The organism is Pseudomonas sp. KB_15, from assembly GCF_052114525.1.
Taxonomy (GTDB): domain Bacteria; phylum Pseudomonadota; class Gammaproteobacteria; order Pseudomonadales; family Pseudomonadaceae; genus Aquipseudomonas.
Map to the genome: position 1 here is coordinate 1 of NZ_JBFREX010000045.1, position 50,941 is coordinate 50,941.

The window sequence follows — 50,941 nt, forward strand, 5'->3', positions numbered from 1 at the left end:
GGCTTGCTCGCGAAAGCGGTGTGTCATTCAACATTCATGTCGACTGACACGCCCCCTTCGCGAGCAAGCCCGCTCCCACATTTGTTTTGTGTTGTGTTTTCATCTTGTGAAAAAGGAGATCCAGTTTGTCCTCTCCAATCCCGGTCACGATCCTCAGCGGCTTCCTCGGCGCTGGCAAGACCACTCTATTGCGTCACCTGCTCAAGGCCGAGCACGGTCTGAAAATTGCCGTGATCGAGAACGAATTCAGCTACGCCGGCATCGACACCCAGTTGTTGGGTGATGAACCGGTCCAAGTGATGACACTCTCTAACGGCTGCGTCTGCTGCACCATCCATACGGACCTGACCAAAGCGCTTTATCTGTTACTCGAGCGTCTGGACCAGGGCGACATCGCCTTCGACCGCCTGGTGATCGAATGCACCGGCCTGGCCGACCCGGCGCCCGTGGCGCAAACCTTTTTCATCGACGAAGAGTTGCGCGAGCGCTATATCCTCGACGGCATCATCACGTTGGTCGACGCGGCACATGCCGACTTGCACCTGACCCAGACCATCGCCCAGGCGCAGATCGGTTTTGCCGACCGCTTGCTGGTGAGCAAGCGCGATCTGGTGGACGAGCCGATCTTTACCGCGTTGAGCGAACGCCTGACCCGCATCAACCGGCGCGCGCCGATCCGCGTGGTTGACCACGGCAAGATCGACCTGGCCGAATTGCTCGACGTGCGTGGTTTCAATCTCAACGCCGACCTCGGTGGCGGTGTGAGTTTGCGACCGGTCAGCCAGGCACCGTCCATCGACCGCATTTCCAGCCTGGTGCTGCGCACTGAAAAACCGCTGGATATCGATAAACTCAGCGAGTTCATGAACGAGCTGCTGGAGGAGCATGGCAAGCAGTTGCTGCGCTATAAGGGCGTGTTGAACATCCTCGGTGAGCCGCGGCGGATGGTGTTTCAGGGTGTCCTGAAGTTGTACGGATTCGATTGGGACACGGAGTGGGGGAACGATGAATCGCGTGAAAGCGTGATCGTGTTTATTGCTGACGATTTGCCGGAAGAGAAGATTCGTGAGGGGTTTGCACGGGTGGCGGCGAATTAAAGTCAGAAATTGCAGCGAGTCTTAAGCCGCGATCGCGAGCAGGCTCGCTCCCACATTTGAAGCGCAGCCCGCCTGTGCGAGCCTGCTCGCGATGGCGGTCTAACCTGCGGCACAATGTTGGCCCGGTGCCGATGCAGGGCTCAGCAACAAATCTTCCAGATAATCCAGATGCCGGTTGAGCACGGCTTGCGCCGTCGCGGCATCTCCTCGCTCCAGCGCATCCAGAATCTCCATGTGCACTTGCCCCACGCAATAATCCTTCTGCTGCAGATCAAACTGCGCAATCGCCAACGAAGTCAGCGGCACCAGATTGCCCAGAAAGTGCGCTAACGGTGCATTCCCCGCCATTTGTGCCAGCTGCAGATGAAACTCTCCCGACAAACGAATCGCCCGGCCACGCTCAGCGCATTGACGCTCGCTATCGACCAGCGCCCGCAGCTGCTTCAAGTCTTGCGCGCAGGGTCGCTGACACGCCAGCCTCACCAGCATGATCTCGGTCAGCCGCCGGGCATGCAGTGTCTGCCGGGTCTGCTCGGCATCAAGCTCGGCGACGCGGGGACGATGGTTGACTCGAAGGATGATGATCTGCTGATGGGACAGTCGCGTCAGCACATCACGCATGTCGCTGCGCCTTGCACCGAACATCTGCGCCAGGCTTTCTTCGGTAAAGCGACTGGCCGAATGGATGCGCTGTTCGAAAATGGCATCGAGGACCCGCGAGTACAAATCATCCACCGAAGGGCGGACGGGCAGGGTAGTGAGCGTTTGTGGCGAGGCGAAGCTGTTCATGGCCAATCTCCAGTTCGAAGAGGTTTCAACTGCCGAGGTTGTCTTCCGGGATGTTCAGTTCGATGCCCATGCGCTGGCCTTCGCGCAAAATGTGCCGACGCATCTCGGCGCTGGCCTGGGCGCTGTTCTTGCTGCGGATCGCACGCACTACGGCTTCGTTTTCTTCAAGGCGTTCGGCCAGGTGCTCCGGGGAGTTGCGCAACACTTCGGCGCTTTGCTTGAGGGCATTGCTGGTTTGCTGGACCACGCTCTGGAAGATCGGGTTCGACGTCAGCGTGAACAGCTCTTCGTGGAACGCGATGTAGGCGTTTACGCCGGCTTCACTATCATTGGCCTCCAGGGCTTCGCGCATGTCCATCAGGGTCAGGCGCAGTTGCCCGACTTCCTTGCTGCTGATGGACTGCGCCACGAGGCCAACGATGAACGGCTCCAGGGTGTAGCGCAGTTGCAGCACGTCTTCCAGGCTCGCTGCGGCCACTGCGCTGTCATGCACCTGGCTGTCGGCGAGATTGGCCTCAAGCACCACCACGCCTTTACCCGGCATCGAGCGCACCAGTCCGAGGGTTTCCAGAACGATGACGGCCTCACGCAGGCTCGGACGGCTGATACCCAGTTGTTCGGCCAGTTCACGTTGTCCCGGCAGCATTTCGCCGGAGCGCCACTGACCTCGGGCCAGCGCGGCCCGAAGTTTTTCTACGACTGAATTTACGACGGTCGACGAGGTAATCACTGTTCGCTCCATGAGCATTAAAAAGTGGTGAAGGTGTGCCGACGAGGCAGCCGGCACACCGTTGATTCAGAATTCCTGCTGATGGGCCGGTGCCACCGGTTTTCGCGGCTGGAAGGTATAACCCACCTGACCGGAAAGTACTTTGTTCGCCCGCTGCACGTCGATGTCCTTCTCCCAGCGGGCGATGGCCACGGTGGCGACGCAATTGCCGATCAGGTTGGTCAGCGCGCGGCCGATGCCCATGAACCAGTCCACCGCGAGCACCAACACCAGGCCGACCACCGGAATCGCCGGGATCGCCGTCAAGGTTGCCGCCAGAATCACCAGGGCCGAGCCGGGAATCCCGTGGGCACCTTTGGAGGTGATCAGCGACACCAGCAAAATGGTCAGCAGGTCAGTCATGGCCAACGGCGTGCCGGTGGCGTTGGCGATGAACACGATGGCCAGGGTCAGGTAGATCGAGAAACCGTCGAGGTTGAACGAGTAGCCGGTGGGAATCACCAGCCCGACGGTCGAACTGCCGATGCCCAGATGCTCGAGTTTGCGCATGATTTGCGGTAGCACAGCGTCGGACGAAGCGGTGCCCATTACGATCAGCAATTCCTCGCGCAGGTACTTGAGCAGCGGCCACATCTTCAAGCCAGAGAGGCGCATCACCAGGCCGAGAATCAGGGCCACGAAGGCCACACAGGTCAGGTAGAACAGGCCGACCAGGCTGCCCAGGTGTTGCAGCGAGTCCAGGCCATATTTGCTGGTGGTGAAGGCGATCGCACCGAATACACCGATCGGCGCCAGGCGCACGATCATGCCCATGATGCGGAAGATCACGTGGCTGAGTTCATTGATCAGCCGCGAAATACCCGATGCCGCCTCGCCCACCAGATTCAGCGCACTGCCGAACAGCACGGAGAACAACAGGACMTGCAGGATGTTGTTATCGGCAAAGGCACCGATCACCGACGTCGGAATCAGGTCCATCAGGAACTGCGTGGTGGTGTGCATGTGCTGGCCGCGTTGGGCAATATCGCCCATGTCTGCCGCGGAAAGCTGCTCCAGGTGAATGTTCGCACCACTGCCGATGCCGGTGCTGAAGGCGAACACCAGACCGATCACCAGGGCGATGGTGGTCAGCACTTCAAAATAGATCACCGATTTGAGGCCGATACGGCCGACCTTCTTCAGGTCGCCGGCACCACTGATGCCGCTGACCACTACGCAAAACACAATCAAGCCAATGAGCATTTTGATCAGCTTGATAAAACCGTCACCGAGCGGTTTGAGCTGAGCGGAGTATTCGGGAAGGGTCAGCCCGCAGATGATGCCGAGCACCAGTCCGAGAACCACTTGGAGGAAGATTGAACGCGAGCACCATCTGAGCATGGGAGGAATCCTGGTCGGTGTCCTGGCTGCCGTACGCTGCGCGTATCAGCTTCAGGACTTAATTATTGTGGTCTTACCGGTATGTCCAGTGCAGGCGCAGTCTAGGCGCTGTTTTTGGGTCTTCGCAAGTAAAAATTAGAAAATTGGCATGACCGGTCTTACCAGCTGATAAGTAAGCCCGGTATAGAGCCTTTCCCCCGGCTGAATAAAAAACGGGCGAAAAAAAACCGGCCATCTCTGGCCGGTTTTTATAGCTACGGTCTGGCGGGCTGATTAAGCGCCGTACACCGGCAGCTTCTTGCAGATGGCCTTGACCTTCTCACGAACGGCATCGATCACCGCTTCGTTGTTCAGGTCAGCCAGGATGTCGCAGATCCAGCCGGCCAGTTCCTTGCACTCTGCTTCCTTGAAGCCACGAGTGGTCACAGCCGGAGTGCCGAAGCGCAGGCCGGAGGTGACGAACGGGGAGCGAGGGTCGTTTGGCACCGAGTTCTTGTTCACGGTGATGAACGCTTTGCCCAGAGCGGCGTCGGCGTCTTTACCGGAGATTTCCTGCTTGATCAGCGACAGCAGGAACAGGTGGTTTTCAGTACCGCCGGAAACCACGTCGAAACCGCGCTCGATGAACACGCTGGCCATGGCCTGGGCGTTTTTCACCACTTGTTGCTGGTAAGCCTTGAACTCAGGCTGCAGCGCTTCCTTGAAGCAGATCGCCTTGGCTGCGATCACGTGCTCCAGCGGGCCACCCTGGGCGCCCGGGAATACCGCGGAGTTCAGCTTTTTCTCGATGTCGGCGTTGGCGCGAGCCAGGATCAGGCCGCCACGCGGACCGCGCAGGGTCTTGTGGGTGGTGGTGGTCACGACGTCAGCGAATGGAACCGGGTTCGGGTAGACGCCAGCGGCAACCAGCCCCGCAACGTGAGCCATATCAACAAAGAGATAGGCGCCGACCTTGTCAGCGATCTCGCGAAAGCGCGGGAAGTCGAGGATCTGCGAGTAGGCAGAGAAACCGGCCACGATCATTTTTGGCTTGTGCTCTACAGCCAGGCGCTCGACTTCGTCGTAGTCGATCAGGCCGTTGGCGTCGATGCCGTACTGGATGGCGTTGTACAGCTTGCCGGACGACGAAACGCTGGCGCCGTGGGTCAGGTGACCACCGTGGGCCAGGCTCATGCCCAGGATGGTGTCGCCAGCAGACAGCAGGGCCAGGTAAACGGCGCTGTTGGCTTGCGAACCGGCGTGCGGCTGAACGTTGGCGTAGTCGGCGCCGAACAGCTCTTTGGCACGGTCGATCGCCAGCTGCTCGACGATGTCTACGTACTCGCAACCACCGTAGTAGCGCTTGCCCGGATAACCTTCGGCGTACTTGTTGGTCAGTACCGAGCCTTGAGCTTCCATCACCGCAGGGCTGGTGTAGTTTTCCGAAGCGATCAGCTCAATGTGCTCTTCCTGGCGCTGAGCTTCTTGCTCCATGGCGGCAAAGAGATCGGCGTCGTACTTGGCAATAGTCAAATCACGGCTGAACATGGCGGTCCTCAAGGATCGGGGGCGGAAAAGGGGGGCATTCTAACTCAATGGGTTTTAGATGGCATATGAAACGGCATCATGTCGCAGACAAGTGGGCTTCATGACGGGATCAGCGGTGATCGTGCCGGCCTCATCGCGAGCAAGCTCGCTCCCACAGTAGATCTTTGGTATTCACACATGGTGCGTACACCCCCAAAAACCGGTGGGAGCGAGCTTGCTCGCGATGAGGCCAATTGCCGCGCTGCAAACCTCAGTCGAACATGAATAGGGCATCATTGCTGAACTGCCCTTCGAACTGGCCCGCCGGCATCGGGCGCCCGAACAGGTAACCCTGCACCTCGTCGCAACCATGCTCGCGCAGGAAATCCAGCTGCTCGTGGGTTTCCACACCTTCGGCGATCACCGCCAGGTTAAGGCTGTGGGCCATGGCGATGATTGCCCGGGCGATCTGCGCATCCTGCTCACCCGACGGCAAGCCGTCGACGAAGGTGCGGTCGATCTTCAGTACGTCGATCGGGAACTGCTTGAGGTAGTTGAGCGATGAGTAACCGGTACCGAAATCGTCGACCGCAATGCTCAGGCCGAGGTTTTTCAGGCCGTCGAGGATCTGCATCGCCTCGCTGACTTCGCGCATCAGGATGCTTTCGGTGAGTTCCAGTTCCAGGCACGCCGGCGGCAGGCCGGTTTCCTTGAGGATGGTGGCGATTCGCGTGCCGAGCTGGCCGTCGGAGAATTGCCGCGCCGAGATGTTCACCGACACCTTCGGCACCCGTACCCTGGCCTGATGCCAGGCCTTGAGTTGGCGACAGGCCTCGCTGATCACCCAGTCACCGACATCCACCACCAGCCCGAGCTCTTCGAGCACTGGAATGAAATCCCCCGGCGGCACCAGTCCGCGGCGTGGATGACGCCAGCGCAACAAGGCTTCGGCGCCAGTCAGGCGCTTGCCGTCGCCGCTGAACTGCGGCTGGTAATACAGCACGAATTCGTTCTGTTCCAGGGCATGGCGCAAGTCGCTTTCCAGCTCCAGACGTTCCAGCGCACTGGCGTTCATGTCCGCCTGATAGAACTGGAAGTTGTTCTTGCCGCGCTCTTTGGCGTGGTACATCGCGGTGTCGGCGTTCTTCATCAACTGGCTGAGTTCGTTGCCGTCCTGCGGGCTCAGGGCGATGCCGATACTGGCCGTGACAAAGAACTCGCGGCCTTCGAGCACGAAGGGTTTCACCAGGCTGGCAAGAATCTGTTCCGCCACATGAATTGCCCGGGTCAAGGCGACTTCACGGTTAGCTCGCGGTTGCAGGAGCAAGGTGAATTCGTCGCCGCCCATGCGCGCCACGGTGTCGTCATCGTCGACGCAACCGAGCAGGCGCGTGGCCATTTCCTTGAGCATGCGGTCGCCGGCGGCGTGGCCCAGGGAGTCGTTGATCGGCTTGAAACGATCGAGGTCGAGGAACATCAGCACCACCCACGACTTCTGCCGTTCGGCCGATTGCAACGCCGTGTGCAGGCGATCCTGGAACAGCGATCGGTTGGGCAGGTGCGTCAGGGCGTCGTAGTAGGCGAGACGGTGAATCCGCTGCTCGCTGGCCTTGCGCTCGCTGATGTCGCTGAAGAAACACACATAGCTGGCCAGGTCGCCTTCGTCGTCGAGTACGGCGGTGATTCCGACCCAGGCCGGGTAATGCTCGCCATTACGGCGCTTGAGCCAGACTTCGCCTTCCCAGGTGCTGTGCTGGCTCAATTGCTTGAGCACATACCGCAGGTGGGCTTCCTGCTGATCGTCGACAGTCAGCATGTTCGGCAACTGGTCGAGGACTTGCTCAACGGCATAGCCGCTGACACGACTGAAGGCTTCGTTGGCCTGGACGATGTAGCCGGCCGGGTCGGTGATCAGGATCGCCGAGGTCGAGTGTTCGAATACCGTGGCCGCCATGCGCAGGTCTTTTTCGGCCCGGCGTTGCTGGCTGATGTCGCGGCCGACGCCGAGCACGCCTTCGAACGTGCCGTGTTCATCCCAGACCAATACCAGGCGCAGTTCGATCGGGATCTTGCGCCCGTCGGCCCGCAGGCAGTCGAACAGGAACAGTTGGGTTTGCACCTGGCTGCGTAACAGCGCCAGTTGGTCCGGTTGATCCAGCGCTTTGCTGACCCGGTCCATCAGGTGGTAGATGCCGGTCAGTTGTTGCGGGTTGGCGATGGTCGATTGCCAGCCGTTCTGGAAAATCCACTCGGCGTCGTAACCCAGCACGGTTTGCACCGAGGGGCTGACGTAATTGAGATTCAGGCGGCTGTCGGTGGAGAAGATCACGTCGCTGATGCTTTCGGCGAGCATGCGGTAGCGCTGCTCGCTGTCGCGCAGGGATTCGCTGGCCTCGATCTGGTCGGTGATGTCCTTGGCCACGCCGATGATCCGCGTGACCTGGTCCTCCCTGTCCCGCGCCAATGCCTGCTCGCGAATCTCGAAACGTCGCCACTGCCCGTCCCGATGGCGGAAGCGCAGCTGGCACTGCATCAACTGGCGATAACCGGCCTGGCGCTGGACCTGGCGGGAGCGGTGGTAATAGTCGGCGTCTTCGGGGTGCAGGAGGATTTCCCAGAAGTATTCGCCCATCTGGTGCAGTTCGGTGCGGTTGTAACCCAGCGTCTGGCCCAGATGGTGGTTGCTGAAGATCATGCGCTGGCTGATCACATCCTGCACATACAGGTGATCCGGCACCGTGCGCACCACGTCCGACCAGAACCCTTCGCGCTCCTGCAGTGACAGTTCGATGAGCTTGCGGCTGGTGATGTCGGTGATGCTCAGGATCACCGCGTCATAGTCGTCCGGGGTTTGCGGCAGACGCAGCACCAGCCACAGGTGCTGGTCGCGACCGCTGGCGTCCTGGAGCTTGATTTCCAGCTCAAGCTGTTGCTGCCGGTTGAGCATCGCGTCGAGCACCTGGTTGCCGATGGCGGTGCAGTCCTGCGGATTGCCGTCGACCAGCAGTTTCCAGGCGTTGTCGGTGCTATCGACATTCAGCAGTTGCAGCGCGACCTGGTTGACCTCGGTGATCCGCAATTCCTTGAGCAATTGCCGGCGTTGCTCCGGGATCGCCAGCCACGCTTGCAGTTGCTCGCTGCCCTGCAGTTGTGCCTTGTCGAAAAAGACCTTGAGCCCCGACATGTCGAGCACGCACAACGCCACGCCGGTGCCTTCGAAAATGTCCTGGTAACGTCGGCGGCCTTCATTCAACTGGCGCTGACGCCGGCGCATGTTCAGCAAGGCGATGAACGGCAGCATGGAGAACGCCAGGCCCAGCAGGCATTTGCCGATGAACGCCGGCAGCAGTTCTTCCAGCACTCGCTGACGGTCGAACAAACCGCGCAGTTGCCAATCGCTGCTGCTCAGCGGAACCGTCAGCACGCTGTTGGCGACATCGTCCTCGGTCAGCGTACCCGGATTGACCGAGGGCAGCCCTTTGTCGCGGCTGACGATCTGATGATTGATGCGGTTCTCCACCAGCCACAACGGACGGTCGCCAGCCTCGCTCTGCTTGGTCAAGGACGAAAAGAAGGTGGGCGTCAGGCGCAAGGCCCAGTAGCCGCGGGAACTGCCGCTGGCCTGATGCGACAATAAATGCACCACAGAACCGTCGGCGGCATTGCTGAAGTAGTGCGCCTGGGCGTGGCTGCGGCGTACCAGTTCAACCAGGTAGTCGCTGTCATCGCTGTCGGGAGCGCTGTCACTGAGGACTCTTCCCGAAGGGCTGAGCAAAGCCAGGCTACGCAGATCAGGCAGCGACTGTTGCAGCTTGCGCAGCAGCGCCTGCAGTTCATCGGCGTCTTGCGGTTGCTCGACGATCGGCAACAGATTGAGGGCGATCTGCGCGTTGAGTGCCATGTTCAGGCTGACCTGCGCGGCCAGATCGGCGGTGTAGTCGATGGTGTACTGACGCTGGTTTTTCTGGGTTTCGCGCAATTGGTCGAGCAACTGCCAGAACAGCAGGGCCAGCAGCAATAATGCGAGTGTCGCCAAGGTGCCCTTCAAGGTCCCGCGCAGGGGGGAGCCAGGCGCTGTGGCCGGCGCACTGGAAGTCAGAGGCGGAGGGACATTGGACAAGCTGTAATCCTGCGGTTTGGCTGGACTGGCGCGACGTGCACTATAAGCCGGACGCCCGAAGGGCGGCTAGCATGCCCTGAGTTGTGGCGAAGTGCCAGCCCCAGCCCGTCGGCTGGACTGCCATCTGTCATTAAGGTAGCTTTGCCGGTTACGCGGGAGCGTTCCAGCTCCTAGGCTTTTTCAGCGCGCCTGTATTGAAAGCTCTCAATCGGACGACGCGCACAGCCTGGCCAGGCATCGCCTGTACCCTATTCATTCATCAGTCACTGACCCTAGGTTCTCCATGGCTCAATACGTATTCACCATGCATCGGCTGGGCAAAGTTGTTCCGCCGAAGCGGGAAATCCTGAAAAACATTTCTCTGTCGTTCTTCCCCGGCGCCAAGATCGGCGTGCTTGGCCTCAACGGTTCGGGTAAGTCCACGCTGCTGAAAATCATGGCCGGCGTCGACACCGAATTCGAGGGCGAAGCCCGTCCGATGCCGGAACTGAACATCGGCTACCTGCCGCAGGAGCCGATTCTTGATCCGACCAAGACCGTGCGTGAAGTGGTCGAGGAAGCGGTCAGCGTGATCAAGGACGCCCAGGCACGCCTGGACGAGGTCTACGCGGCCTATGCCGATCCGGATGCCGACTTCGACAAACTGGCCGCCGAACAGGCCAAGCTCGAAGCGATCCTGCAAGCCAGCGACGGCCACAACCTGGAGCGTCAGCTGGAAGTCGCCGCCGATGCGCTGCGTCTGCCGGCCTGGGATGCCAAGGTCGAACACCTCTCCGGTGGTGAGAAGCGTCGTGTGGCCCTGTGCCGTCTGCTGCTGTCCGCACCGGACATGCTGCTGCTCGACGAACCCACCAACCACCTGGACGCCGATTCCGTTGCGTGGCTTGAGCACTTCCTGCACGACTTCCCGGGTACCGTGGTAGCGATCACGCACGACCGTTACTTCCTGGACAACGTTGCTGGCTGGATTCTGGAACTCGACCGCGGCGCGGGCATTCCTTACGAGGGCAACTATTCGGGTTGGCTCGAAGCCAAGTCCGATCGTCTGGCTGCCGAATCCAAGCAGCAATCGGCCCACGAAAAAGCCATGAAGGAAGAACTGGAGTGGGTGCGCAAAGGCGCCAAGGCCCGCCAGTCGAAATCCAAAGCTCGTCTGCAACGCTTCGAAGAAATGCAATCGCAGGAATTCCAGAAGCGCAGCGAAACCAACGAGATCTACATCCCGGCCGGTCCACGCCTGGGCGACAAGGTCATCGAATTCAAGAACGTCACCAAGGGCTACGGCGATCGCGTGCTGATCGACAACCTGTCGTTTTCCATGCCTAAAGGCGCCATCGTAGGTGTGATCGGCGGTAACGGTGCCGGTAAGTCGACCCTGTTCCGTATGTTGATGGGCAAGGAAACTCCGGATTCGGGCAGCATCGAAGTCGGTGAAACCGTGCAACTGGCTTGCGTCGACCAGAGCCGCGAAGACCTGGACGGCAGCAAGACCGTGTTCCAGCAGATCTCCGACGGTTCCGACCAGATCCGCATCGGCAACTACGAGATCCCGTCGCGTACCTACGTCGGTCGCTTCAACTTCAAGGGCGGTGATCAGCAGAAGTTCGTCAAGGACCTGTCCGGCGGTGAGCGCGGCCGCTTGCACCTGGCCCTGACCTTGAAAGAGGGCGGCAACGTCCTGCTGCTCGACGAACCGTCCAACGACCTCGACGTTGAAACCCTGCGTTCCCTGGAAGAAGCCCTGCTGGACTTCCCGGGCGCCGCCATTGTGATCTCCCACGACCGGTGGTTCCTTGACCGCGTCGCGACGCACATCCTGGCGTACGAAGACGACTCGCAAGCGGTGTTCTTCGAAGGCAACTACACCGAGTACGAAGCCGACCGTAGAAAGCGCCTCGGCGAAGCGGCTGCCCAGCCGCATCGTGTACGGCACAAGAAACTGGCCTGATTTCGGGTTGGTCGCATAAAGAGCGGAGCCTTCGGGCTCCGTTTTTTTTGCCTTGGTTTCTTCAGTGATACCGCGGCGCATTCATCGCGAGCAGGGTTTGGCGGTGGATTCAGATTTGAGTCCAATGAAGCTCTAATGTGGGAGCGAGCCTGCTCGCGATGTCGGTATCACTAATGGTGCGAGTCTTGGTTTGGAAATCCCTGTTCGGGTGCAAAATATCCAGAAAATCAGATTAATTTACATCCTTCGCACCATTTGATTTCATAAATGCGACATTTTGCTCTGTTCTTGTGCGCGAATCGTTTGTTACAGTCCGGCTCAATTTCTTCCAACGACAATAAATTTGCCGAGACTTTTCCATGATCGAATCCGTCGAATCCTTCCTTGCGCGCCTGAAAAATCGCGATCCGGACCAGCCTGAATTTCACCAGGCCGTGGAAGAAGTACTACGCAGTCTGTGGCCGTTTCTTGAAGCGAATCCGCATTACCTGACCTCGGGCATTCTGGAGCGCATCTGCGAGCCGGAGCGGGCGGTGGTGTTTCGCGTGTCGTGGGTCGACGATCAGGGCAAGGTCCAGGTCAATCGTGGTTTCCGCATCCAGATGAACAGCGCGATCGGCCCGTACAAGGGCGGCTTGCGTTTTCACCCGTCGGTGAACATGGGCGTCCTGAAATTCCTCGCCTTTGAACAGACCTTCAAAAACTCCCTGACTTCATTGCCCATGGGCGGCGGCAAGGGCGGTTCGGACTTCGACCCCAAAGGCAAAAGCGACGCGGAAGTCATGCGCTTCTGCCAGGCCTTCATGAGCGAGTTGTACCGCCACATTGGTGCCGACGTTGACGTGCCGGCCGGGGACATCGGTGTGGGCGCGCGGGAAATCGGTTTCCTGTTTGGCCAGTACAAGCGCCTGAGCAACCAGTTCACCAGCGTGCTGACCGGCAAAGGCCCAAGCTACGGCGGCAGCCTGATTCGCCCGGAAGCCACCGGTTTCGGTTGTGTGTACTTCGCCGAGGAAATGCTCAAACGCCGCGGTTTGGCAGTCGAGGGCAAGCGCGTGGCGATTTCCGGTTCCGGCAACGTTGCGCAATACGCGGCGCGCAAGGTCATGGACCTGGGCGGCAAAGTGATTTCGCTGTCCGATTCCGAAGGCACGTTGTATTGCGAAAGCGGTTTGACCGAGGAGCAATGGCTGGCGGTGCTGGAGCTGAAAAACGTACAGCGCGGGCGTATCCGTGAACTGGCCGGCCGTTTTGGCCTGGAGTTCCGCGCCGGTCAGTTGCCATGGAGCCTGAGCTGCGATATCGCGTTGCCGTGCGCAACGCAAAACGAACTGGACGCTGAAGCCGCTCGCACCCTGCTGCGCAACGGCTGCATCTGCGTGGCCGAAGGCGCGAACATGCCGACCACCCTTGAGGCGGTGGACCTGTTCATCGAGGCGGACATTCTGTTTGCACCGGGCAAGGCATCCAACGCCGGTGGCGTGGCGGTGAGCGGGCTGGAGATGTCGCAGAACGCCATGCGCCTGGCGTGGACCGGTGGCGAAGTGGACAGCAAACTGCACGCGATCATGCAGTCGATCCACCACGCTTGCGTGCATTACGGCGAAGAGAATGGCCGGGTCAACTACGTCAAGGGCGCGAACATCGCCGGCTTCGTCAAAGTCGCCGATGCCATGCTGGCCCAAGGCGTGGTTTAGGCGAAGCCTACGCCGGTTCGATACGAATCACTTCGATCAATTGATCCCCGGCGGGGCGCTGCCACAGCACTTCGTCGTTGAGTCGTGCACCGAGCAGTGCCCGACCCAGCGGCGAACCCCAATTGATCAGGCCGTGGGCAGCATCGGCCTGATCTTCGCCCACCAGTTGTACCCGACGTTCGGTGGCGTGTTCATCGGCGTAGGTCACCCAACTGCCAATCTGCACTTTCTCGGTCGAAGTCGCGGCGGGTACCACCTGAGCGCTGCCCAGGCGCTGCTTGAAGTAACGCAAATCACGCTCGAGATCCGCCAGGCGCTGCTTGTCGGCCTGCTCGCCCCTGGCCGATTGTTCGGCGTGCAGGGTTTGCAGTTCCGCGACTTTACCCTGCAACAGATTCAGGCCTTGCGGCGTGACGTAATTGGGCTGCGCGCTGACCTGCCGTTCGACAGGCTGATCGGCTTGCGCGGCGGCGTTATCTTCATTGACGAAGGCACGGCTCATGGCGTTCTCCCGGTATAGGGTTTAGGCCATGGTCGCAGGCATTTGGTTTCAGCGAATGTCTGAAAACGACTCACGGCGAGCGATAGGCCCGGGTGGCGTTCTGATCCTTCTGCTGCTGCCAGGCTTTTTCCCGTTCATCCAGTGACTGTTGCGGTCGCATACCGCCCCATCTCACTCTCCAAGGCCGATACGCGGCTGATAAGGAAAGTCTAGAAGTGGATGCGTCGGGTGTTTGTGAAAGGTGTGTGATCAATCCGTCGGCAAACGACGATTCCCTGTGGGAGCGAGCTTGCTCGCGATGAGGGACTGACATTCAACAAGTGTGTTGGCTGAACGGCCGCTATCGCGAGCAAGCTCGCTCCCACAGGGATGTGCGGTGCGTTCGGGTCAGTAGTGATACCACTTCAGCTCAAGCATCAATTCGTTCTCGGGTGTCGCCAAATGGCTGAACTCGCGCTGGGCGCTAAGGCGCAGTCCGAGATTGCGGGATATTTCCCATTGCTGATTCAGACTCAGGCCACGACGCACTTCACCATTGGTGAAAAAGTCGCCCTTGGCTTCCAGGCTCAAGTTGCCCAGCGGGTTTTTCCACAGCACACCACTGTTGAAACCGGCGGCCGGGGCAATGAATGCGGCGAAGTCGTTGTTGTGCTCGATGCGCGCGGTGCCCAAGGCAAAGCCGAGCAGATCGTCGCTCAGTTGCCAGGTACCGCCGCCGCCACCGTTGACGTGGCTGACCAGGGTTTGCTCATCATGCTTGCCCGGTACCCGTTCCAGACCGCCGGTGACTTGCCATGACAGCGGCTGCAGCAACTCGTTACGCGGGGTCAGGGAGCGAATGGTCGCCAGGTCCAGTCGCTGCACTTGCCAGTCATTGCCTTCGTACTGGCGCAGTTTCAATTGCAGGATTTCAATCTGCGCGCCAAGAGGAAAGCTTTCGCTGTTGTCGTTGAGGTCGTGATAAGCCATGCGCAAGCCGTACTCGCCAAAGGCTTTATCTCCACGGGTGCCAAGGCCGAGCTGCCAGGTGCGGGAATCGTGACCGTCTTCAGGCAGGCCGGGTTGCGGGATATCCAGCTCCGGCGCCGGGTTCTGGTTGATCGCCCGCAGCAGTTCAAAGCTGCGCTGGGCGCGCGCGGGGTCGCGTTCCTGACCATTGGCGCGGTAACGCTCCAGACGATAGGCCGCATCGATGATCAGCGCCTGGCGTTCGCGGGTTTGTGCCTTGAACGCCGGGGCTTGCAATTGTTTCTGGTCGGCACTGACTTTCAGCACCCATTGCTGCTCTTCAGGGTTCAACGGCTCGGCGCGACTGAGCAACTCGCGTTCCCGGGACGGACGATACCGGATGGATTCCACCAGTCCGGCATTTTTCACGGCTTTGACGGTGTCGGTCGGAATGGCTGTGAGCGGGAATTGCTCGGTCAGGCGCAGGCTCGGGCGGGCCACCTGCAGCAGTTCGAGCAAGCGGTATGAGCAGTTCTCGTCGAAGAAGAAATAGTCGAATTTGATCTGCTTCAGCTCCCAGACGTGCTCGACCATGCGCGCGGTTTCCTGCCGGGTCAGGTTCAGGCGGTATTCCCACAGATCGCGGTTTTCCAGGCTGCGGTATTCCGAGAGTTTTTCCTGATAGGGCACCAGCGCGAACAGGCCGGGATAACCGCCCATCAGGCCTTTCCAGGCATAGAGGATGCTGTTGTCCGAGCCTTCGATGTAGGCACCGAAGTTGATGGCATAGCTGAGCAGCGAAGTCTTGTCGCTCTTTACATCGGCCTGGTCGATGCGCAGCAGGGTGTGGCCGAACATCGAGGACGGGCTGTTCAGGTAAGCCGCCGGGAAGATCATTACCGCGCTGTCGGGCGAGACGTCCTTGAACCATTGCTTGAACCCGGTGCAGTCCGGTGTCGGCAGGCCGTTCAGGCCGAGTTGTTCTGTCAGCCAGCGGGTGCGGGCCGGGTAGACGCATTGTGCGTGTTGTTCACCGGCACTGGCCGGGGCGTACAAGGCTTGCACGGTCGCCGCCAGTTCATGGTCCGGATGTTCATTGCCATCGGCGGCGAGGAAAAATTTCCTGTCGCTGACATAGCTGCGCCAGCCGCCGAGCTTGGCGGTTTCGTAATGGCCCAGGGATATCCAGAAAGGGTCGTTGGCCAGTTGCTGCAAACGTTGTGGATCGATGTGAGGCGCGGCGGACAGCGGGGCGCAGGCACACAGCGCCAGCCAGGCAAGGCGTTTGAGCATAGGTGGCAACTTAAGTCGAAAAAAACAAAGACCCAACGAGGTGGATGCCTTTTACCTGTAGGAGCTGGCTTGCCAGCGATGGTCGTTAACGATTACGCGTGTTTACTGGATAAACACAGCGCCTTTGAAATCATCGCTGGCAAGCCAGCTCCTACAGTAGTCAGCAACATTACCCGAGGAGGGACAGGTCCAAAAAACAAAACCCGCTTCCCGGAAGAAGCGGGGCGGGTCGAGCTTATGCCTGGGTGGCGTACTTGGCCAGTCGAGGGTCGGCTTTGAGCACGGCCAGGGTATTGGTATGCACGTCTTCGGCAGTCACGTCCGCCTTGCTGAAGATCTGCTGGAAGTGCTCGTGAGTGACGGCGGCGAAGTGCGCACGGTCTTCCGGCGCCACGCCCAGTACCACGGCGTAGGTGGTCAGCGCCTCGCCCTGACCTTTGGCCATGTCCTCGGACAGCTCGTTCATCATGCCATTCATGGCAAACCAGGATTTGCCGCCATAGGTCAGCGACGCGTTGGTTGCGCAACCATTGGTGCCGGAGGTCATACCGAAGGTTGCGTTGCCGGAAGTGCCGTTGGTGGTGGATGCCAGGAAGTGAGCCGGAGTACCACGCTGACCTTCGAACAGCATGTTGCCCCAACCGCAATCCGGGCCGCCCGGGGCCTGAGCCATGGCGTTGATGGATACAGCGGTGAAGAGAGTACCAAGAAGAATCCGTTTCATAGCGTTGTTCTCTTTTATGTGCGTACCAATATACAAAGGGTCTGGCCCGTCTGGTGCCAGTGGGCCGGGCATTAGTCCAGCCGCGCAGTCTGGAGTTTAGGCACGATCATGGGGTTCCGTGATTTTTTGCAAAACATTCATGGGAAACCGCGGCGCAAGCCCGGGCCGCCTGGGGTTTGCGGATTGTCTATGCACAGGTCTGCGGCACTCCTTGCCAGTCGGGCATGGGCAGCGCCAGAATGCTGCAATCTGCCCCGCCTGATTGTTAAGGAAGCCCGATGCCTGATCCTGTTGCTGCCAGCTTGCGTCTAGCGCCCGAAGCGCTGACCCGTCCGTTTTCCGCTGAACAGTTCAGCTTCTCTACCACCAATGATCTGGAGCCCTTTCGCGGTGTGCTTGGCCAGGAACGTGCGGTCGAAGCCTTGCAGTTCGGTGTGGCCATGCCACGCCCCGGTTACAACGTATTCGTCATGGGCGAGCCTGGCACTGGCCGGTTCTCGTTCGTCAAACGCTACCTCAAGGCCGAAGGCAAGCGCCTGCAGACCCCGGCGGACTGGGTCTATGTCAACAATTTCGATGAACCGCGCGAACCACGTGCCCTGGAATTGCCGTCGGGCACTGCCGGTAACTTCATTGGAGATATCAACGGTCTGATCGACAACCTGCTGGCGACCTTTCCGGCAGTCTTCGAACATCCGTCCTACCAGCAGAAGAAAAGCGCCATCGACCGTGCCTTCAACCAGCGCTACGACAAGGCCCTGGACGTCATCGAGCGTCTGGCACTGGAAAAGGACGTCGCGTTGTACCGCGACGCCAGCAATATCGCCTTCACCCCGATGGGCGACGGCAAGGCGTTGGACGAAGCTGAGTTCGCACAACTGCCGGAAGCCGAGCGCGAGCGCTTCCACGAGGATATTTCCGTGCTGGAGGAGCGCCTGAACGAAGAGCTCGCCAGCCTGCCGCAATGGAAGCGTGAGTCGAGCAACCAACTGCGCCACCTCAACGAAGAAACCATCACCCTGGCCTTGCAGCCATTGTTGTCGCCGTTGTCGGAGAAGTACGCCGAGAACGCCGCGGTGTGCGGTTATCTGCAAGCCATGCAGGTGTACTTGCTCAAGACCGTGGTCGAGCAATTGGTGGACGACAGCAAGACCGACGCTGTCGCCCGCAAACTGCTGGAGGAACAGTACGCGCCGAGCCTGGTGGTCGGTCACTCGGCCAGCGGCGGCGCGCCGGTGGTGTTCGAGCCGCACCCGACCTACGAAAACCTGTTCGGTCGCATCGAATACAGCACCGACCAGGGCGCGCTGTACACCACCTATCGGCAACTGCGACCGGGTGCCTTGCACCGGGCCAACGGCGGTTTCCTGATTCTTGAAGCGGACAAAATGCTCAGCGAGCCTTTCGTGTGGGATGCGCTGAAACGCGCCCTGCAATCGCGCAAGCTGAAAATGGAATCGCCGCTGGGCGAGATGGGCCGTTTTGCGACCGTTACCCTGACGCCGCAACACATTCCGTTGCAGGTCAAGGTCGTCATCATCGGTGCCCGTCAGCTGTATTACACGCTGCAAGACCTCGATCCGGACTTCCAGGAGATGTTCCGCGTCCTGGTGGATTTCGACGAAGACATCCCGATGGTCGACGAGAGTCTGGAGCAGTTCGCCCAGTTGCTCAAAACCCGTACTTCCGAAGAAGGCATGGCGCCGCTGACCGCTGATGCGGTGGCGCGCCTGGCGACTTACAGCGCGCGTCTGGCCGAGCACCAGGGGCGCTTGTCGGCGCGTATCGGTGATTTGTTCCAACTGGTCAGCGAGGCGGACTTCATCCGCCATCTGGCCGGCGATGAAATGACCGATGCCGGGCACATCGAACGGGCACTCAAGGCCAAGGCCACGCGGACCGGGCGGGTTTCGGCGCGGATTCTCGACGACATGCTGGCCGGGATCATCCTGATCGACACTGCTGGCGCGGCGGTCGGCAAGTGCAACGGCTTGACCGTGCTGGAAGTCGGCGACTCGGCCTTCGGCATACCGGCGCGGATTTCCGCCACGGTGTACCCGGGCGGCAGCGGCATTGTCGACATCGAGCGCGAGGTCAACCTCGGCCAGCCGATTCACTCCAAAGGCGTGATGATCCTCACCGGGTATCTGGGCAGCCGTTACGCCCAGGAATTTCCACTGGCGATTTCCGCGAGCATTGCCCTGGAGCAATCCTACGGTTATGTCGATGGCGACAGTGCTTCCCTGGGCGAGGCCTGCACCCTGATCTCGGCCTTGTCGAAAACCCCGCTCAAGCAGTGCTTTGCCATCACCGGTTCGATCAACCAGTTCGGCGAAGTGCAGGCGGTCGGCGGAGTCAACGAGAAGATCGAGGGCTTCTTCCGTCTGTGCGAAGCCCGCGGGTTGACCGGCGAGCAGGGGGCAATCATTCCTCACGCCAACGTCGCCACGCTGATGCTCGACGAGAAGGTGCTGGCGGCGGTGCGTGCGGGGCAGTTCCATGTCTACGCGGTCCGTCAGGCCGACGAAGCCTTGAGTTTGCTGGTCGGCGAGCCGGCCGGCGAGCCGGACGAGAATGGCGAATTCCCAGAAGGCAGCGTGAACGCACGGGTAGTGGAGCGCCTGCGGGTTATCGCGGAAATGATCAGTGAAGATGATCTGAAGGAAGCCGAGAAGGAATTGGCGCAAGAGGCGTTGGCAGAAACCAAACCGGCTTGATGCGCACTTGATCGTTCTACTGTGGGAGCGAGCCTGCTCGCGATGAGGGACTGACATTCAACCCATGTGTTGACTGCAGGTCCGCCATCGCGAGCAGTCTCGCTCCCACTGTTTTTTGTGACGAGCGTCCAAAAGCGTCGACGAAATGACGTCAATATTCAAACTGTGACCACTCGGCGCCTTTCGGTCTCCCCCCGGCCTGCAAGCCAGACTTTTCTTCTATTCTCAGCTCAGGGATATCGACAGTAATCACAGGATCGAAACAGCCTTCACATGGGGGCTGAATACCGGATCTACCGAGGGTCGCCGCCATGTCGCGCAACCTCTGCCTTACCCGTCAATGCCTGGGCCTTGTGACCCGTATCGAGTGTGCCATCCGTCCATTGGCGGGAGATACGGGCATGTGGACTCTGCTGTTCGCCGCCGGAATGGCCGGTGAACAACCTTCGGCCATCAAGGCCCAAGGCCCGTTTCACGGTCCATTCGTCGCTGAATCAATCCTCGACACCATAGTTGAAAGCCTGACCTTGCACGGCTACGAGTTGGCCGACGATCCGCAAATCTGGTGCCTGCACCTGCAAGCCCAACTGCGGGAAATCAACGGTGGTCGCTGCCGAAACGTGGGCGGCTTCGAGTTTCTCCCCGAGCACTGAGTCGCACTATTGATCAAGGCGCGTGATGTCGGCCTTGTCGAGTTTGACCTCGAAACCATATTGCACGGTGGCGAGGTCAGTGCGCCGATAGGTTTCCAGGCGCGTAGGCTGCCCGTAGAAGTAATGCACGGCAAACTGTGCCGGCCCTTGTGCGCTCGCGCCATGGCTGACCGATAGAATCTCCTTCAAGTAATTGCCAGTGTCGTCCTTGGCGAAAAAGCGCCAGTCCTGGGGGGGGAATTCCTTCAAATCAACCACCAGAGCATTGGCTTTTAGCTCAAGGCCTTTGGGCAGTTGGCGGGCATCGACGGTTTTTTGCTCGACTGTGGCCAGGAACAGCGGTATCGAGCCCACCGCATAGGCCGGTGTTTCCGGAAACAGATTCAGATCGTAGGTAATGGTGCCGCGCAGGGGATCGATCTGGTACGCCTGGGGCGGCAACTCGATCGGCTCGTCGCGTTTGCCGCTCGCGTCTTCGGTAAAGAAGCTCACCGGACTTTCTCCGGGGTTGAACGATGTGCCGAGCAGTTCATCGTTGAAGCTGCGCAGATGAGTGAATTCGATTCGCGCCGCGCTGGGGTCGTCGACCGATTGATTGATGCTGACGTTCTTTTTCAGTTGATCCTCACTCAGCGTTGCCCCTTTCAGCCAGTCCACCGCCTGGTCGTCATAGACCACCACGGGCAGGATCAGGGGCTGGATGGACTTGTCCGTGGTGATGGCATCGAAGCGTCGGATCGGCAGGTCGAGGTCCTTGCGGGTGACCGTGACGGCGGAAAAGTCCAGCATGCTGACTTCGAGCGTTTCGATCATCCCGTTGAAGTACACCTTCGAATAATGTCGAGCCTGCTGTTTCTCAAAGTTGCGTTGTTCTTCGTCGAGTTGTTTTTCCAGGGCCTCGCTCCAGCTCTTTTGCTGCTGCATCTTGGCCAGCTGCTGCTGATAGAAGGCAATTTGTACCGCGGTTTCGTTGATTGAGCCGGCGCGCGAGATGAATTGCCCGGTGCTGTCCTTGGCCTGGACGATCAGCGGGTTCAGCGGCGTTTCACTGACTTCGGGGGCCAGCGACGCGCTGTTGTTGTATTCGATTTCCGCGTAGTTGTTCGTCAATGTGAGCAGGGTGACGCTCAGGTTGTCATTGGTGCGAGTCTGGCCTACGTCCTTTTTCGTCAGGTCGAAGCTGTAGAGGCGGCGTGGCGCGATGACTTCGACTTTGCCTTGCAGGCTCACCGGTTGCGGTTGCTGCTTTCTGTCGATGTCGAGGCCTTCGATGAAGGGATAGGCCACGGTCAGGTCATCGGGGTTGGTCAGGTTGGAACTCGAAGGACTCAGCTGGATGCCGGGGTCGGTTTCCGACCATTCCGGCTGGAACGCAATCACTCGTTTGTTGCTCAGGGTGACCGACTGCCATTCCAGGCCATGGGGAAACAAAAACGCGGCAGGAACGCTGAACGTGAAGGGAAACACCGGTTGCAGATCGGTCAGGTAGTCGGAGCTGGAGTCCTTCTGCAGCACGAACAACCCGTTGAGGTAGGTGTCGACCAGGGCCTGCGGGCTCGGGTAGTGCTTGAGCATGGCGAGGGCGTCTTCGCCGTATTCGGTTTCAACCGGTTTGCTGTCGAGCTTGAGTTGTGCGCGTTCGAGCAGCAGCAGTGAGCCGCCCAGCTCCGACACGGCATCCTTGAGTTTCGGATCCTGGATGGCGTCCAGCGACTTTTCGAACTGCGCGGTTTTTTCTTCGAGGCTGACCTGGCGTTTTTCATCGCTGGGTGAGCAGCCGCTTAGCAGCAGCGCCAGGCAAATTCCGGCACTCGTCAAAGGCAATCGCACATCCATTCCCAGTCTTCCTGTCCGATATCACTGAACGGTCAATGATTTGGACACTAGCAGAAAAACTTTGATACACAGGCGCAGGTTGCGGATTTTTCGACGGTTTCTGGCTGCTTCTAGGTATAGACGGGCGGCTGTTATACTCGCGGCCATTTTTAAGTCCGCATGTGAGATTCAATGGAACGCTTTATCGAAAATACAATGTACGCCTCGCGCTGGCTGCTGGCGCCGATCTATTTCGGCCTGTCCCTCGGGCTGCTGGCGCTGGCACTGAAATTCTTCCAGGAAGTCTTTCACGTTATCCCGAACGTGTTTTCGATGGCCGAATCGGACTTGATCCTGGTGCTATTGTCGCTGATCGACATGGCCCTGGTGGGCGGTTTGCTGGTGATGGTGATGATTTCCGGCTACGAGAACTTCGTCTCGCAGCTGGACATCGACGACAGCAAGGAGAAGCTCAACTGGCTGGGCACCATGGACTCTTCGTCGCTGAAGATGAAGGTGGCTGCGTCGATCGTGGCGATCTCGTCCATTCACCTGCTGCGCATCTTCATGGACGCCAAGAACGTCGATCCCGAGCATCTGCAGTGGTACGTGATCATCCACATGACTTTCGTGGTGTCGGCATTCGCCATGGGTTACCTGGATAAACTGACCAAGCACTGATTTCAACTTCCATTGTGGGAGCGTGGCTTGCCCGCGATGGCATCACCTCGGTCTAACGATGAACCGCAGTGATGCCATCGCGGGCAAGCCACGCTCCCACAGGGTTGCAAAACAGACGGGCGGCGTCGTTTGTGGCTTGTGCTTTGATGCGTCGAGGCCTATCCCTGTAACTATGTTGGCTCGCCGCTGTGTGAGGTGCGTTCATGACCCTGCAAGAGTTGAATGCGTATGCCATCGCCGGGAAGGTCGATGAGCTGAACCTGATCTCCATGGAGGGGGGCATCTACCTGTTGGAAGCAAGGATGCATGGCGCGGCGTACCCCCTGAGCGATACGCACGGCCATATGATGAGCCTGCGTTCGGTGGAGCATGCCCGTGATGTGCTGCGCTCCTTTCCCAAGTTGCATTTCAACCTTGTGCACACGGTCGTGCATGACGAAATGTGCGGGCTGGTTGCCGATATGGAGGAAAACCTGAAGGTGCCGATCGCCTGACGCCCCTCATCAATGGCATGACATCTGTGCTAGTCTGCTGGCCCTTTTGGTTCCGGGCGCTCCGGGACGCGCTGTGCACGCATGGCAAGTTCCCGAGCCGTCCGCACAGCGGAGCAGTGTCATGTCCGAAGTAAATCTGTCCACCGACGAAACCCGCGTCAGCTACGGTATTGGCCGTCAGCTGGGCGATCAACTGCGCGACAACCCGCCACCAGGTGTAAGCCTGGACGCGATCCTGGCAGGTCTGACCGACGCGTTCGCCAGCAAGCCAAGCCGTGTGGGTCAGGAAGAAATGTCCGCCAGCTTCAAAGTCATCCGCGAAATCATGCAGGCCGAAGCTGCAGCCAAGGCTGAAGCGGCCGCTGGCGAAGGCCTGGCTTTCCTGGCTGAAAACGCCAAGCGTGAAGGCATCACCACTCTGGCTTCCGGCCTGCAGTTCGAAGTTCTGACCGCTGGCGAAGGCGCCAAGCCATCCCGTGAAGACACCGTGCGTACTCACTACCACGGCACCCTGATCGACGGCACTGTGTTCGACAGCTCCTACGAGCGCGGCCAGCCTGCGGAATTCCCGGTTGGCGGCGTGATCGCCGGCTGGACCGAAGCCCTGCAACTGATGAACGCCGGCAGCAAATGGCGCCTGTACGTGCCGAGCGAACTGGCTTACGGCGCTCAAGGCGTTGGCGGCATCCCGCCGCACAGTGTACTGGTGTTCGACGTCGAACTGCTCGACGTTCTGTAAGACCTGGCCCGATATAACGTCGGGCTAATGTGGGAGCGACGGTGCGGCGATCCGACTTGCTCGCGATGGCGGTGTGTCAGTCAATGTATCTGTGATGGAACATCCGCTATCGCGAGCAAGCTCGCTCCCACAGTTTTTTACGGTGTTTCATATTTCGATCTTGTGGTGCAGTTCACTGTGCGGGCGCAACGCCCGGGCATAGCAGAACAGAAACAGATTGCGCACCAGTTCCTTGAGTACCACCGGCTCGCTGGAACTCAGGCCGCTGACGTCCAGGTCACCCTGATCCTGCAGTTCGTTCAAGGCTTCCTCTTCAAGCACGGCACAGACTTCCCCGGTTTCCCGATGCAGGATCCTGAGGTAAGGGTGTGGTCGGTCCAGCCAGGCATCGATCAAATAAGTCATGGTTCTCATCTCCACTGAGGGTTTTATGAGAATAATTCTTATTCATCAAATAGCAAGGGCCTATTGGCGGTTTGCACTTTTTTCCAGGTAAAGATTGCGTCAAGTCAAAACGACTGGCGTTTGGCTATTGCGAGGAGTTACTGGGCGAAGCGGGGGAGGGGGAGGCACCATCCCACGCCGGGCGCGGGATGGAGGACAGCAGGATCAGACTTTTCTGACGAACTCGGACTTGAGTTTCATCGGGCCAATGCCGTCGATCTTGCAATCGATGTCGTGATCGCCATCGCACAGGCGAATGTTCTTGACCTTGGTGCCTACCTTGACCACCAAAGACGTGCCCTTGACCTTGAGGTCCTTGATCACGGTGATGGTATCGCCGTCCTGCAGGACATTGCCGACCGAATCCTTTTTCACTGCGTCATCGGACGCCGCTTCGGCTTCACCACTGGCGGACCATTCGTGGGCGCACTCGGGGCAGATCAGCTGGGCGCCATCTTCATAGGTGTATTCGGAATTGCATTTTGGGCAGGGTGGCAGCGTGCTCACTAAGGCTCCTTGGATTCAGGATCGCTAAAAAGCGCACATTGTATAGGGTTTTAAGCGGGAGAGGGCGGAAGGTGCGATGTGTTACCTGTGGGAGCGAGCTTGCTCGCGATAGCGGTGTGTCAGTCAACACCAAAGTCGACTGTCAGATCGCAATCGCGAGCAGGCTCGCTCCCACAGGGTTTTCCAGTGTTTTCAGTGCGTACGCGCGACCGCGAACTCGCTCAGTTCAACCAGTGCATCGCGGTATTCGCTGGCAGGCAGCACTTCGAGGCACTTGATCGCACGGGCCACATAGTCGCGGGCCAGTTGCGCGGTGTACTCCAGCGAACCCGAGGCTTCCACGGCTTCGCGGATGCTTTCCAGATCTTCGATTCCGCCTTTCTGGATCGCCTTGCGCACCAGGGCGGCCTGTTCCGGCGTACCTTCGCGCATGGTGTAGATCAGCGGCAGGGTCGGCTTGCCTTCGGCCAGATCGTCACCGACGTTCTTGCCCAGGGTTTCGGCGTCGCCTTTGTAGTCAAGGAGGTCGTCGACCAGTTGGAAGGCCACGCCCAGGTGGTCACCGAACGTACGCAGGGCTTCGGCCTGTTCCGGCGTGGCTTCGCACAGGGCGGCGGCACTGTGGGTCGAGGCTTCGAAGAGCATCGCGGTCTTGCCGCGGATGACTTCCATGTAGGTTTCTTCGGTGGTGCTGGCGTCACGCACCTTCGATAGCTGCAACACTTCGCCTTCGGCGATGATGCGCGTGGCCTGCGAAAGGATCTTCATCACTGGCATGGAACCCAGTTCGACCATCATTTCGAAGGAGCGCGAATACAGGAAGTCACCGACCAGCACGCTTGGTGCGTTGCCCCACATGGCGTTGGCGGTCGAGCGGCCACGGCGCATGCCGGACATGTCGACCACGTCGTCATGCAGTAGGGTGGCGGTGTGCAGGAACTCGATGGTTGCAGCCAGCAGGCGCAGTTCGTCGCCTTCGCGACCCAGGGCCTTGCCACACAGCAGTACTAATAAAGGACGCAGGCGTTTGCCGCCGGCCGAGGTGATGTAATCACCGATTTTCGATACAAGCGGCACGCGCGAAGTCAACTGCTTCTTGATGATGTCGTCGACGGCGCTAAAATCGTCCGCCACCGCGCGGTAGAAAGCTTGGGGTTGCATCAGCGACAGTCCGCTCCAGAAGGGTTGCGCGGCATGCTAGGACCCACGTCCGGGCCTGTCAAGGCGCGATGGACGGCCCCTTGCAAGGCGCTCGTGCCTTGCGTACAATCGCGCACCCTGAACTTCCTGGGCAGCACCTGCCTTACGCAATTGCAAACGGGCCTCCAGCCCCATGCAGCCATGCCAGCCAATACCTCTTCTTATAAAGAGCTGGGTGAGCAGGATTATCGGAGAAATACCATGTCTTATGCAGTAATCGTTACTGGCGGCAAGCAGTACAAAGTCGCCCCAGGTGAATACCTGAAGATCGAAAAACTGGAAATCGCTACTGGCGAATCCGTTACCTTTGATCGCGTTCTGTTGGTTGCCAACGGTGACGACGTGAATATCGGCGCTCCAGTTGTTGCTGGCGCTACCGTTGTGGCTGAAGTGATCTCCCAAGGTCGTCACGATAAAGTCCGCATCATCAAGTTCCGTCGTCGTAAGCACCACATGAAGCGTATGGGCCACCGCCAGTGGTACACCGAGATCAAAATCACCGGTATTCAGGCTTAATTTCAGCCTAATTCCTCACTAGGAGAATTGAACTCATGGCACACAAAAAAGCTGGTGGTAGTACCCGTAACGGTCGCGACTCAGAAGCCAAACGCCTTGGCGTGAAGATGTATGGCGGCCAGGCTATCAAAGCAGGCAACATCATCGTGCGTCAGCGCGGCACCCAATTCCACGCTGGCTACGGCGTTGGCATGGGTAAAGATCACACCCTCTTCGCTAAAGTCGAAGGCGTGATCAAGTTCGAAGTAAAAGGCGCCTTCGGTCGTCGTTACGTGAGCGTAGTCGCGGCTTAATTGCGCGATCGCTGGAAAAGCCCTGTCTCGCGACGGGGCTTTTTCGTTTGTGGGGTGAGTCTCTTGCAAAGCTGTTTGTATGGGCTGTCGGCGTACGATGTAGGTGTCGTGGTTTGGGGTCGCTGCGCTCATTTTTGCAAGAGTCTTATGTCTTGATTGTTTTTCGGCTCGTCCGTATGGCGAGAGGCGTTTGTTATGAAGTTTGTTGATGAAGTATCGATTCGCGTAAAGGCTGGTGACGGTGGCAATGGCGCCATGAGTTTCCGTCGGGAAAAATTTATCGAGAACGGTGGCCCGAACGGCGGTGATGGCGGTGACGGCGGTTCCATCTACATGATGGCCGACGAAAACCTCAACACCCTGGTCGACTACCGTTACACCCGGCACTTCGATGCCGAGCGTGGCTCCAACGGCGGCAGCACCGACTGCACCGGCAAGAAGGGCGAAGACCTGATCCTGCGTGTACCGGTCGGAACCACGGTGATCGACTCTGCCACTCAGGAAGTCATCGGCGACCTGACCAAGGCCGGTCAGAAGTTGATGGTGGTGCAGGGCGGTTGGCACGGTCTGGGCAACACCCGTTTCAAATCCAGTACCAACCGTGCGCCGCGCCAGACCACTCCGGGCAAGCCGGGTGAGCAGCGCGACCTGAAACTGGAGATGAAAGTACTGGCTGACGTCGGTCTGCTGGGCTTGCCGAACGCCGGTAAAAGTACCTTTATCCGTTCGGTTTCGGCTGCCAAGCCGAAAGTTGCCGACTATCCGTTCACCACGCTGGTGCCGAACCTGGGTGTGGTCAGCGTCGATCGCTGGAAGAGCTTCGTCATTGCCGATATTCCGGGTTTGATCGAGGGCGCTTCCGAAGGTGCCGGTCTGGGCATTCGCTTCCTCAAGCACTTGGCGCGTACGCGTCTGCTGCTGCACCTCGTGGACATGGCGCCGCTGGATGACGCCAGCGCACCGGATGCCGCTGAAGTGATCGTCAACGAGTTGATCAAGTTCAGCCCGTCCCTGGCTGAGCGTGATCGCTGGCTGGTCCTGAACAAGTGCGACCAGATCCTTGATGAAGAGCACGATGCTCGCGTCAAGGAAATCGTTGATCGCCTGGAATGGACTGGTCCGGTCTACGTGATCTCGGCCATCTCCAAGCTCGGTACCGAGCGTCTGTGCCACGACATCATGCGTTACATGGAAGATCGTGCCGATCGCCTGGCCAATGACCCTGCTTACAAGGAAGAGCTGGCCGATCTCGATCAGCGCATCGAAGACGAGGCTCGCGCGCAACTGCAGGCGCTGGATGACAAGCGTGCCCTGCGTCGCAGTGGCGTGAAGTCGGTCCACGACATCGGTGACGATGATTGGGATGAGGAAGATGTGGATGACGAAGACGGTCCGGAAATCATTTACGTGCGTGACTGATTCGTTGCGATAAACTTAAGCGCCGCTCAATCGAGCGGCGTTTTGGTATCTGGAAATCGATTGTTGGTCACGAATAACCACGAATAACGTCACGGGCAGTGCCAGGTCGCGCTGCCCTCAAGCTAAGGTTGAAGATGATGCGGAGCAAGGTGACAGGTGCGCAGCGTTGGGTCGTGAAGATCGGCAGCGCTTTGCTGACGGCGGACGGCAAAGGCCTGGATCGCGCGGCAATGGGTGTCTGGGTTGAGCAGATGGTGGCCTTGCATGAGGCGGGTGTCGAGCTGGTGCTGGTGTCCTCCGGGGCGGTAGCGGCTGGCATGAGCCGTTTGGGCTGGACCTCGCGACCCAGTGCTATGCACGAGCTTCAGGCCGCTGCTGCAATCGGCCAGATGGGGCTGGTGCAGGCCTGGGAGTCGAGCTTTGCCGAGCATGGCCGGCATACCGCACAGATTCTCCTGACCCATGACGACCTGTCCGACCGCAAGCGCTACCTGAATGCCCGCAGTACCCTGCGCGCACTGGTCGAGCTCAAGGTCATTCCGGTGATCAACGAGAACGACACCGTGGTCACCGACGAAATCCGTTTCGGCGACAACGACACCCTGGCAGCGCTGGTGGCGAATCTGGTCGAGGCGGACTTGCTGGTGATCCTCACGGATCGCGATGGCATGTTCGACGCCGATCCGCGCAACAATCCGGATGCCCAGCTGATTTACGAGGCGCGTGCCGATGATCCGGCGCTCGATGCGGTGGCGGGCGGTACGGGCGGGGCGCTGGGGCGTGGTGGCATGCAGACCAAGCTGCGTGCTGCGCGTCTGGCGGCTCGCTCTGGGGCTCATACCATCATCGTTGGTGGGCGTCTTGAGCGTGTGCTGGATCGCCTCAAGGCGGGCGAGCGCATCGGCACCTTGCTGTCGCCGGAGCGCGGCATGCTGGCGGCACGCAAGCAGTGGCTGGCCGGTCATCTGCAAACCCGTGGCACCCTGGTGCTGGATGCGGGGGCGGTGACGGCGTTGTCCGAGGGTAACAAGAGCTTGCTGCCGGTTGGGGTGAAGCTGGTGCAGGGTAGCTTCCGTCGCGGTGAGATGGTGGTGTGCGTGGCGCCGGACGGTCGTGAGATTGCCCGGGGCCTGGCCAACTACAGTGCGCTGGAAGCACAAAAAATCATCGGTCAGTCGTCTGAGGCGATTGTCGGTTTGTTGGGTTACATGGCGGAGCCGGAACTGGTTCACCGCGATAACCTGATTCTGGTTTGAAGGAATACCTGGATGCGCATGGCAAAAGGATTGTTGGGGCTGCTATTGGCGCTGCCGATGCTGGCTTCGGCCGAGGAGATTGGTCAGGTCTCGACGGTGTTCAAGTTCGTCGGACCAAATGACCGGATCGTGGTCGAGGCTTTTGATGACCCCAAGGTCGAGGGTGTGACCTGCTATCTCTCGCGCGCCAAGACGGGTGGCGTGAAAGGTGGTCTTGGATTGGCTGAGGATCGTGCCGAGGCGTCTATCGCTTGCCGGCAGGTCGGGCCTATCAGCTTCAAGGGCGAGCTCAAGGATGGCGACGAGGTGTTCAAGGAGCGCACATCGCTGGTGTTCAAGACCATGCAGGTGGTGCGCTTCCTCGACAAGAAGCGCAATACGCTGGTGTATCTGGTGTACAGCGATCGCTTGATCGAGGGCAGCCCGCAGAATGCGGTGACGGCGATTCCGATTTTGCCGTGGGCGCACGCTCAGTAATTTCACGCAAATCAAACTGTGGGAGCGGGCTTGCTCGCGATAGCGGATATCCAGCCGGCACAAGTGCTGAATGTTAATCCGTCATCGCGAGCAAGCTCGCTCCCACAGTTTTTTTATGTGCCCATCAAATCGCAGGCAATAAAAAACCGACCCTGAGGTCGGTTTTTTAATGAACGAGTCGCTTAGGCAGCAGCGGCAACGTTCAGGGCCTTGACGTGGCCATTCAGGCGGCTCTTATGACGAGCGGCCTTGTTCTTGTGGATGATGCCTTTATCGGCCATACGGTCGATAACTGGCACAGCCAGAACGTAAGCGGCTTGAGCTTTGGCAGCGTCTTTTGCGTCGATGGCCTTAACTACATTCTTGATGTAGGTACGAACCATGGAACGCAGGCTGGCGTTGTGGCTGCGACGCTTCTCAGCCTGTTTTGCACGTTTTTTGGCGGAAGGTGAGTTGGCCACCGTCGAGCTCCTCGAAAGACTTTTTAGGAAATAGCAAACAAAATAGGCCGCGAATCATGCCGATGAGTTGAAGTCTTGTCAAGGGCGCTTGAAACGTTCCGCTAAGTGGTAGGCGTGGTGCGACGGGATATTTCTTTCCGGCGTGTGACCTGTAAACTCGCGAGCTTTGGCTCTGTGCTGTTGCGGCGCGGAGTATCGCACAAGTAGGCGCGTAGTTCGCCTGCTGTTTATCGACAGGCACAAACTCTTTCCATGAATCTGCTCAAATCGTTGGCCGCCGTCAGCTCTATCACAATGCTTTCCCGGATTCTGGGGTTTGTTCGTGACACCCTCATTGCGCGCGCATTTGGCGCGGGAATGGCGACCGACGCCTTCTTTATCGCCTTCAAATTGCCCAATCTGCTGCGGCGGATCTTTGCCGAGGGGGCGTTTTCCCAGGCGTTCGTGCCGATTCTTGCCGAATATAAAAGCCAGAAGGGTGAAGAGGCGACCCGAACCTTCATTGCCTACGTTTCGGGCCTGCTGACGCTGGTGCTGGCGCTGGTCACGGTGTTGGGCATGATCGCCGCGCCGTGGGTCATCTGGGTGACAGCACCGGGTTTTACCAATACCCCGGAAAAGTTCGAACTGACATCAAGCCTTTTGCGGGTGACCTTTCCCTACATCCTGCTGATTTCCCTGTCGTCGTTGGCCGGCGCGATCCTCAACACCTGGAACCGCTTTTCGGTGCCAGCCTTTGTGCCGACCTTGCTCAACGTCAGCATGATCATCTTTTCGGTGTTTTTGACGCCGTACTTCGACCCGCCGGTGATGGCGCTCGGCTGGGCGGTTCTGGCGGGCGGCCTGGCGCAATTGCTCTATCAGCTGCCGCACCTGAAAAAGATCGGCATGCTGGTGCTGCCGCGCCTGAACCTGCGCGATACCGGTGTCTGGCGCGTCATGAAGCAAATGTTGCCGGCCATTCTCGGGGTGTCGGTGAGTCAGATTTCGCTGATCATCAACACCATTTTTGCCTCGTTCCTGGTCGCCGGTTCAGTATCCTGGATGTATTACGCCGATCGTTTGATGGAGCTGCCATCCGGCGTGCTGGGCGTGGCGCTGGGGACGATTCTGCTGCCGACCCTGGCCAAGACCTATGCCAACAAGGATCGTCACGAGTATTCGCGCATCCTCGACTGGGGCCTGCGCCTGTGCTTCGTCTTGGTGCTGCCTTGCTCCCTGGCATTGGGGATTCTGGCGGAGCCGCTGACGGTTTCACTGTTCCAGTACGGGCAGTTCAATGCGTTTGATGCATCGATGACCCAGCGTGCCCTGATCGCTTATTCGGTCGGTTTGCTCGGAATTATTGTGATCAAAGTGCTGGCCCCTGGCTTTTATGCGCAACAAAACATCCGTACACCGGTAAAAATTGCGATTTTCACCCTGGTGGTCACCCAGCTGTTCAACTTGATGCTGATCGGGCCGCTGGCTCACGCGGGCCTGGCCTTGGCGATCAGTGGCGGCGCCTGCCTCAATGCCGGGTTGTTGTTCTATCAGCTGCGCAGGCAGCAGATGTACCAGCCGCAACCGGGCTGGGCAAAGTTCGGTTTCAAGTTGCTGGTCGCGGTGGCCGTGATGTCCGCGGTACTGTTGGGTGCGATGCATTTCATGCCAGCCTGGGACCAGGGGCACATGCTCGAGCGCTTCTTGCGACTGGGGGCGTTGGTAGCAGCGGGTGTGGTGGCTTATTTCGGCATGTTAGTGTTGATGGGTTTCCGTTTGCGCGACTTCAATCGCAAGGCAATGGAATAGAGGTTCTGGCCTCGATAAGCACGGGCRAGCCGGCGGTTTTGTCGGCTCGATCACTTTGGGTTGCGGTGTTGCCTGTCGTCGGCCGCCGGGTGTGGTTATAATCGACCACTTTATGAGCAAGAAGCGCGTTATGCAGCTGGTTCGAGGCCTCCACAATCTGCGCCCTCAGCATCGGGGCTGTGTCGCCACTATTGGCAACTTTGACGGTGTACACCGTGGCCACCAGGCTATCCTGGCGCGGCTGCGTGAGCGCGCGCTCGAGTTGGGCGTGCCCAGCTGCGTGGTGATTTTCGAGCCGCAACCGCGAGAGTTCTTCGCTCCGGAGACCGCACCGGCCCGTCTGGCCCGCTTGCGGGACAAGCTGCAGCTGCTGGCGGCAGAAGGCGTCGATCGTGTGCTGTGCCTGGCGTTCAACCAGCGCCTGAGCAAGCTCAGCGCCAGCGAGTTCGTCGATACCATTCTGGTGGATGGCCTTGGCGTCCAGCACCTGGAGGTCGGGGATGATTTCCGTTTCGGCTGTGACCGCGCGGGAGATTTCGATTTCCTGCAACAAGCCGGCATCGTTCAGGGCTTTACCGTCGAGGCGGCGCAAACCGTTGAACTGGACGGTATTCGCGTCAGCAGCACTCAGGTCCGCAATGCGCTGGCCGCAGCTGATTTTGCCTTGGCCGAGCGACTGCTAGGCCGGCCGTTCCAGATTACCGGGCGGGTGCTGCACGGCCAGAAGCTGGCTCGCCAGTTGGGTACGCCCACGGCCAACATACAACTCAAGCGCCGTCGCGTTCCGCTTTCCGGGGTTTACCTGGTCAACGTCGACATCGACGGCAAGACCTGGCCAGGCGTCGCCAACATCGGCGTGCGGCCAACGGTACAAGGTGATGGCAAGGCCCACCTTGAAATACATCTTTTGGATTTTGCCGGCGATCTGTATGACCGGCGTTTAACGGTGGTTTTCCACCACAAGCTGCGTGAAGAGCAGCGTTTCGCCTCTCTGGAGGCGCTGAAAACGGCGATCAATGCGGATGTCGCCACCGCCCGTGCACTAGCCGCACCTAGCGCCCATCGCTAATGAAGAGCCTTAAATGACCGACTATAAAGCCACGCTAAACCTTCCGGACACCGCCTTCCCAATGAAGGCCGGCCTGCCACAGCGCGAACCGCAAATCCTGCAGCGCTGGGACAGTATTGGCCTGTACGGAAAGTTGCGCGAGATTGGCAAGGATCGTCCGAAGTTCGTCCTGCACGACGGCCCTCCGTACGCCAACGGCTCGATTCACATCGGTCATGCGCTGAACAAGATTCTCAAGGACATGATCATCCGCTCGAAGACCCTGTCGGGTTTCGACGCGCCTTATGTTCCGGGCTGGGACTGCCACGGCCTGCCGATCGAGCACAAAGTCGAAGTGACCCACGGCAAGAACCTGGGCGCGGACAAGACCCGCGAACTGTGCCGGGCCTACGCCACCGAGCAGATCGAAGGCCAGAAGTCCGAGTTCATCCGTCTGGGCGTGCTGGGCGACTTCGCCAACCCGTACAAAACCATGGATTTCAAGAACGAGGCCGGTGAAATCCGTGCCCTCGCCGAAATCGTCAAGGGCGGTTTCGTGTTCAAGGGCTTGAAGCCTGTGAACTGGTGCTTCGATTGCGGTTCGGCCCTGGCTGAAGCGGAAGTCGAGTACGAAAACAAAAAATCCTCGACCATCGACGTGGCCTTCCCGATTGCCGACGAAGCCAGGCTGGCTGCTGCATTCGGTCTGCCAACCCTGGGCAAACCGGCTTCGATCGTGATCTGGACCACCACCCCGTGGACCATCCCGGCCAACCAGGCGCTGAACGTTCACCCGGAATTCAACTACGCCCTGGTCGACGTCGGCGACAAGCTGCTGGTGTTGGCTGAAGAGCTGGTCGAGTCGTGCCTGGCGCGCTACTCGCTGGAAGGTTCGGTCATCGCGACCACCACCGGTAAAGCGCTGGAACTGATCAACTTCCGTCACCCGTTCTACGACCGTCTGTCGCCGGTTTACCTGGCCGACTACGTTGAACTGGGCGCCGGCACCGGCGTGGTTCACTCTTCGCCAGCCTACGGCGTGGACGACTTCGTGACCTGCAAGAAGTACGGCATGGTCAACGACGACATCCTCAACCCGGTACAAAGCAACGGCGTTTACGTGCCGTCGCTGGAATTCTTCGGCGGCCAGTTCATCTGGAAGGCCAACCCGGCCATCGTCGACAAGCTGACCGAAGTCGGTGCGCTGCTGCACACCACCATCATCGAACACAGCTACATGCACTGCTGGCGCCACAAGACCCCGCTGATCTACCGCGCCACCGCGCAGTGGTTCATCGGCATGGACAAGCAGCCGACCACCGGCGACACCCTGCGCCAGCGTTCGCTCAAGGCCATCGAAGAGACCCGGTTCGTTCCAGCCTGGGGCCAGGCGCGCCTGCACTCAATGATCGCCAACCGTCCGGACTGGTGCATTTCCCGTCAGCGTAACTGGGGCGTGCCGATCCCGTTCTTCCTGAACAAGGAAAGCGGCGAGCTGCACCCACGTACCGTGGAGCTGATGGAGGAAGTCGCCAAGCGCGTCGAAGTCGAAGGCATCGAGGCCTGGTTCAAGCTGGACGCCGCCGAGCTGCTGGGCGATGAAGCGCCGCAGTACGACAAGATCAGCGACACCCTGGACGTCTGGTTCGACTCGGGCACCACGCACTGGCACGTTCTGCGCGGTTCGCACCCGATGGGCCACGAAACCGGTCCACGCGCCGACCTGTACCTGGAAGGCTCGGACCAGCACCGYGGCTGGTTCCACTCGTCGCTGCTGACCGGTTGCGCCATCGACAACCACGCACCGTATCGCGAGCTGCTGACTCACGGCTTCACTGTCGACGAGTCCGGCCGCAAGATGTCCAAGTCCCTGGGCAACGTGATTGCGCCACAGAAAGTCAACGACACCCTGGGTGCCGACATCATGCGTCTGTGGGTCGCTTCGACCGACTATTCGGGCGAAATGGCGGTTTCCGAGCAGATCCTGCAACGCAGTGCGGACGCCTACCGGCGTATCCGTAACACCGCGCGCTTCCTGCTTTCGAACCTGACCGGCTTCAACCCGGCCACCGACCTGCTGCCGGCCGAAGACATGCTGGCACTGGACCGGTGGGCCGTGGACCGTACCCTGCTGCTGCAACGCGAGTTGCAAGAGCACTACGGCGAGTACCGCTTCTGGAACGTGTACTCGAAGATCCACAACTTCTGCGTGCAGGAGCTGGGCGGCTTCTATCTCGACATCATCAAGGACCGCCAGTACACCACTGGTGCCGACAGCAAGGCCCGCCGTTCGTGCCAGACCGCGCTGTTCCACATCTGTGAAGCGCTGGTGCGCTGGATCGCGCCGATCCTGGCGTTCACCGCCGACGAACTGTGGCAGTACCTGCCGGGCGAGCGTAACGAGTCCGTCATGCTCAACACCTGGTACGAAGGCCTGAGCGAACTGCCGGAAGGCTTCGAGCTGGGTCGCGCCTACTGGGAGCGCATCATGGAAGTGAAGGTTGCGGTCAACAAAGAGATGGAAATCCAGCGCGCAGCCAAGGCTGTCGGTGGCAACCTTCAAGCCGAAGTGACGCTGTTCGCCGAAGACGCGCTGACCGCCGACCTGGCCAAGCTCAGCAACGAACTGCGCTTCGTGCTGATCACTTCGACCGCCAGTGTCGCGCCATTGGCGCAGGCACCGGCCGATGCCGTGGTCACCGAAGTCAGCGGCCTGAAGCTGAAGATCGTCAAGTCGGCCCACGCCAAATGCGCCCGTTGCTGGCACTGCCGTGAAGACGTCGGCGTGAACCCGGAGCATCCGGAAATCTGCGGTCGTTGCGTGGATAACATCAGCGGCGCTGGCGAGGTTCGTCACTATGCCTAATGCTGTTGGCCGTTTCGGACGGCTGAGCTGGCTCTGGTTGAGTTTGCTGGTTCTGGTCATCGACCAGGCCAGCAAGTTCTACTTCGAAGGCAAGCTCCAGATGTACCAGCAGATCGTGATCATCCCCGATTACTTCAGCTGGACCCTGGCCTACAACACTGGCGCGGCCTTCAGCTTTCTGGCTGACAGCTCCGGCTGGCAGCGCTGGTTGTTCGCATTGATCGCTGTCGTGGTCAGTGCGGTGCTGGTGGTTTGGCTCAAGCGTCTGGGGCGTAACGAGACCTGGCTGGCGGTTGCGCTGGCACTGGTGCTCGGCGGGGCGCTGGGCAATCTGTATGACCGCATTGCCTTGGGCCATGTGATCGATTTCATTCTGGTGCATTGGCAGAACCGCTGGTATTTCCCGGCGTTCAACTTTGCCGACAGTGCAATCACTGTAGGCGCTGTCATGCTGGCACTGGATATGTTCAAAAGTAAAAAGACCGGAGAAGCCGTTCATGACTGAACAGGTATTGGTTGAGCAACGCATCGGCCAGAACACGGAAGTCACCTTGCATTTCGCATTGCGCCTGGAGAACGGCGACACGGTGGACAGCACCTTCGACAAATCCCCGGCGACTTTCAAGGTCGGTGACGGCAACCTGTTGCCAGGTTTCGAAGCGGCCCTGTTCGGTTTCAAGGCCGGTGACAAGCGTACGCTGAGCATCGAGCCGGAAAACGCCTTCGGCCAGCCTAACCCGCAAAACGTGCAGGTTATCCCGCGCTCGCAGTTCCAGGACATGGAGCTGTCGCAAGGTTTGCTGGTGATCTTCAACGATGCGGCCAATACTGAATTGCCGGGTGTGGTTAAAGAGTTCGACGATGCGCAAGTGACCGTCGACTTCAACCACCCGCTGGCAGGCAAGACACTGACCTTTGACGTGGAAATCATTTCCGTCAAAGCGCTGTAAGGCATCATGGGGCAGCTACTGTTGCCACCTGACCCTGTGGGAGCGAGCTTGCTCGCGATGAGTGCCTGACATTCAATATTGATATTGACTGACACACCGCCATCGCGAGCAAGCTTCGGGCCGCCGATCTACGTGCGCCATGAAGTGGTTCACAATAAATTTGTCGTCGAAGACCTGCGCTCCCGTGGTGCGATTTTCGTCGAAGAGCTGGACCAGGTGCCGGACGACGTCATCGTGATCTTCAGCGCCCACGGCGTTTCCCAGGCTGTGCGCAGCGAAGCGTCTGGTCGTGGGCTCAAAGTGTTCGATGCCACCTGCCCACTGGTGACCAAAGTCCACATCGAAGTGGCGCGCTACAGTCGTGACGGCCGTGAGTGCATTCTCATCGGCCACGCCGGTCACCCGGAAGTCGAGGGCACCATGGGCCAGTACGATGCCAGCAATGGCGGCGCGATCTACCTGGTTGAAGACGAGAAAGATGTCGCGGCCTTGCAGGTGAACAACCCCGAAACGCTCGCCTTCGTGACCCAGACCACATTGTCGATGGACGATACCAGCCGCGTTATCGATGCTCTGCGTTCGCGCTTCCCGGCCATCGGTGGGCCGCGCAAGGACGACATTTGCTACGCCACGCAAAACCGTCAGGACGCGGTCAAGCAACTGGCCGACGAGTGCGATGTGGTGCTGGTGGTCGGCAGCCCGAACAGCTCCAACTCCAATCGCTTGCGCGAACTGGCAGAACGCATGTCCACTCCGGCCTACCTGATCGACGGTGCCGAAGACCTGCAAAAGAGCTGGTTCGAAGGCGTCGAACGTATCGGCATCACTGCTGGCGCATCTGCCCCGGAAGTCCTGGTGCGCGGCGTGATTCAGCAGTTGCAGGCCTGGGGTGCCACGGGTGCCGATGAGCTGGCTGGTCGCGAGGAGAACATCACGTTCTCGATGCCAAAAGAACTGCGCGTTCGCTCGTTGCTCTGAATTTTTTCCTTTCTTCGCATAACGCCTGCTCAGCCTTGTCGGCGCGCAGGCTGACGCGACCGGTCCGTGCCAACACCACTTGATGTTGGCTCACCGGTTCGCGAACTGCGCAAATGTGTAATGTCCCTCCAAACAGTGGCTCGCCCTGACCTCTGAATCGTATAAAGCTTCCGACCGGTCCGTTCCCCACTATCGACACTCGTGCGCCGCTCTGGCGTTCGGCCAGCAGCGGATTGTTGCTGTCCATGTCCCCCTTGCCGCTGATATCCAGAATGATTCGCCAGCCCTGGCTCCAGTCTCCATTGATGCCGTGAATCACCACGGCCTGGTTGCGGACGATGGCTTCGGTCCGGGCGGTGCGAATGCCACTGAAAAGAGCCTGTGCCGCTTGCTCTCTTTGGTTCGACTCGATCAGCGTTGCGAACGCCGGAGTAACCAGATGCAGAACAATTCCTGTAATTGCCAGTCCCATGAGCAGTTCGATCAGGCTGAAGCCTTGTTGCCGCATGACATTTCCCTCCGTGGCGTGCTGTGGCTCGCGCAATCCGTGCGCGAGAAATGGCAACGCACAGCATCGTTCGAACGTTGTGCTGCGCAACAGCAGGTATAGCCGAAGGAAACAGAAGGACCCGATGGAGCATCGTACAAAAGGTTTCACGCTGATCGAGTTGCTGGTCGCGCTCGCGATTCTTCTGATCCTGCTGACTATGGCCGTCCCGGCGTTTACTCGCTCGACGCAAACAACCAGGGCTGATACCGAAATCGCTGACCTGCGACGTGCCCTGAATTTTGCCCGGCTCGAAGCCATCGATCGGGGCAATGCAACACGGGTGCGCCCGACGGCCGGCGGGGATGTCTGGAGTGGGGAACTGACGATTTACGACGGTACTGGCACTTTGGCCAATGTATTACGGGTTGTTCCGGCGATGAGCAGCGGCACAACTCTGGCGCTAACCTCAGGCGTCACTGCCATCGATTTCAACAGTATGGGCGGATTGTCATCACCGTCCTCGGAGGTGGTGATCAGCTATGGGCGGGGAGCACAAGGCAGGACGCTGACCGTGTGTTTGAACGGACGAATTCTATTGGGTGGAAGTTGCGGATGAGGGCATGGAGGCAAGGCACGCAGCAGGGCATGACGCTGGTCGAAGTCCTGGTGGCGTTAGTCATTTTGGGAGTGGGGTTGCTGGGCGCAGCGGCGTTTCAGCTCAATGCGCTGAAGTACACGGACAGCGCGCGCATGACCAGTCAGGCCAGTTTTATCGCTTACGACATGATGGACCGCATTCGCGCCAATGCCGCTGCGGACTACACCATTGCGCCTCCGGCTTCGGGCAATCCGGACGTTACCCGGGATCAGGACCTGTTTGACTTCAACGCCAACATTGTCAGCTCGCTCGGCGCCACCGCAACGGGCAGTGTCACCGTCAATCAGCAGGTGTACACCATCACGATTACCTGGGACGACTCACGGGCTGCGAATGCTGCCGATTCGCGGCGCAGCTTCGTCCTGAGCAGTCGCGCGGCCATTGATCCGGTGGTGATCCCGTGAGTCGCTGCAGCAGAGGTTTTAGCCTGGTCGAGTTGCTGATCGCCCTGGCATTGAGCCTGATCGTGGTGCTGGGCGTGGTGCAGGTTTTCATCGCGGCCAAGAACACTTATCTCAGCCAGAACGCGGCCGCGAACATGCAGGAGGACGCACGTTTCGTGCTGAGCAAAATGATTCAGGAAGTTCGCATGGTCGGGATGTTCGGTTGCCTGGAAACGATCACCGATTCAAGTGAGAAAGGTGATTTCCATGCCAGTCAGCTAACGCCGATTCGTTGGGACAACGGCGGCCGCCAGTTGGCGCTGGTTACGGCGGATGTCGGCGGCAATGGCGGCAAGCCGGACTGGACCGTGCTTTCCGATTGTCGAACCCATTCGACGGCCTACAGTGAAGGCCGGACGCCAGTGGCAGGGCAACTGGCATTTCCGATCCGACGGCTGATTTACAGCTTCAGCAACGACCAACTGTTGATGAAAGGCGGGGCCGCAGCACCTCAGGTATTGGTGGATAACGTCAGCGCTTTTGACGTGAGCTTTGGCCTGGCCAGCACGGCCACTGATCTGGCTGCTTCGCGCTACGGCAGCAATCCGCCGGACCCCGCGCTGATTCGTAGCGTTCGCCTGAGTCTGACCCTCTTCGATCCGAACCACCGGGTGAGCGATCAAACCTTCAACGTGGTTGCCGCTCTGCGCAACCGCTTACCATGAGGGAGTGCCATTGAATCGTTCTCTCATGACGTATTACACCCAGCGCGGCATGGCATTGCTCGTCAGTCTGGTGTTCTTGCTCCTGCTGACATTGATTGGCCTTTCATCGATGCAGAGTGCGACCCTGCAGGAAAAAATGGCCGGTAGCGTCGCCCTGCGCAACCAGTCGTTTCAGAGCGCCGAGGCAGCATTGCGGGTGGGCGAGAGTGGAGTACAGCGGGAAAATTATGCGCTACCTGTTTGTAGCGGCCTCGTTCAATGTGCACCACCGTCCGAGTCCTCGACTATTACCGCTGCCGGTTTCAACGCTTCTTCCGGAGTGACCTGGATTGCATCGGGCAACGGTTTTTATGGCGTGCAAAACATCGGTGTCAGCCGGGGTGCGGTGAATGTGCCAATCAATACCCCGGCGACCTTGTATCGGGTAACGGCAGTTGGCATCGCGGGTCATTCGCGCAGTGTGGTGGAGAGTATCTATGCGAAGTACTGAGCGACCTGTCAGGTTATGGTCACACCTGTTCGGTGTCCTGGTCGCGCTTGACCTGTCGATGTCGGCGCACGCAGCCACGCCAGCGGATTCGCCAGCGCTGAACCGGCCAACCTGTCTGGCGAATGGTAACTGGTACGGTTTTTACCACAGTAATCAGGGGTTGAAAGCCGTCTGCCTGAAGCTGCCCGATGCGATCAGCGTTAAGATGCTCGACAGCAACGACGATGGAGTGGTCGACAACAGCGATGCGCTCTCTGATGGAGTGATCTTTATCGGAGAGCATTCGACCCAGGACGCCAGCGGCAATGGCGGGGTCGTGAACGATTCCACTGGTGACGATATTCCGGGGATGGAAAAATCCGGCGGCAGCCGTCGCATCATGTGGCGACAAATACAGTGAGTGAGAGTTGATGCATGCGTAGTTCCAACCGCGGTTTTACCCTGATCGAAATCATGATCGTGATTGCGATCATCGGTATCGTCATGACCATTGCTGCACCGAGTCTCACCGAATACCTGAACAAGGGCCGTCGCGCAGAAGTAGCCGGTCTGCTCTCGGAGCAGGCGCAACTACTGGAGCGCTTCTACTCGCAGAAAAATGTCTACACCGATGCGACGGGCCTCAGTGCCGGCAATGATTACTACAGCATCACACCGACCCTGACCGACCAGACCTTTCTGCTGACGGCGGTACGCAAGGCTGACTCGAGCATGGCCACTGACAAGTGCGGTGATCTGACCATCACCAACACCGGTGTGCTCGGTATGGTCAACGCGAAATCCGGCCTGACCAGCAAAGACTGCTGGGGGCGCTGAGTTTCTTTTCGGGTGCCTTTTGCACCCTCTGTCTATTTAACGATTGGATCAGAACATGACCAGGCAACAGCAAGTGGTGATTGTCGGCGGTGGGGTGATTGGATTGCTGACGGCTTTCAATCTCGCCTCCGAAGTGCAAAGCGTTGTGCTGCTGGATCGCTCGAGCGTCGGCCAGGAATCGTCCTGGGCCGGTGGCGGCATCGTTTCGCCGCTTTACCCGTGGCGCTACAGCCCGGCGGTCACCGCGTTGGCTCACTGGTCCCAGGACTTTTATCCACAGCTGGGCGAGCGCTTGTTTGCCGCCACCGGCGTTGATCCTGAAGTGCACACCACCGGTCTGTACTGGCTGGATCTGGATGACGAGGCTGAAGCCCTGGCATGGGCCGCCCGGGAAAGTCGCCCGCTTAGCGCGGTGGATATTTCGGCAGCACACGACGCCGTGCCGGTGCTGGGCAGTGGTTTTTCCCGGGCGATCTATATGGCCGACGTCGCCAACGTGCGTAATCCGCGTCTGGTGAAGTCACTCAAGGCCGCGTTGCTGGCGCTGCCGAACGTGACGATCCATGAGCAGTGCGAAGTCAGCGGGTTTGTTCGTGACGGCAACAAAGTGGTCGGCGTGCAGACCTCCACAGGTACTGTCTCGGGCGATCAAGTTGTCCTGACGGCGGGGGCATGGAGCGGTGATCTGCTCAAGCTTCTTGATCTGACGCTGCCGGTCGAGCCTGTGAAAGGGCAGATGATTCTCTACAAGTGTGCGGCGGATTTCCTGCCGAGCATGGTCCTGGCCAAGGGCCGTTATGCGATTCCCCGGCGCGACGGGCACATACTKATCGGCAGTACGCTGGAGCATGAGGGCTATGACAAGACGCCGACCGGGTCGGCACTGGAAAGCCTGAAGGCGTCCGCGGTGGAGTTGATCCCGGCGCTGGCTGAAGCCGAAGTGGTGGGGCATTGGGCCGGATTGCGCCCGGGCTCACCCGAGGGCATTCCTTACATCGGCCCGGTGCCGGGGTTTGACGGGCTCTGGCTCAACTGCGGGCATTACCGTAACGGGCTGGTGCTGGCGCCGGCGTCATGCCAGCTGTTTGCCGATGTGATGCTGGGCCGGGCGCCGATTATCGATCCGGCGCCTTATGCGCCTGCCGGGCGGCTCTGACTGCCGGGCAGTTGTTATTTGTCAGATCGCCATCGCGAGCCTGCTCGCGATGGGGCGTCAATCCAGTCCCAGCTTTTTCAGCCTGTAGCGCATCGACCTGAATGAAAGATTCAACCGTTGAGCCGCCGCCGTGCGGTTCCAGCGGGTTTCCTCCAGGGCCTGGAGCAGCAGTTGGCGTTCGACGTTTTCAAGGTAGGCTTCCAGATTGTCGATCCGGGTCAGGTCCGGCACGCCACCCTCAGCCCCAAGGTTGCCTTCAGCCAGGCGCAGGTCACCGGCTTCGATCTGTTTGTTCTCACACAAGGTGTGCGCCCGTTCGAGCATGTTTTCCAGTTCCCGCACATTGCCCGGGAAGCGATAGCTTTTCAACGCTTCGAGGGCTTGGGGGTGGAGTCTCGCCACCGGTTGACCGGTATCGGCGGCCAGGCGCTTGAGTATGTGACTGGCTAGCATTTCGATATCATCGCGACGCTCGCGCAAGGGCGGCACCCGGAGTTCGATCACGTTCAAGCGGTAGTAAAGATCATGACGAAATCGGCCGGCGGCGACTTCGGCGCCAAGGTCCTTGTGCGTGGCGCAGAGAATGCGCACATCTACCGCCTCTTCCTGCTGCCCGCCGACGCTGCGTACGGCTTTCTCCTGAATCGCACGCAGCAGTTTGACTTGCATGGCCAGCGGCAGGTCGGCCACTTCGTCGAGGAGCAGGGTGCCGCCGTGAGCAGTCTGGAACAGGCCGGGTTTGTCATCGATGGCGCCGCTGAAACTGCCTTTGCGATGACCGAAAAACTCGCTCTCCAGCAGCTCCGAAGGAATTGCCGCGCAGTTGATCGCAATGAACGGCTGATTGGCGCGCGGGCTTTGATCGTGGATCAGGCGCGCGACCAGCTCCTTGCCGCTGCCGGACTCTCCGCCGATGTATACCGTCGCATGGCTGCTGGCCAGTTTGGTGATGTGTTTGCGCAGGTTGCGCATGGGCAATGAGTCGCCCAGCAAGCGACGATCGATACCGACCCCGCGGGCAGGAACCAGCAGGGCGCTGGTAACCAGTTCACGCAGGCGCGTAAGGTCCACCGGCTTGGTCAGGAAGTCGAATGCCCCGGCCTTGAGCACATTGATCGCGGTTTCGAGGCTGGCATAGGCGGTGATCATCGCCACCTGGACCTGAGGGTGACGTTGCTGGATGTGCTGCACCAACTCCAGGCCGGTACCGTCCGGCAACTGCATGTCGGTCAGGCATAGATCGAAGGTTTCGCGATTTAGCAGGGATTGCGCTTCACCGATGTTGCGGGCGTTGAACGTCTCCAGTTTCATCCTTCCCAGGGTGATTTCCAGGAGTTCGCGAATGTCCGGTTCGTCATCGACGATCAAGACTTTTTGTCGTGGTCTCGTGTTCAACGTGGGTTCCGTCCGTGAGCATAGGTAATGCAAAAGCAGCCGCTTTCCTGGCGTGCCTTGAAGTCTAGGCGGGACAGAATGCTTTCGCCCGGCTGGCCGGACAGATGAGGCCCCAGGCCCTTGATATGGGGGGCGGGGGCTTCATTATCGAGTATTTCCAGTGATTTCAGGTCAAGCCTTAGCGGCGACAGTTGCTCGCGGCACAGCAAGTGCAGGACGTTTTCGAATACCCGGTTCATTCGCAGAGAGTGATCTTGAATAATCTGCGTCAGACGTCGATCGATGCCTTTCAGTTCCTTGGGGCGCGCGATAGTTCTCAATCGGTCGCCATTTCGGGTGAGGTGTCAGCGGCCTCTGGAATCTTTGTCTTGCTCGAGATGAGCCTGGCTGCAATACCATTGCTGGTCCAGTCTCAGTGCGCGGTCGCGCGGCAGGTGAACGCCACAATGGGCGCAACGGACCATAGGTGCCGCTTCCCGTTCGGCAGGGGGCTTGGGGGTGGAAGCCTGCCCCTTGAGTTTGCGCCAGAACCATACTGCAGCGGCAATCAGGGCAATCCAGAACAATAAACGAAGCATGGTGAGCTGCTTTTCGAATGATGATCCGGCAGTTTAGCCAAGGACCTGTCAGGCGCACAGTGTAATAAATCGCTGAAATAAAAAAGGGAGACTCGAAAGTCTCCCTTTTTGTACAACCCTAGGTATCAGTCGAACACGCCGAAAGTCATGTAGCTGAACCACGAGCGGTCGCTGTTGTTGCCTTGCGCTTCGTGATTTTCTTCTTCGATCACGTCGCCATTGCCGTCTTTAGGCTTGAGCTCGCTCGGGATCGCGTCCTTGGCGTCCTGGAACTGCCTCTGTACGTCCTGGTTGGCGCGGGTTTCGCCCGGTGGCAGTGGCGGACGGGACTCGATCAGGCCCAGGGTCGCTTTGCTCAGCCACGAACGGTTGTCGGCTTCGGCCACGGTCGGTACGAATTGACCGTCCACCAGTGTCGGGTGGTTCGGGTAGTTGAGCTTCAGGGTTTCCAGGCTGGTGGCCGCCAGTTCGTCCAGGTGCAGGCGCTGGTAGGACTCGGTCATCACCGCCAGGCCGTCGCCGACCGAAGGGGTTTCCTGGAAGTTTTCCACTACGTAACGACCGCGGTTCGCGGCGGCGACATAGGCTTGACGGGTCAGGTAATAGTCGGCCACGTGAATTTCGTAGGCCGCCAGCAGGTTGCGCAGATAAATCATGCGCTGCTTGGCGTCTGGCGAGTAGCGGCTGTTCGGGAAGCGGCTGGTCAGCTGGGCGAACTCGTTATAGGAGTCGCGGGCGGCGCCCGGGTCACGCTTGGTCATGTCCAGCGGCAGGAAACGCGACAGCAGGCCGACGTCCTGGTCGAAGGAAGTCAGGCCCTTGAGGTAGTAGGCATAATCGACGTTCGGATGCTGTGGGTGCAGGCGAATGAAGCGCTCAGCAGCGGACTTGGCCGCTTCTGGCTCGGTATTCTTGTAGTTGGCGTAGATGAGCTCGAGTTGCGCCTGGTCGGCATAGCGACCGAACGGATAACGCGATTCCAGAGCCTTCAGCTTGGCGATGGCACTGGTGTAGCTACTGTTGTCCAGGTCTTTTTGAGCCTGTTGGTACAGCTCGACTTCACTGAGGTTTTCGTCTACGACTTCCTTCGATGAGCAAGCAGCGGTCAATGCGAGGATGGCGATCAGCAGCAGGTGTTTCACTTGCATGGCGGCTTGCGTCCCTATGACGGCCGCTGTCTTGGGCGTGGCCGTCCTGTTATGATGAGCGCCCCGTTGAATAGCCTCGGGGCAAAAGACGCCGTATTTAACCACAAGCGCGCAGCCGAAACCAAAGGCTGTGCCGACGCCTAGTCTGAGCATGTCCGATAAAATTGAACTTCGCGCAGAGGTGCCGTCCGAATTGGGCGGCCAACGCCTCGATCAAGTCGCCGCACAACTATTCGCTGAGCACTCGCGCTCGCGCCTTTCCGCCTGGATCAAAGACGGCCGCCTGACTGTGGATGGGGCGGTTATCCGCCCGCGAGACATCGTTCACGGTGGCGCCATCCTTGAGCTGACTGCCGAGCAGGAAGCTCAGGGCGAATGGGTCGCTCAAGACATTGCCCTGGACATCGTCTATGAAGACGACGACATCCTGGTGATCAACAAGCCTGCGGGCCTGGTGGTGCACCCGGCTGCCGGTCACGCCGACGGCACCTTGCTCAACGCCTTGCTGCACCACGTGCCGGACATCATCAATGTGCCCCGCGCCGGTATTGTGCATCGCCTGGACAAGGACACCACCGGTCTGATGGTGGTGGCCAAGACCATTCAAGCGCAGACGCAGCTGGTTACACAGTTGCAGAGCCGTAGCGTCAGCCGGATCTACGAATGCATCGTGATTGGTGTGGTGACCGCTGGCGGCAAGATCAACGCGCCGATCGGTCGTCACGGCCAGCAGCGCCAGCGCATGGCCGTGATGGAAGGTGGCAAGCAAGCCGTCAGCCATTACCGCGTGCTCGAGCGCTTCCGCTCCCACACTCACGTGCGGGTGAAGCTGGAAACCGGTCGTACGCACCAGATTCGCGTGCACATGGCGCACATCAACTACCCGTTGGTCGGAGATCCTGCCTACGGTGGTCGTTTCCGGATTCCGCCGGCCGCCAACCCAACCATGGTCGAATCCCTGAAAAACTTCCCGCGTCAGGCGCTGCATGCGCGTTTCCTGGAACTGGATCATCCGACCACCGGTAAGCGCATGAGCTGGGAATCGCCGTTGCCGGAAGATTTCGTCTGGCTGCTGACCCTGCTCAAACAAGACCGCGAGGCGTTCATCGGATGAGTGACTGGCTGATTCCTGACTGGCCCGCGCCGGCCGGGGTCAAAGCCTGTGTGACCACCCGTGCGGGCGGCGTCAGTGTGGCGCCGTTCGACAGCCTCAACCTCGGCGATCACGTCGACGACAGCCCTGAAGCTGTTGCCGAGAATCGCCGTCGTCTTACCGATCATTTCTCCATTCAGCCGGCCTGGCTGCAGCAGGTCCACGGCATTGTCGTGGCTCATGCCGATCCGGGGCGGGTGGACACGGCTGATGCCAGTTGGACATCAACGCCGGGCGTCGCCTGCGCAGCGATGACCGCCGATTGCCTGCCCGCGCTGTTTTGCGACCGTGCCGGGACGCGTGTCGCGGCAGCCCATGCCGGTTGGCGCGGGTTGGCGGCGGGTGTGCTGGAAGCCACGCTCGACAGCCTGGCCGTGCCGTCCGCCGAAGTATTGGTGTGGCTCGGCCCGGCCATCGGTCCGCAAGCCTTTGAAGTCGGCCCGGAGGTGCGTGAAACCTTCGTTCAGCAGTTGCCGCAGGCGGCAGAAGCCTTTGTGCCGAGTCAAAACGCCGGCAAGTTCATGGCTGACATCTATATGCTGGCACGTCTGCGTCTGGCTGCTCGCGGTGTCACGGCCGTCTACGGGGGCGGTTTCTGCACCGTAACCGACCCACGCTTCTTTTCTTACCGCCGCAGTCCTCGCACTGGTCGGTTTGCCTCCCTGGTTTGGCTCGAACGCTAGACTTGTCTGACCTGCATCAACGTCACGACGCTTGAAACTCCCAGAATCGACCGCATCTATTGTGGTATCTGGCAGGTTTCTTCATTCAGGATGTTTTATAGGTCCGGCCTGCTCAAAAGGAAGGTGACCCATGCGTATAGACCGTTTAACCAGCAAATTGCAGTTAGCGTTGTCCGATGCCCAATCCCTGGCTGTCGGCCACGATCATCCGGCCATTGAACCGGCGCACTTGATGCAAGCCTTGCTCGAGCAGCAGGGCGGCTCGATCAAGCCCCTGTTGATGCAGGTGGGCTTCGACGTCAACAGCCTGCGTAAAGAGCTGACCAAAGAACTCGACCAGCTACCGAAAATCCAGAATCCGACCGGCGACGTTAATATGTCGCAGGATCTGGCGCGCCTGCTCAACCAGGCCGATCGTCTGGCGCAGCAGAAAGGCGACCAGTTCATCTCCAGTGAGTTGGTGCTGCTCGCTGCCATGGACGAGAACAGCAAGCTCGGCAAGCTGTTGCTCGGTCAGGGCGTGAGCAAGAAAGCCCTGGAAAACGCGATCAACAACCTGCGTGGTGGCGAGGCCGTCAACGACCCGAACCACGAGGAAGCACGCCAGGCCCTGGACAAGTACACCGTCGACCTGACCAAGCGCGCCGAAGACGGCAAGCTCGATCCGGTGATCGGCCGTGACGATGAAATTCGCCGGACCATCCAGGTGCTGCAACGTCGTACCAAGAACAACCCGGTGCTGATCGGTGAGCCTGGCGTGGGTAAAACCGCCATCGCCGAAGGCCTGGCCCAGCGCATCATCAATGGCGAAGTGCCGGATGGCCTCAAGGGCAAGCGCCTGTTGTCCCTGGACATGGGGGCGCTGATTGCCGGTGCCAAGTATCGCGGTGAGTTCGAAGAACGGCTCAAGGCGTTGCTCAACGAGCTGTCGAAGCAGGAAGGGCAGATCATTCTGTTCATCGACGAACTGCATACCATGGTCGGCGCCGGCAAGGGCGAAGGCTCGATGGATGCGGGCAACATGCTCAAGCCGGCACTGGCCCGCGGTGAACTGCACTGCGTGGGTGCCACCACGCTCAACGAATACCGCCAATACATAGAGAAGGACGCCGCTCTCGAGCGACGCTTCCAGAAAGTGCTGGTGGACGAGCCGAGCGAAGAAGACACCATCGCCATCTTGCGTGGCCTGAAAGAGCGTTATGAGGTTCACCACAAGGTGGCCATCACTGACGGCGCGATCATTGCCGCGGCCAAGCTCAGCCATCGCTACATCACTGACCGTCAGTTGCCGGACAAGGCCATCGACCTGATCGACGAAGCCGCCAGCCGCATCCGCATGGAGATCGACTCCAAACCGGAAGTGCTGGACCGTCTGGAGCGTCGCCTGATTCAACTTAAGGTGGAATCCCAGGCGCTGAAGAAAGAAAGCGATGACGCGGCGAAGAAGCGTCTGGAAAAATTGCAGGAAGAAATCGCTCGTCATGAGCGTGAGTACTCGGATCTCGAAGAAATCTGGAACTCGGAAAAAGCCGAAGTCCAGGGTTCGGCGCAGATCCAGCAGAAAATCGAGCAGTCCCGTCAGGAGCTGGAAGCGGCCCGCCGCAAGGGCGACCTGAACCGTATGGCGGAGTTGCAGTACGGGGTGATCCCGGACCTGGAGCGCAGCCTGCAAATGGTCGACCAGCATGGCAAACCCGAAAACCAGCTGCTGCGCAGCAAGGTGACCGAAGAAGAGATCGCCGAAGTCGTGTCGAAGTGGACCGGTATCCCGGTATCGAAGATGCTCGAAGGCGAGCGCGAAAAACTGATGAAGATGGAAAGCCTGTTGCACCAGCGTGTGATTGGCCAGGACGAAGCGGTCGTGGCGGTTTCCAATGCGGTGCGGCGTTCGCGTGCCGGGTTGTCCGACCCGAATCGCCCGAGCGGCTCGTTCATGTTCCTCGGCCCGACCGGTGTCGGTAAAACCGAGCTGTGCAAGGCGCTGGCCGAATTCCTCTTCGATACTGAAGAGGCGATGGTGCGGATCGACATGTCCGAGTTCATGGAGAAACATTCCGTGGCTCGCCTGATTGGTGCTCCTCCAGGCTATGTAGGCTATGAGGAGGGCGGTTATCTGACCGAGGCGGTGCGTCGCAAGCCTTACTCGGTGATCCTGCTGGACGAGGTCGAGAAGGCGCATCCGGATGTGTTCAACATCTTGCTGCAAGTGCTCGAAGACGGGCGCCTGACCGACAGCCATGGCCGTACGGTGGATTTCAAGAACACCGTGATTGTCATGACGTCCAACCTGGGCTCGGTGCAGATCCAGGAACTGGTCGGTGATCGTGAGGCGCAGCGTGCAGCGGTGATGGATGCGATTTCCAGCCACTTCCGGCCGGAGTTCATCAACCGGGTCGACGAAGTGGTGATCTTCGAGCCATTGGCGCGGGATCAGATCGCCGGCATTACCGAGATCCAGTTGGGTCGTCTGCGTAGCCGCCTGACCGAGCGCGAGCTGAAGCTTGAACTCAGCCCTGAGGCCATGGACAAGCTGATCGCGGTCGGATACGACCCGGTATATGGTGCTCGGCCGCTCAAGCGCGCGATCCAGCGCTGGATCGAGAACCCGCTGGCGCAGTTGATCCTGTCCGGTCGATTCATGCCGGGCGATACCGCTCACGGTGTGGTGGAAAACGACGAAATCGTCTTCGTCTGATCCATAACGGCAACAAAATCGAAAAGGCCTCGCATAACGAGGCCTTTTTTTCGTTAGGCTGTTGAACTCAAAGGAAAAGGCTTGTAAAGTGCGCCCCGCAGTAAGTCACCCGCCAGGGTTTCCGCTCCCCAAGCAGGAATCCAAAATAAGTTGCAAATCATTAACTTGAAAGCAATTTAGGGGGTTGACAGAGGTTCTGAAGATTGTAGAATAGCGCGCCTCAGACACACGAACGCAGCGATGCGAACGGGTTGAAGAGAACGCTGTAAAGCTTCAAAGTTGTAAATTGAAATGTGTAGTTCCGTGATAGCTCAGTCGGTAGAGCAAATGACTGTTAATCATTGGGTCCCAGGTTCGAGTCCTGGTCACGGAGCCAATTTCAAACCGGGGTATAGCGCAGTCCGGTAGCGCGCCTGCTTTGGGAGCAGGATGTCAGGAGTTCGAATCCCCTTACCCCGACCATATTTGGGTCGTTAGCTCAGTTGGTAGAGCAGTTGGCTTTTAACCAATTGGTCGTAGGTTCGAATCCCAC

At 59.4% G+C, this 50,941-nt stretch carries 45 protein-coding genes, 2 tRNA genes and 2 pseudogenes; 31 read left to right on the top strand and 18 right to left on the bottom strand.

Annotation, left to right across the window (positions count from 1 at the left end):
- Nucleotides 1-125: 125 nt before the first annotated feature.
- Nucleotides 126-1,097 carry a GTPase gene (gene yjiA, locus AB4Z35_RS24610; RefSeq protein WP_442099934.1) on the top strand — a complete coding sequence of 324 codons (972 nt, stop codon included), beginning with the start codon at nt 126-128 and terminating at the stop codon, nt 1,095-1,097.
- 99 nt (nt 1,098-1,196) lie between these two features.
- On the opposite strand, the gene AB4Z35_RS24615 is transcribed toward yjiA, so the two are convergent.
- From AB4Z35_RS24615 to AB4Z35_RS24635, 5 genes are all read right to left on the bottom strand, one after another.
- A complete protein-coding gene (locus tag AB4Z35_RS24615; protein ID WP_442099935.1) occupies nt 1,197-1,886 on the bottom strand; it encodes a GntR family transcriptional regulator in 690 nt (229 codons plus the stop codon).
- Nucleotides 1,887-1,911: 25 nt separating this feature from the next.
- Nucleotides 1,912-2,616: a FadR/GntR family transcriptional regulator gene (locus tag AB4Z35_RS24620; RefSeq protein WP_442099936.1), complete on the bottom strand. Its 705-nt coding sequence runs from the start codon at nt 2,614-2,616 to the stop codon at nt 1,912-1,914.
- Between the two features lie 66 nt (nt 2,617-2,682).
- Nucleotides 2,683-3,996, bottom strand: a complete 1,314-nt coding sequence (locus AB4Z35_RS24625) for a C4-dicarboxylate transporter DctA (protein WP_442099938.1) — start codon at nt 3,994-3,996, stop codon at nt 2,683-2,685.
- A gap of 273 nt (nt 3,997-4,269) precedes the next feature.
- On the bottom strand, nt 4,270-5,523 hold the full coding sequence (glyA, locus tag AB4Z35_RS24630; protein WP_020798669.1) for a serine hydroxymethyltransferase: 1,254 nt from the start codon (nt 5,521-5,523) through the stop codon (nt 4,270-4,272).
- Between the two features lie 250 nt (nt 5,524-5,773).
- The gene (locus AB4Z35_RS24635; RefSeq protein WP_442099939.1) at nt 5,774-9,622 is read right to left on the bottom strand and encodes a sensor domain-containing protein; all 3,849 of its coding nucleotides are present in this window, start codon (nt 9,620-9,622) and stop codon (nt 5,774-5,776) included.
- Between the two features lie 283 nt (nt 9,623-9,905).
- Between AB4Z35_RS24635 and ettA the strand changes: the two genes are divergently transcribed.
- A complete protein-coding gene (ettA, locus tag AB4Z35_RS24640; RefSeq protein ID WP_442099940.1) occupies nt 9,906-11,570 on the top strand; it encodes an energy-dependent translational throttle protein EttA in 1,665 nt (554 codons plus the stop codon).
- 359 nt (nt 11,571-11,929) lie between these two features.
- Complete coding sequence (gene gdhA, locus AB4Z35_RS24645; protein WP_108231223.1) at nt 11,930-13,267, top strand: NADP-specific glutamate dehydrogenase; 1,338 nt, start codon at nt 11,930-11,932, stop codon at nt 13,265-13,267.
- 7 nt (nt 13,268-13,274) lie between these two features.
- On the opposite strand, the gene AB4Z35_RS24650 is transcribed toward gdhA, so the two are convergent.
- From AB4Z35_RS24650 to AB4Z35_RS24660, 3 genes are all read right to left on the bottom strand, one after another.
- Nucleotides 13,275-13,769 carry a GreA/GreB family elongation factor gene (locus AB4Z35_RS24650; RefSeq protein WP_442099941.1) on the bottom strand — a complete coding sequence of 165 codons (495 nt, stop codon included), beginning with the start codon at nt 13,767-13,769 and terminating at the stop codon, nt 13,275-13,277.
- 387 nt (nt 13,770-14,156) lie between these two features.
- The gene (locus AB4Z35_RS24655) at nt 14,157-16,010 is read right to left on the bottom strand and encodes an Lnb N-terminal periplasmic domain-containing protein (RefSeq protein WP_442099942.1); all 1,854 of its coding nucleotides are present in this window, start codon (nt 16,008-16,010) and stop codon (nt 14,157-14,159) included.
- A 235-nt stretch (nt 16,011-16,245) separates the two neighbouring features.
- Nucleotides 16,246-16,734, bottom strand: coding sequence for a DUF3015 domain-containing protein (locus AB4Z35_RS24660; RefSeq protein ID WP_007970900.1), 489 nt, complete (start codon nt 16,732-16,734; stop codon nt 16,246-16,248).
- 278 nt (nt 16,735-17,012) lie between these two features.
- Here AB4Z35_RS24660 and AB4Z35_RS24665 point away from each other — a divergent pair, with 278 nt between their 5' ends.
- On the top strand, nt 17,013-19,451 hold the full coding sequence (locus AB4Z35_RS24665; RefSeq protein WP_442099943.1) for a Lon protease family protein: 2,439 nt from the start codon (nt 17,013-17,015) through the stop codon (nt 19,449-19,451).
- 311 nt (nt 19,452-19,762) lie between these two features.
- Entirely contained in the window at nt 19,763-20,104 is a 342-nt protein-coding gene (locus tag AB4Z35_RS24670; protein WP_442099944.1) for a PA4575 family protein, read from the top strand.
- Nucleotides 20,105-20,110: 6 nt separating this feature from the next.
- Here the strand turns inward: AB4Z35_RS24670 and AB4Z35_RS24675 are convergent, their stop codons facing one another.
- Nucleotides 20,111-21,940, bottom strand: a complete 1,830-nt coding sequence (locus tag AB4Z35_RS24675; protein WP_442099945.1) for a hypothetical protein — start codon at nt 21,938-21,940, stop codon at nt 20,111-20,113.
- 171 nt (nt 21,941-22,111) lie between these two features.
- On the opposite strand from AB4Z35_RS24675, the gene AB4Z35_RS24680 reads away from it, so the two are divergent.
- The 3 genes from AB4Z35_RS24680 (at nt 22,112) to AB4Z35_RS24690 (ending at nt 23,833) form a co-directional block, all read left to right on the top strand.
- Nucleotides 22,112-22,600: a TIGR00645 family protein gene (locus AB4Z35_RS24680; protein WP_128605940.1), complete on the top strand. Its 489-nt coding sequence runs from the start codon at nt 22,112-22,114 to the stop codon at nt 22,598-22,600.
- Nucleotides 22,601-22,803: 203 nt separating this feature from the next.
- Nucleotides 22,804-23,094 carry a DUF6482 family protein gene (locus AB4Z35_RS24685; protein WP_442099946.1) on the top strand — a complete coding sequence of 97 codons (291 nt, stop codon included), beginning with the start codon at nt 22,804-22,806 and terminating at the stop codon, nt 23,092-23,094.
- A gap of 121 nt (nt 23,095-23,215) precedes the next feature.
- Entirely contained in the window at nt 23,216-23,833 is a 618-nt protein-coding gene (locus tag AB4Z35_RS24690) for an FKBP-type peptidyl-prolyl cis-trans isomerase (RefSeq protein ID WP_108231230.1), read from the top strand.
- Nucleotides 23,834-23,980: 147 nt separating this feature from the next.
- On the opposite strand, the gene AB4Z35_RS24695 is transcribed toward AB4Z35_RS24690, so the two are convergent.
- The 3 genes from AB4Z35_RS24695 to AB4Z35_RS24705 form a co-directional block, all read right to left on the bottom strand.
- Nucleotides 23,981-24,238, bottom strand: coding sequence for a PA4570 family protein (locus AB4Z35_RS24695; RefSeq protein WP_217836406.1), 258 nt, complete (start codon nt 24,236-24,238; stop codon nt 23,981-23,983).
- 204 nt (nt 24,239-24,442) lie between these two features.
- A complete protein-coding gene (locus AB4Z35_RS24700; RefSeq protein WP_008028840.1) occupies nt 24,443-24,784 on the bottom strand; it encodes a zinc ribbon domain-containing protein YjdM in 342 nt (113 codons plus the stop codon).
- A 192-nt stretch (nt 24,785-24,976) separates the two neighbouring features.
- Entirely contained in the window at nt 24,977-25,945 is a 969-nt protein-coding gene (locus AB4Z35_RS24705) for a polyprenyl synthetase family protein (protein WP_442099947.1), read from the bottom strand.
- Between the two features lie 240 nt (nt 25,946-26,185).
- On the opposite strand from AB4Z35_RS24705, the gene rplU reads away from it, so the two are divergent.
- From rplU to AB4Z35_RS24730, 5 genes are all read left to right on the top strand, one after another.
- The gene (gene rplU, locus AB4Z35_RS24710) at nt 26,186-26,500 is read left to right on the top strand and encodes a 50S ribosomal protein L21 (RefSeq protein ID WP_003176051.1); all 315 of its coding nucleotides are present in this window, start codon (nt 26,186-26,188) and stop codon (nt 26,498-26,500) included.
- A 35-nt stretch (nt 26,501-26,535) separates the two neighbouring features.
- Nucleotides 26,536-26,793, top strand: a complete 258-nt coding sequence (gene rpmA, locus AB4Z35_RS24715; protein WP_003281574.1) for a 50S ribosomal protein L27 — start codon at nt 26,536-26,538, stop codon at nt 26,791-26,793.
- 195 nt (nt 26,794-26,988) lie between these two features.
- Nucleotides 26,989-28,212, top strand: coding sequence for an Obg family GTPase CgtA (gene cgtA / locus AB4Z35_RS24720; RefSeq protein ID WP_008052064.1), 1,224 nt, complete (start codon nt 26,989-26,991; stop codon nt 28,210-28,212).
- Between the two features lie 137 nt (nt 28,213-28,349).
- Nucleotides 28,350-29,468, top strand: coding sequence for a glutamate 5-kinase (gene proB / locus AB4Z35_RS24725; protein WP_033052220.1), 1,119 nt, complete (start codon nt 28,350-28,352; stop codon nt 29,466-29,468).
- Nucleotides 29,469-29,480: 12 nt separating this feature from the next.
- Nucleotides 29,481-29,945, top strand: coding sequence for a CreA family protein (locus AB4Z35_RS24730; protein ID WP_442099948.1), 465 nt, complete (start codon nt 29,481-29,483; stop codon nt 29,943-29,945).
- Between the two features lie 182 nt (nt 29,946-30,127).
- On the opposite strand, the gene rpsT is transcribed toward AB4Z35_RS24730, so the two are convergent.
- The gene (gene rpsT, locus AB4Z35_RS24735) at nt 30,128-30,406 is read right to left on the bottom strand and encodes a 30S ribosomal protein S20 (protein ID WP_007970922.1); all 279 of its coding nucleotides are present in this window, start codon (nt 30,404-30,406) and stop codon (nt 30,128-30,130) included.
- A 252-nt stretch (nt 30,407-30,658) separates the two neighbouring features.
- Here rpsT and murJ point away from each other — a divergent pair, with 252 nt between their 5' ends.
- From murJ to ispH, 6 genes and pseudogenes are all read left to right on the top strand, one after another.
- A complete protein-coding gene (gene murJ, locus AB4Z35_RS24740; RefSeq protein ID WP_442099949.1) occupies nt 30,659-32,197 on the top strand; it encodes a murein biosynthesis integral membrane protein MurJ in 1,539 nt (512 codons plus the stop codon).
- Nucleotides 32,198-32,327: 130 nt separating this feature from the next.
- On the top strand, nt 32,328-33,266 hold the full coding sequence (ribF, locus tag AB4Z35_RS24745) for a bifunctional riboflavin kinase/FAD synthetase (RefSeq protein ID WP_007996427.1): 939 nt from the start codon (nt 32,328-32,330) through the stop codon (nt 33,264-33,266).
- Nucleotides 33,267-33,279: 13 nt separating this feature from the next.
- Nucleotides 33,280-36,111, top strand: a complete 2,832-nt coding sequence (gene ileS / locus AB4Z35_RS24750) for an isoleucine--tRNA ligase (protein WP_442099950.1) — start codon at nt 33,280-33,282, stop codon at nt 36,109-36,111.
- Nucleotides 36,104-36,616 (top strand): signal peptidase II, encoded by a 513-nt coding sequence (gene lspA / locus AB4Z35_RS24755; RefSeq protein ID WP_007996424.1) that lies wholly within the window; start codon nt 36,104-36,106, stop codon nt 36,614-36,616. Before ileS ends, lspA begins: the two co-directional genes overlap by 8 nt.
- Nucleotides 36,609-37,061 carry an FKBP-type peptidyl-prolyl cis-trans isomerase gene (gene fkpB, locus AB4Z35_RS24760; RefSeq protein ID WP_116264059.1) on the top strand — a complete coding sequence of 151 codons (453 nt, stop codon included), beginning with the start codon at nt 36,609-36,611 and terminating at the stop codon, nt 37,059-37,061. The genes lspA and fkpB overlap by 8 nt, the downstream gene beginning before the upstream one ends.
- 114 nt (nt 37,062-37,175) lie before the next feature.
- Nucleotides 37,176-38,039, top strand: a pseudogene (gene ispH, locus AB4Z35_RS24765) (4-hydroxy-3-methylbut-2-enyl diphosphate reductase); the annotation flags it as partial.
- Here the strand turns inward: ispH and AB4Z35_RS24770 are convergent.
- Nucleotides 37,993-38,547, bottom strand: coding sequence for a GspH/FimT family pseudopilin (locus tag AB4Z35_RS24770; protein WP_442099951.1), 555 nt, complete (start codon nt 38,545-38,547; stop codon nt 37,993-37,995). The pseudogene ispH and the gene AB4Z35_RS24770 sit on opposite strands and share 47 nt — an antisense overlap.
- A 124-nt stretch (nt 38,548-38,671) precedes the next feature.
- Between AB4Z35_RS24770 and AB4Z35_RS24775 the strand changes: the two genes are divergently transcribed.
- Genes AB4Z35_RS24775 through thiO form a run of 7 tightly spaced genes read left to right on the top strand, consistent with a single transcriptional unit; the run spans nt 38,672 to nt 42,757 of the window.
- Nucleotides 38,672-39,145, top strand: coding sequence for a GspH/FimT family pseudopilin (locus AB4Z35_RS24775; protein WP_442099952.1), 474 nt, complete (start codon nt 38,672-38,674; stop codon nt 39,143-39,145).
- Entirely contained in the window at nt 39,142-39,591 is a 450-nt protein-coding gene (pilV, locus tag AB4Z35_RS24780) for a type IV pilus modification protein PilV (protein WP_108231243.1), read from the top strand. The genes AB4Z35_RS24775 and pilV overlap by 4 nt, the downstream gene beginning before the upstream one ends.
- The gene (locus AB4Z35_RS24785) at nt 39,588-40,295 is read left to right on the top strand and encodes a PilW family protein (RefSeq protein WP_442099953.1); all 708 of its coding nucleotides are present in this window, start codon (nt 39,588-39,590) and stop codon (nt 40,293-40,295) included. Before pilV ends, AB4Z35_RS24785 begins: the two co-directional genes overlap by 4 nt.
- A 25-nt stretch (nt 40,296-40,320) precedes the next feature.
- Entirely contained in the window at nt 40,321-40,785 is a 465-nt protein-coding gene (locus AB4Z35_RS24790) for a pilus assembly PilX family protein (protein ID WP_442099962.1), read from the top strand.
- Nucleotides 40,786-40,843: 58 nt separating this feature from the next.
- Nucleotides 40,844-41,185, top strand: coding sequence for a hypothetical protein (locus AB4Z35_RS24795; protein WP_442099955.1), 342 nt, complete (start codon nt 40,844-40,846; stop codon nt 41,183-41,185).
- A 14-nt stretch (nt 41,186-41,199) separates the two neighbouring features.
- Nucleotides 41,200-41,601 (top strand): type IV pilin protein, encoded by a 402-nt coding sequence (locus tag AB4Z35_RS24800; protein ID WP_116264051.1) that lies wholly within the window; start codon nt 41,200-41,202, stop codon nt 41,599-41,601.
- Nucleotides 41,602-41,656: 55 nt separating this feature from the next.
- Nucleotides 41,657-42,757: a glycine oxidase ThiO gene (gene thiO, locus AB4Z35_RS24805; protein ID WP_442099957.1), complete on the top strand. Its 1,101-nt coding sequence runs from the start codon at nt 41,657-41,659 to the stop codon at nt 42,755-42,757.
- 57 nt (nt 42,758-42,814) lie between these two features.
- Here the strand turns inward: thiO and AB4Z35_RS24810 are convergent, their stop codons facing one another.
- From AB4Z35_RS24810 to AB4Z35_RS24825, 4 genes and pseudogenes are all read right to left on the bottom strand, one after another.
- Entirely contained in the window at nt 42,815-44,152 is a 1,338-nt protein-coding gene (locus tag AB4Z35_RS24810) for a sigma-54-dependent transcriptional regulator (RefSeq protein WP_442099958.1), read from the bottom strand.
- A pseudogene (locus AB4Z35_RS24815) lies at nt 44,149-44,451 on the bottom strand (hypothetical protein); the annotation flags it as partial. The gene AB4Z35_RS24810 and the pseudogene AB4Z35_RS24815, both read right to left, overlap by 4 nt.
- Nucleotides 44,452-44,496: 45 nt before the next feature.
- Nucleotides 44,497-44,730: a PP0621 family protein gene (locus AB4Z35_RS24820; RefSeq protein WP_442099959.1), complete on the bottom strand. Its 234-nt coding sequence runs from the start codon at nt 44,728-44,730 to the stop codon at nt 44,497-44,499.
- Nucleotides 44,731-44,855: 125 nt separating this feature from the next.
- Nucleotides 44,856-45,878, bottom strand: coding sequence for an outer membrane protein assembly factor BamD (locus AB4Z35_RS24825; RefSeq protein ID WP_442099960.1), 1,023 nt, complete (start codon nt 45,876-45,878; stop codon nt 44,856-44,858).
- 151 nt (nt 45,879-46,029) lie between these two features.
- On the opposite strand from AB4Z35_RS24825, the gene rluD reads away from it, so the two are divergent.
- From rluD to AB4Z35_RS24850, 5 genes are all read left to right on the top strand, one after another.
- Nucleotides 46,030-46,992: a 23S rRNA pseudouridine(1911/1915/1917) synthase RluD gene (rluD, locus tag AB4Z35_RS24830; protein WP_007990414.1), complete on the top strand. Its 963-nt coding sequence runs from the start codon at nt 46,030-46,032 to the stop codon at nt 46,990-46,992.
- Nucleotides 46,989-47,714, top strand: coding sequence for a peptidoglycan editing factor PgeF (gene pgeF / locus AB4Z35_RS24835; RefSeq protein ID WP_442099961.1), 726 nt, complete (start codon nt 46,989-46,991; stop codon nt 47,712-47,714). Before rluD ends, pgeF begins: the two co-directional genes overlap by 4 nt.
- Before the next feature lie 130 nt (nt 47,715-47,844).
- Nucleotides 47,845-50,409, top strand: coding sequence for an ATP-dependent chaperone ClpB (gene clpB, locus AB4Z35_RS24840; protein ID WP_007996398.1), 2,565 nt, complete (start codon nt 47,845-47,847; stop codon nt 50,407-50,409).
- Nucleotides 50,410-50,709: 300 nt separating this feature from the next.
- Nucleotides 50,710-50,785 (top strand) — tRNA-Asn (locus AB4Z35_RS24845).
- A 9-nt stretch (nt 50,786-50,794) separates the two neighbouring features.
- Nucleotides 50,795-50,871: transfer RNA gene (locus AB4Z35_RS24850), tRNA-Pro, on the top strand.
- Nucleotides 50,872-50,941 lie beyond the last annotated feature (70 nt).

Coding starts and splice junctions, on each gene's coding strand:
- AB4Z35_RS24770 (WP_442099951.1), bottom strand. CDS start 38,547: ATGCGGCAACAAGGCTTCAGCCTGATCGAACTGCTCATGGGACTGGCA.
- clpB (WP_007996398.1), top strand. CDS start 47,845: ATGCGTATAGACCGTTTAACCAGCAAATTGCAGTTAGCGTTGTCCGAT.
- AB4Z35_RS24695 (WP_217836406.1), bottom strand. CDS start 24,238: ATGACTTATTTGATCGATGCCTGGCTGGACCGACCACACCCTTACCTC.
- fkpB (WP_116264059.1), top strand. CDS start 36,609: ATGACTGAACAGGTATTGGTTGAGCAACGCATCGGCCAGAACACGGAA.
- pilV (WP_108231243.1), top strand. CDS start 39,142: ATGAGGGCATGGAGGCAAGGCACGCAGCAGGGCATGACGCTGGTCGAA.
- cgtA (WP_008052064.1), top strand. CDS start 26,989: ATGAAGTTTGTTGATGAAGTATCGATTCGCGTAAAGGCTGGTGACGGT.
- murJ (WP_442099949.1), top strand. CDS start 30,659: ATGAATCTGCTCAAATCGTTGGCCGCCGTCAGCTCTATCACAATGCTT.
- AB4Z35_RS24665 (WP_442099943.1), top strand. CDS start 17,013: ATGCCTGATCCTGTTGCTGCCAGCTTGCGTCTAGCGCCCGAAGCGCTG.
- AB4Z35_RS24795 (WP_442099955.1), top strand. CDS start 40,844: ATGTCGGCGCACGCAGCCACGCCAGCGGATTCGCCAGCGCTGAACCGG.
- AB4Z35_RS24680 (WP_128605940.1), top strand. CDS start 22,112: ATGGAACGCTTTATCGAAAATACAATGTACGCCTCGCGCTGGCTGCTG.
- AB4Z35_RS24790 (WP_442099962.1), top strand. CDS start 40,321: ATGACGTATTACACCCAGCGCGGCATGGCATTGCTCGTCAGTCTGGTG.
- AB4Z35_RS24730 (WP_442099948.1), top strand. CDS start 29,481: ATGCGCATGGCAAAAGGATTGTTGGGGCTGCTATTGGCGCTGCCGATG.
- AB4Z35_RS24775 (WP_442099952.1), top strand. CDS start 38,672: ATGGAGCATCGTACAAAAGGTTTCACGCTGATCGAGTTGCTGGTCGCG.
- AB4Z35_RS24675 (WP_442099945.1), bottom strand. CDS start 21,940: ATGGATGTGCGATTGCCTTTGACGAGTGCCGGAATTTGCCTGGCGCTG.
- AB4Z35_RS24800 (WP_116264051.1), top strand. CDS start 41,200: ATGCGTAGTTCCAACCGCGGTTTTACCCTGATCGAAATCATGATCGTG.
- ettA (WP_442099940.1), top strand. CDS start 9,906: ATGGCTCAATACGTATTCACCATGCATCGGCTGGGCAAAGTTGTTCCG.
- lspA (WP_007996424.1), top strand. CDS start 36,104: ATGCCTAATGCTGTTGGCCGTTTCGGACGGCTGAGCTGGCTCTGGTTG.
- AB4Z35_RS24615 (WP_442099935.1), bottom strand. CDS start 1,886: ATGAACAGCTTCGCCTCGCCACAAACGCTCACTACCCTGCCCGTCCGC.
- rplU (WP_003176051.1), top strand. CDS start 26,186: ATGTCTTATGCAGTAATCGTTACTGGCGGCAAGCAGTACAAAGTCGCC.
- AB4Z35_RS24705 (WP_442099947.1), bottom strand. CDS start 25,945: ATGCAACCCCAAGCTTTCTACCGCGCGGTGGCGGACGATTTTAGCGCC.
- glyA (WP_020798669.1), bottom strand. CDS start 5,523: ATGTTCAGCCGTGATTTGACTATTGCCAAGTACGACGCCGATCTCTTT.
- proB (WP_033052220.1), top strand. CDS start 28,350: ATGCGGAGCAAGGTGACAGGTGCGCAGCGTTGGGTCGTGAAGATCGGC.
- AB4Z35_RS24655 (WP_442099942.1), bottom strand. CDS start 16,010: ATGCTCAAACGCCTTGCCTGGCTGGCGCTGTGTGCCTGCGCCCCGCTG.
- AB4Z35_RS24820 (WP_442099959.1), bottom strand. CDS start 44,730: ATGCTTCGTTTATTGTTCTGGATTGCCCTGATTGCCGCTGCAGTATGG.
- ribF (WP_007996427.1), top strand. CDS start 32,328: ATGCAGCTGGTTCGAGGCCTCCACAATCTGCGCCCTCAGCATCGGGGC.
- AB4Z35_RS24670 (WP_442099944.1), top strand. CDS start 19,763: ATGTCGCGCAACCTCTGCCTTACCCGTCAATGCCTGGGCCTTGTGACC.
- rpmA (WP_003281574.1), top strand. CDS start 26,536: ATGGCACACAAAAAAGCTGGTGGTAGTACCCGTAACGGTCGCGACTCA.
- AB4Z35_RS24660 (WP_007970900.1), bottom strand. CDS start 16,734: ATGAAACGGATTCTTCTTGGTACTCTCTTCACCGCTGTATCCATCAAC.
- AB4Z35_RS24690 (WP_108231230.1), top strand. CDS start 23,216: ATGTCCGAAGTAAATCTGTCCACCGACGAAACCCGCGTCAGCTACGGT.
- pgeF (WP_442099961.1), top strand. CDS start 46,989: ATGAGTGACTGGCTGATTCCTGACTGGCCCGCGCCGGCCGGGGTCAAA.
- AB4Z35_RS24650 (WP_442099941.1), bottom strand. CDS start 13,769: ATGAGCCGTGCCTTCGTCAATGAAGATAACGCCGCCGCGCAAGCCGAT.
- gdhA (WP_108231223.1), top strand. CDS start 11,930: ATGATCGAATCCGTCGAATCCTTCCTTGCGCGCCTGAAAAATCGCGAT.
- rluD (WP_007990414.1), top strand. CDS start 46,030: ATGTCCGATAAAATTGAACTTCGCGCAGAGGTGCCGTCCGAATTGGGC.
- AB4Z35_RS24685 (WP_442099946.1), top strand. CDS start 22,804: ATGACCCTGCAAGAGTTGAATGCGTATGCCATCGCCGGGAAGGTCGAT.
- AB4Z35_RS24825 (WP_442099960.1), bottom strand. CDS start 45,878: ATGCAAGTGAAACACCTGCTGCTGATCGCCATCCTCGCATTGACCGCT.